Annotated in this window: 42 protein-coding genes, 3 tRNA genes and 1 pseudogene; 19 read left to right on the forward strand and 27 right to left on the reverse strand. The window is 67.3% G+C overall.

Annotation, left to right across the window (positions count from 1 at the left end; translation table 11 throughout):
* Positions 1-351: pseudogene (locus AVE30378_RS28145) on the forward strand (hypothetical protein); the annotation flags it as partial.
* Between the two features lie 65 nt (positions 352-416).
* Here the strand turns inward: AVE30378_RS28145 and AVE30378_RS28150 are convergent.
* A complete protein-coding gene (locus tag AVE30378_RS28150) occupies positions 417-1751 on the reverse strand; it encodes a DUF3100 domain-containing protein (protein WP_129245864.1) in 1335 nt (444 codons plus the stop codon).
* Positions 1752-2005: 254 nt separating this feature from the next.
* Between AVE30378_RS28150 and AVE30378_RS28155 the strand changes: the two genes are divergently transcribed.
* From AVE30378_RS28155 to AVE30378_RS28170, 4 genes are all read left to right on the forward strand, one after another.
* Positions 2006-2941, forward strand: a complete 936-nt coding sequence (locus AVE30378_RS28155) for a LysR family transcriptional regulator (protein WP_129245866.1) — start codon at positions 2006-2008, stop codon at positions 2939-2941.
* Between the two features lie 76 nt (positions 2942-3017).
* Positions 3018-3209 (forward strand): DUF2970 domain-containing protein, encoded by a 192-nt coding sequence (locus AVE30378_RS28160; RefSeq protein ID WP_129245868.1) that lies wholly within the window; start codon positions 3018-3020, stop codon positions 3207-3209.
* 360 nt (positions 3210-3569) lie between these two features.
* Positions 3570-5312, forward strand: coding sequence for a nitrite/sulfite reductase (locus AVE30378_RS28165; RefSeq protein WP_129245869.1), 1743 nt, complete (start codon positions 3570-3572; stop codon positions 5310-5312).
* Positions 5305-5853, forward strand: a complete 549-nt coding sequence (locus AVE30378_RS28170) for a DUF934 domain-containing protein (RefSeq protein WP_129245871.1) — start codon at positions 5305-5307, stop codon at positions 5851-5853. Before AVE30378_RS28165 ends, AVE30378_RS28170 begins: the two co-directional genes overlap by 8 nt.
* A 21-nt stretch (positions 5854-5874) precedes the next feature.
* Here AVE30378_RS28170 and AVE30378_RS28175 read toward each other — a convergent pair whose 3' ends face one another.
* Positions 5875-6636, reverse strand: a complete 762-nt coding sequence (locus tag AVE30378_RS28175; protein WP_129245873.1) for an IclR family transcriptional regulator — start codon at positions 6634-6636, stop codon at positions 5875-5877.
* Between the two features lie 103 nt (positions 6637-6739).
* Between AVE30378_RS28175 and AVE30378_RS28180 the strand changes: the two genes are divergently transcribed.
* Genes AVE30378_RS28180 through AVE30378_RS28195 form a run of 4 tightly spaced genes read left to right on the forward strand, consistent with a single transcriptional unit; the run spans position 6740 to position 10853 of the window.
* Positions 6740-7720, forward strand: a complete 981-nt coding sequence (locus AVE30378_RS28180) for a Bug family tripartite tricarboxylate transporter substrate binding protein (protein WP_129245875.1) — start codon at positions 6740-6742, stop codon at positions 7718-7720.
* A 27-nt stretch (positions 7721-7747) separates the two neighbouring features.
* Positions 7748-9265, forward strand: coding sequence for a class I adenylate-forming enzyme family protein (locus AVE30378_RS28185; protein ID WP_129245877.1), 1518 nt, complete (start codon positions 7748-7750; stop codon positions 9263-9265).
* Positions 9262-10047, forward strand: coding sequence for a citryl-CoA lyase (locus tag AVE30378_RS28190; RefSeq protein WP_129245879.1), 786 nt, complete (start codon positions 9262-9264; stop codon positions 10045-10047). Before AVE30378_RS28185 ends, AVE30378_RS28190 begins: the two co-directional genes overlap by 4 nt.
* Positions 10044-10853, forward strand: a complete 810-nt coding sequence (locus AVE30378_RS28195; RefSeq protein WP_129245881.1) for an SDR family NAD(P)-dependent oxidoreductase — start codon at positions 10044-10046, stop codon at positions 10851-10853. Before AVE30378_RS28190 ends, AVE30378_RS28195 begins: the two co-directional genes overlap by 4 nt.
* Before the next feature lie 3 nt (positions 10854-10856).
* Here the strand turns inward: AVE30378_RS28195 and AVE30378_RS28200 are convergent, their stop codons facing one another.
* On the reverse strand, positions 10857-11651 hold the full coding sequence (locus tag AVE30378_RS28200) for a MetQ/NlpA family ABC transporter substrate-binding protein (RefSeq protein ID WP_129245883.1): 795 nt from the start codon (positions 11649-11651) through the stop codon (positions 10857-10859).
* Between the two features lie 176 nt (positions 11652-11827).
* On the opposite strand from AVE30378_RS28200, the gene AVE30378_RS28205 reads away from it, so the two are divergent.
* Positions 11828-12901, forward strand: a complete 1074-nt coding sequence (locus AVE30378_RS28205; protein WP_129245886.1) for a DUF6817 domain-containing protein — start codon at positions 11828-11830, stop codon at positions 12899-12901.
* A gap of 80 nt (positions 12902-12981) precedes the next feature.
* On the opposite strand, the gene AVE30378_RS28210 is transcribed toward AVE30378_RS28205, so the two are convergent.
* From AVE30378_RS28210 to hemA, 5 genes are all read right to left on the reverse strand, one after another.
* On the reverse strand, positions 12982-13545 hold the full coding sequence (locus AVE30378_RS28210; protein ID WP_129245889.1) for a UbiX family flavin prenyltransferase: 564 nt from the start codon (positions 13543-13545) through the stop codon (positions 12982-12984).
* Positions 13546-13552: 7 nt separating this feature from the next.
* Entirely contained in the window at positions 13553-13879 is a 327-nt protein-coding gene (gene grxD / locus AVE30378_RS28215) for a Grx4 family monothiol glutaredoxin (protein WP_129245891.1), read from the reverse strand.
* A gap of 766 nt (positions 13880-14645) precedes the next feature.
* Positions 14646-15512: a peptide chain release factor N(5)-glutamine methyltransferase gene (gene prmC / locus AVE30378_RS28220; protein WP_165360335.1), complete on the reverse strand. Its 867-nt coding sequence runs from the start codon at positions 15510-15512 to the stop codon at positions 14646-14648.
* 16 nt (positions 15513-15528) lie between these two features.
* Positions 15529-16611, reverse strand: coding sequence for a peptide chain release factor 1 (gene prfA / locus AVE30378_RS28225; protein ID WP_129245895.1), 1083 nt, complete (start codon positions 16609-16611; stop codon positions 15529-15531).
* Positions 16612-16702: 91 nt separating this feature from the next.
* On the reverse strand, positions 16703-17977 hold the full coding sequence (gene hemA, locus AVE30378_RS28230; protein WP_129245897.1) for a glutamyl-tRNA reductase: 1275 nt from the start codon (positions 17975-17977) through the stop codon (positions 16703-16705).
* Between the two features lie 277 nt (positions 17978-18254).
* On the opposite strand from hemA, the gene AVE30378_RS28235 reads away from it, so the two are divergent.
* From AVE30378_RS28235 to AVE30378_RS28245, 3 genes are all read left to right on the forward strand, one after another.
* Positions 18255-18330 (forward strand) — tRNA-Phe (locus tag AVE30378_RS28235).
* A gap of 182 nt (positions 18331-18512) precedes the next feature.
* Positions 18513-18588 (forward strand) — tRNA-Phe (locus AVE30378_RS28240).
* Between the two features lie 182 nt (positions 18589-18770).
* Positions 18771-18846 (forward strand) — tRNA-Phe (locus AVE30378_RS28245).
* Between the two features lie 227 nt (positions 18847-19073).
* Here the strand turns inward: AVE30378_RS28245 and AVE30378_RS28250 are convergent.
* Entirely contained in the window at positions 19074-19670 is a 597-nt protein-coding gene (locus AVE30378_RS28250) for a DUF6088 family protein (protein WP_129245899.1), read from the reverse strand.
* 318 nt (positions 19671-19988) lie between these two features.
* Here AVE30378_RS28250 and AVE30378_RS28255 point away from each other — a divergent pair, with 318 nt between their 5' ends.
* Complete coding sequence (locus AVE30378_RS28255) at positions 19989-20735, forward strand: hypothetical protein (RefSeq protein WP_129245901.1); 747 nt, start codon at positions 19989-19991, stop codon at positions 20733-20735.
* Between the two features lie 9 nt (positions 20736-20744).
* On the opposite strand, the gene AVE30378_RS28260 is transcribed toward AVE30378_RS28255, so the two are convergent.
* From AVE30378_RS28260 to AVE30378_RS28275, 4 genes are all read right to left on the reverse strand, one after another.
* Positions 20745-21413, reverse strand: coding sequence for an RNA polymerase sigma factor (locus tag AVE30378_RS28260; protein ID WP_129245904.1), 669 nt, complete (start codon positions 21411-21413; stop codon positions 20745-20747).
* Between the two features lie 19 nt (positions 21414-21432).
* Complete coding sequence (locus AVE30378_RS32920; protein WP_341868052.1) at positions 21433-21807, reverse strand: cupredoxin domain-containing protein; 375 nt, start codon at positions 21805-21807, stop codon at positions 21433-21435.
* Positions 21800-22327, reverse strand: coding sequence for a DUF4142 domain-containing protein (locus tag AVE30378_RS28270; protein ID WP_129245906.1), 528 nt, complete (start codon positions 22325-22327; stop codon positions 21800-21802). Before AVE30378_RS28270 ends, AVE30378_RS32920 begins: the two co-directional genes overlap by 8 nt.
* Before the next feature lie 117 nt (positions 22328-22444).
* Positions 22445-23614, reverse strand: coding sequence for a M20 aminoacylase family protein (locus AVE30378_RS28275; RefSeq protein ID WP_129245908.1), 1170 nt, complete (start codon positions 23612-23614; stop codon positions 22445-22447).
* Between the two features lie 157 nt (positions 23615-23771).
* On the opposite strand from AVE30378_RS28275, the gene AVE30378_RS28280 reads away from it, so the two are divergent.
* Entirely contained in the window at positions 23772-24695 is a 924-nt protein-coding gene (locus tag AVE30378_RS28280) for a LysR family transcriptional regulator (protein WP_129245910.1), read from the forward strand.
* Between the two features lie 145 nt (positions 24696-24840).
* Positions 24841-25830, forward strand: coding sequence for a Bug family tripartite tricarboxylate transporter substrate binding protein (locus AVE30378_RS28285; protein ID WP_129245911.1), 990 nt, complete (start codon positions 24841-24843; stop codon positions 25828-25830).
* On the opposite strand, the gene AVE30378_RS28290 is transcribed toward AVE30378_RS28285, so the two are convergent.
* Entirely contained in the window at positions 25817-26287 is a 471-nt protein-coding gene (locus AVE30378_RS28290; RefSeq protein WP_129245913.1) for an Lrp/AsnC family transcriptional regulator, read from the reverse strand. The genes AVE30378_RS28285 and AVE30378_RS28290 overlap by 14 nt on opposite strands.
* Before the next feature lie 203 nt (positions 26288-26490).
* Here AVE30378_RS28290 and AVE30378_RS28295 point away from each other — a divergent pair, with 203 nt between their 5' ends.
* On the forward strand, positions 26491-27135 hold the full coding sequence (locus AVE30378_RS28295) for a LysE family translocator (protein ID WP_129245915.1): 645 nt from the start codon (positions 26491-26493) through the stop codon (positions 27133-27135).
* Between the two features lie 45 nt (positions 27136-27180).
* Positions 27181-28086: an EamA family transporter gene (locus tag AVE30378_RS28300; RefSeq protein ID WP_129245917.1), complete on the forward strand. Its 906-nt coding sequence runs from the start codon at positions 27181-27183 to the stop codon at positions 28084-28086.
* A 68-nt stretch (positions 28087-28154) separates the two neighbouring features.
* On the opposite strand, the gene AVE30378_RS28305 is transcribed toward AVE30378_RS28300, so the two are convergent.
* The 11 genes from AVE30378_RS28305 to AVE30378_RS28355 form a co-directional block, all read right to left on the reverse strand.
* Positions 28155-28730, reverse strand: a complete 576-nt coding sequence (locus AVE30378_RS28305; protein ID WP_129245919.1) for a hypothetical protein — start codon at positions 28728-28730, stop codon at positions 28155-28157.
* Positions 28731-28840: 110 nt separating this feature from the next.
* Positions 28841-29821, reverse strand: a complete 981-nt coding sequence (locus tag AVE30378_RS28310) for a Bug family tripartite tricarboxylate transporter substrate binding protein (RefSeq protein ID WP_129245921.1) — start codon at positions 29819-29821, stop codon at positions 28841-28843.
* A gap of 110 nt (positions 29822-29931) precedes the next feature.
* Positions 29932-30717, reverse strand: coding sequence for a 2-oxo-tetronate isomerase (otnI, locus tag AVE30378_RS28315; RefSeq protein WP_129245923.1), 786 nt, complete (start codon positions 30715-30717; stop codon positions 29932-29934).
* Positions 30718-30781: 64 nt separating this feature from the next.
* Positions 30782-31723, reverse strand: coding sequence for a hydroxymethylglutaryl-CoA lyase (locus tag AVE30378_RS28320; RefSeq protein ID WP_129245925.1), 942 nt, complete (start codon positions 31721-31723; stop codon positions 30782-30784).
* A gap of 11 nt (positions 31724-31734) precedes the next feature.
* Positions 31735-32925: a CaiB/BaiF CoA transferase family protein gene (locus AVE30378_RS28325; protein ID WP_129245927.1), complete on the reverse strand. Its 1191-nt coding sequence runs from the start codon at positions 32923-32925 to the stop codon at positions 31735-31737.
* Between the two features lie 10 nt (positions 32926-32935).
* Positions 32936-33658, reverse strand: a complete 723-nt coding sequence (locus AVE30378_RS28330) for an ABC transporter ATP-binding protein (protein ID WP_129245929.1) — start codon at positions 33656-33658, stop codon at positions 32936-32938.
* 9 nt (positions 33659-33667) lie between these two features.
* Positions 33668-35434 carry a branched-chain amino acid ABC transporter ATP-binding protein/permease gene (locus tag AVE30378_RS28335; RefSeq protein WP_129245931.1) on the reverse strand — a complete coding sequence of 589 codons (1767 nt, stop codon included), beginning with the start codon at positions 35432-35434 and terminating at the stop codon, positions 33668-33670.
* Positions 35431-36345 (reverse strand): branched-chain amino acid ABC transporter permease, encoded by a 915-nt coding sequence (locus AVE30378_RS28340; protein ID WP_129245933.1) that lies wholly within the window; start codon positions 36343-36345, stop codon positions 35431-35433. The genes AVE30378_RS28335 and AVE30378_RS28340 overlap by 4 nt, the downstream gene beginning before the upstream one ends.
* Before the next feature lie 90 nt (positions 36346-36435).
* Positions 36436-37638 (reverse strand): ABC transporter substrate-binding protein, encoded by a 1203-nt coding sequence (locus AVE30378_RS28345; RefSeq protein ID WP_129245935.1) that lies wholly within the window; start codon positions 37636-37638, stop codon positions 36436-36438.
* A gap of 43 nt (positions 37639-37681) precedes the next feature.
* Complete coding sequence (locus AVE30378_RS28350; protein ID WP_129245937.1) at positions 37682-39316, reverse strand: GMC family oxidoreductase; 1635 nt, start codon at positions 39314-39316, stop codon at positions 37682-37684.
* A gap of 17 nt (positions 39317-39333) precedes the next feature.
* Positions 39334-40803 (reverse strand): NAD-dependent succinate-semialdehyde dehydrogenase, encoded by a 1470-nt coding sequence (locus tag AVE30378_RS28355; protein WP_129245939.1) that lies wholly within the window; start codon positions 40801-40803, stop codon positions 39334-39336.
* Between the two features lie 190 nt (positions 40804-40993).
* Between AVE30378_RS28355 and AVE30378_RS28360 the strand changes: the two genes are divergently transcribed.
* On the forward strand, positions 40994-41884 hold the full coding sequence (locus AVE30378_RS28360; RefSeq protein ID WP_129245941.1) for a LysR family transcriptional regulator: 891 nt from the start codon (positions 40994-40996) through the stop codon (positions 41882-41884).
* A 27-nt stretch (positions 41885-41911) separates the two neighbouring features.
* Here the strand turns inward: AVE30378_RS28360 and AVE30378_RS28365 are convergent, their stop codons facing one another.
* Together AVE30378_RS28365 and AVE30378_RS28370 are read right to left on the reverse strand one after the other, a co-directional pair.
* On the reverse strand, positions 41912-43108 hold the full coding sequence (locus AVE30378_RS28365; RefSeq protein ID WP_129245943.1) for an ABC transporter substrate-binding protein: 1197 nt from the start codon (positions 43106-43108) through the stop codon (positions 41912-41914).
* 119 nt (positions 43109-43227) lie between these two features.
* Positions 43228-44156 (reverse strand): dihydrolipoamide acetyltransferase family protein (locus AVE30378_RS28370; protein ID WP_165360334.1); only part of this gene is annotated, 929 nt, incomplete at its 5' end.

A 44156-nucleotide genomic window follows, 5' to 3' on the forward strand; every position in this document is an offset into this window, starting at 1 on the left:
GCCCCCGCCGCGCGCGACCGCGACGAAGCCGCGCGCATCGCCGCGCCGCGGCCGGACCTGGACGCGCTGCGCGACCAATACGCCGACACGCGCATGCGCCGGGCCGTCGCCGACTACGCGGCGCGGCCGGACGCGCCGGCGCAAGCGACGCACAGCGCGAACGACTGGGGCACGATAGAAGGACTGGCGCCGCTGCAGCCCTATCGCGTCGCCATGGGCAATCCGCAAGTGCAGGAATGGCAGGCCGCGGCCATCAAGGCGGCGGGCCTCGGCATTCCCAAGGTCGCCAACATCGGCGCCACGGAAAACACTACCGACAACGCGCGCTACCGGCCGGGCTTCGCGCCCTGACCCGGTCCGCGGCCAAAACGAAAAAAGCCCCTGGAAGGGGCTTTTTGCATCATGCCTGCCGATACTCAGTGGAAGAATTCGGCAATCATCGTCGCGCCCAGGAACGTGCCCGCGTTGGCGGCCAGGGACACCACCACGATCTTCCAGCCCAGCTTGCGGAAGGCGGGAAGGTCCTTCAGGATCGACAGGCCCGCCATGGCCAGGATCACGGTCGTGAAAGGCAGGAAATTGACCTTGCCCACCATCGCGATGATCTGGTCCGAATACGGCAGCACGCCGGGGCAGCCGGCCGTCATGGCGATCAGCGACAGCACGAACACGGCCGGCAGCTTGGGCACCACGCGCAGCACCAGGTCGGTGATGACGACCAGCAGGACGATGATGGCCATGCCCGGCAAGGCGTCCGCGAACGGCACGCCATAGCCCAGGCGGTTGCCCACCAGCGCGAACAGGCCGCACACGGCATAGGCGGTCAGGCGGTCGCCGAAGCCCATCTTGGCGCCGTGGGCCGGCACGTCCCCGGCCACGCTCTCCTCGGCCGCCGCCTGCGCCTTGCCGCGCGAAAAGCGGCCCAGCACAGGTTCCAGCTTGCCGTACAGGAAGATGGTGGTCGGCAGCGAGATGAACAGGGTGAAATACACGCCCACCACCGTGGTCAGCAGGTTGGCGGCGGCGGCCAGCGCGGCCACCTGGTGCGCGACCTCGGGCGTCTGCTGCGACGCGATCGCGCCCACGCCCGCGGCCATCATGCTGCCCGAGCCCACGCCGGCGCCCATGGCGAGCGAACGCGGATCGAAAATGTTCAGGCTGGTGATGAAGCCGGCCATCAACGCGACGAACAGCGCGCCGATCACGGTGCCGGTGATGTACTCGGCCATCACGCCGCGGCCTTCCGGCGAATTCATGCCATAGCGCTCGCCGATGATGGCCAGGCTGGGCTCGCGGCCCACCGAGAAGGTGGCGCCGATGGCTTCGCGCTTGATGCCCAGCAGCAGCGCCAGCGGCAGGCCGATGGCCATGGTGCCGAAGAAATGCCCGAACTCCTGGAACACCAGGGCCCAGCCGGCTTCGCGCACTTGCGGCAGGGCGCCGCCCACCATCAGGCCCAGCTTGGCCAGGAATGGCAGCAGCGCGTATTGCAGGTAGCCGCTGATGCGGGTCTGCATGGCCGTGTCGATGCCGGCGCCGGCGGGCAGGCGCTGGCCGAAGGCCGCCACGACCGCGCCGATGAAGATGGCCCACAGCATCGGCTGCAGAATGATCTTGCCCGGGCCCACCGTGAAGGCGACGCTGCCGATCGCTTCGGAAACGATCACCACCAGCAAGATGGCGGCGAGCATGCGGATGCGGCCCGAGAGCGGCATGGAGGGCGCGGCCAGGCTGGCGCTGGCGTGAGACATCGGATTCCCCTGATGAACGTGAATAGTCGTTGTGGCGGCTTGCCGCGGACCCGAGGACCGGCGGCGCGCGGCAGGGCCGATTTTCGCCGGGGGGCCGGCGGGCAACCATGACAACGCGGGGGCATTAGCGTTGCGTAAAATGCAACGCATAAGCTTTTCCTGGGAAAATTTTGCACGATCTTACTTGAATCAAGGGTAAACCCTAGGTTCGATCTGTGGATCTCCCGCCGCACTCCCGTCACGGAGCCCCCGCCATGGACGAAAAACTGGACGCCCGACGCACCCATTACTTCATGCAGGTCATGAGCCGCGGCTCCGTGCGCGGCGCCGCCGAAGCGCTGGACATGGATCCCTCGGCGGTCAGCCGGGCCATCGCGGCCCTGGAGCGCGATTGCGGCATGGCCCTCTTCGAACGGCGGGGACGCGGCGTGGTCCCCACCGACGCGGGCCACATCCTGGCCCGCTACGTCAAGCGCCAGCAGAACATCCAGGAGAGCTTTTTTTCGGAGATCGACAGCCTGCGCAAGGCCGAGCGCGGCCACATCGACCTGGTGCTGGGCGAAGGCTTCGTCGAGATGATGTTCGACCTGGTGCTGCCCGGCTACTGGCGCAGCCACCCCGAGGTCACGCTGGACATCGACGTCGCCCGCACCTCCGAGATCGTGCAGCGCATCGTCGACGACCGCGCCTATATAGGATTGGTGTTCCAGCCGCCCAACGACGCCCGCCTGCGCACCCACTACGCGCGGCCCGAGCCCATCCGGGCCATCGTCCGCCAGGACCACCCCCTGACCCGCCTGCGCCGCCCCCTGCTGCTGACCGACCTGGCCGACTATCCCGGCGCCTCGATGCAGGAAGGGTTCGGCGTGCGCCAGCATATCCAGGCCGCCGAAATCAGCGAACAGGTGCGGCTGCGCAACGTGCTGACCACCTCGTCCTTCAAGGCGCTCTGGCAGTTCGCCGCCGCCGGCATCGGCTACGCGCTGACGCCGCCCATCGCGGTCACGGCCGACATGCGCGCGCAGCGCCTGGCCAGCCTGCCGCTGGCCAACCCCATCCTCAACCAGGGCAGCCTGCAGGTGCTGAGCCGCGCCGGCCGCCATATCTCGCCGGCCGCGCGCGAACTGCTGGACCATATCGTGCGCGGCATCGGCGCCCCCGCCGCGCCGCCCGCTGATACGGTCGAGTAAGGCGCATCTGCATCTGTTTCCCCGGCCCGCCGCGGCCTACAGTGCCGGCATCCGCCATCACGCCAGGAGAAAAAACATGCTCGGTTTCTTGCGCACGGTCAAATCCGTGCTGTGGGGATTCTTCGGCGTACGGCGCGGCAAGGGCTACGATGCGGACATCGCCAACAACAAACCGGCCCTGCTGATCCTGACCGGCCTGCTGATGGCGCTTTGCCTGGTCGTCATCCTGGTATTGGTCGCCCGCTGGGCGGTGAACGCCGCGTTGTAAATTCGATTGCAGCAGATATGTGGTTGAAAAATAGCCGCCCCGCCGCCGAGCCGCCCCAAGCCGGGCCTGCCCCGCGAGGACAGCAAGCACGCAGAACGCACGCCGCGCGGGAGCTTATTCGTTGGACGACAGCCTCCGCAAAAATAGCCGGCCCGCCGCCGAGCCGCCCCAAGGCGGGCCAGCCCCCTCGGGGGGCAGCAAGCGAACGAAGTGCGCGCAGCGTGGGGGCCTAATTACTTTATTACCAGAATGACTTAGACGGTCGCGGCGGCTGCCTGTTACGGTTATGAATCCCCTTCCTGGCGCATTGCGCCCAGCGACCGCAGGGGCTCAGACCGAGAAGACTTCAAGGGCAGTGACATGTACGTGTATGACCCCGTCGACCAGCAGCTCGTCGAGCAGCGTGTGGCGCAATTCGCCGACCAGACCCGCCGCTTCCTCGACGGCCAGCTCACCGAAGACGAATTCCGCGTTCTGCGGCTGCAGAACGGCCTTTACATCCAGCGCCACGCGCCCATGCTGCGCGTGGCCATCCCGTACGGCATCCTGGCGTCGCGCCAGTTGCGCACGCTGGCGCACATCGCGCGCAAATGGGACCGCGGCTACGGGCATTTCAGCACCCGCCAGAACATCCAGTTCAACTGGCCCAAGCTCGAAAACGTGCCGGACATCCTGGCCGAACTGGCCACGGTGCAGATGCACGCCATCCAGACCAGCGGCAACTGCATCCGCAACACCACCACCGACCACTTCGCCGGCGTCGCGCCGGACGAACTCGTGGACCCGCTGGTCTGGTGCGAGATCATCCGCCAGTGGTCCACGCTGCATCCCGAATTCGCCTTCCTGCCGCGCAAGTTCAAGATCGCCGTCAGCGGCGCCGTGCAGGACCGCGCGGCCGTCGGCGTGCACGACATCGGCCTGCAGGCCGTCGAGCGCGACGGCAAGCTGGGCTTCCGCGTCTGGGTGGGCGGCGGCCTGGGCCGCACGCCCATCGTCGGCAAGCTGATCAACCCCTTCGTCGAATGGCAGGACCTGCTGACCTATCTGCAGGCCGCGCTGCGGGTCTACAACCTGCACGGCCGCCGCGACAACAAGTACAAGGCGCGCATCAAGATCCTGGTGAAGGACCTGACGCCGGAAGTCTACGCGCAGCAGGTCGATGAACAATGGCAGCTCATCAAGGGCGGCCCCGACACCATCACCCAGGAATTCGTCGACACCATCAAGTCCCGCTTCATCTGGCCGCAGTACGACGCCGCGGCCGCGCAGGACGCCGACAACACCGCCGCGCTGGCGGCCGCCGACCGCCGCTTCGCCCGCTGGCTGCGCACCAACGTGCATCCGCACAAGGCGCCCGGCTACGCCGCCGTCACCGTGTCGCTCAAGGCCACCGGCGTGCCCCCGGGCGACGTCACCGCCGACCAGATGGACGCCGTGGCGGACCTGGCCGACGACTACGGCTTCGGCGAACTGCGCGTCTCGCACGAACAGAACCTGATCCTGGCCGACGTCCGCCGCGCGCGCCTGCACGAACTCTGGACCGCGCTGGAAGCGCTGAACCTGGCCACCCCCAACGTCGGCCTGCTGACCAACATCATCGCCTGTCCGGGCGGGGACTTCTGCGCGCTGGCCAATGCCGTCTCCATCCCCGTGGCCGAAGCCATCCAGCGCCAATTCGACAACCTCGACTACCTGTTCGAGATCGGCGAGCTGGACCTGAATATTTCCGGCTGCATCAATTCCTGCGGCCATCACCACGTGGGCCACATCGGCATCCTGGGCGTCGACAAGGCCGGCGAGGAGTGGTACCAGGTCACCATCGGCGGCCGCCAGAACGGCGCGGCCAAGCCGCTGCCCGACATCGAATCGACGCGCGGCGGCGGCGCCGCGATCGGCCGCATCATCGGCCCCTCGTTCGCGCGCGACCAGGTCGCCGGCGTGGTCGACCGCCTGATCCGCACCTACCTGGGCCTGCGCGACAGCGAGGAAGAACGCTTCATCGACGTGGTGGACCGCGTCGGTATCGACCCCTTCAAGCAGGACGTCTATTCGGACCCCGCCTTCGCCAAACCCACGCAGAACGCGGAGCCCGCCCATGCCTGACATCTACGCCCACGACGCCCCCGGGCCGCACCTGATCCGCGAGGGCCGGCTGGAAGCCGACGCGTCCCGTCTCTTCACGCCCGAACCCGAAGTGCCCGCCGAAGGCCAGGTGCCCGACGACGCGCCGGGCTGGATCGTGCCGCTGTCCCTCTGGAAGACGTCGCGCGCCGCCCTGCGCCGCCACCGCCACCCGGTCGCGATCCTGCTGGAATCCGACGCCGACCTGCGCGACCTGGCCGAGCCCGACGGCACGCTGGATCCCGCCGGCATCGCCTTCATCGCCGTGGACTTCCCGGTCTATACCGACGGCCGCGGGTACTCGCTGGCGCAGTTGCTGCGCACGCGCTACCAGTGGCAGGGCGAACTGCGCGCGGTGGGCGACGTGATGATCGACACCATCCACTACCAGGCCCGCGTCGGCTTCGACAGTTTCCTGGTCAAGCCCGGCCACGACCCGCACAAGGCCCTGGAAGCCTTCAAGACCTTCACGGTGCATTACCAGAAGACCTACCGCGCGCCGGCGCCCGCGGCCGCCGCCTAGCGGCTGAACGGCCCGCTCCCGCTAGAAGGCGGGAACGGGCGCCAGTTGCGCGCGGATCAGGTCGGCGATGCTGCGCTGGCGCGGCGCCTGCATGCGGCCGATCAGGCTGGACACGCTGACCGCCAGGCGCGGATAGCCGCTGGCGTCGCACAGCGCCACCCCCACGCCCAGCACGCCCGGCACCGCGGCGTTGCCCACCACGGACCATCCGCGGCCCCGCGTGTTCTCCACCAGGCGCCGCATCTGCGCGACCGTCATGCCCCCGTAGGCGCGCAGCGCCTGCTCGTTCTGCGCCATCACCTCCTCGGCCTCGTCCGGCGGCAGCGCCGCCAGCAGCGCCAGCCCGGCCGCCCCCACTCCCAGCGGCTGCCGATGCCCTACCGTCACCGCCAGCACCTGCACGGGGTAATTCCCCACCTCCCGGTGCAGGCAAAGCGAATCATTGCCCGCCCGGCAGATGAGAAAAGCGGAATCGCCGCTCACGTCGCTGATCTGCCGCAGCACCGGCCGCAGGCCGCGCACCGCCTGGGCGTGCGGATCGCCGGACATCATCACGCCCAGCTCGGCCACGCGCCAGCGCGGCGCCTCTGATTCGCGCAGCGCATATCCCTCCTGCACCAGCACGTCCAGATAGCGATAGACGGTGGAACGCTGCATGCCCGCCGCGCGCGCGATGTCGACGACGTGCATCCCCGCCGCCCCGGCCTGGCGCAGCACCCCCAGCACGCGCAAGCCGCGGCGCAACACGCGCGGCCCCGCCCCTTCCGATTCTGGCTTGTTCAATTTCTGGACACGTTGCGTTGATGAGGGCTCTATCAAAGCCCAATATGAAGCGGGACAGACAAAGAGCTGTCCAAATATTAGACAAAACAGGACGGAGACAACAATGCATACATTCAGCAAGCGGTTGGCCGCGGCGGCGGCCCTGGCCACGGTCCTTACGGCCCCTGCCCTGGCGGCCAAGCCCTATCCCGAGCGTCCCGTGACGCTGGTCGTCGGCTATGCCGCCGGCGGCGCCACCGACATCGTCGCGCGCCTGATGGCGAAGTCGCTCACGGAGGAACTGGGCCAGACGTTCGTCGTCGAGAACAAAACGGGCGCCAACAGCAACATCGGCGCGGAAATCGTGTCGCGCGCGGCGCCGGACGGCTACACGCTGTACGTCGGCTCCATCGCCAACACGATCAACCGCACGCTCTACAGCCAGTTGAACTACGACTTCGTGAAGGGGTTCGAGCCCGTCGGCCTGCTGGCCACCATTCCCAACATCCTGGTGGTCAATCCCAAGCTGCCGGTCAAGACGGTGCAGGAATACATCGCCTACGCGAAGAAGAATCCTGGCAAGCTGACCTGCGCCTCGTCCGGCAGCGGCTCCTCCATCCACTTGTCGTGCGAACTGTTCAAGATGCAGACCGGCACGGACATCCTGCACGTGCCCTACCGCGGCAGCGGCCCGGCCGTGGCCGACCTGCTGGGCGGCCAGGTGGACTCCATGTTCGACAACCTGCCCTCGTCCCTGCCGCACGTTCAGGCCGACAAGCTGCGCGCCATCGGCGTGACCTCGCCCCAGCGCCTGGATTCCGTCCCCGGCACGCCCACGCTGGCGGAGTCCGGCCTGCCCGGCTTCGACGTGGAGTCCTGGTTCGGCCTGGTGGCGCCCGCGGGCACGCCCAAGCCGGTCATCGACCGCCTCAACCAGGCCATGAACAAGGCGCTGGCCAATCCCGCCCTGCAGGCCTCGTACAAGCAGGCCGGCTTCTACGCGCCGCAACCGCCCAACTCGCCCGAATCGTTCGGCAGGAAGATCGCCAGCGAGATCGACAAATGGGGCGCGGTCGTCAAGAACGCCAACCTCAAAGCCAACTAAGGCCCGTCCACACAGCAAGGAGCACAGGTGTACCCGATCGATTTCTTCTTCCGCGCCGCCGAGCAGTATCCGGACCGGATCGCGCTGGACGGCCCCGAGGGCCAGGTGACGTACGCGCGGCTGGCCGCCGAGGTCCGCGCGCTGGCGGCCGCGCTGCAGGACCTGGACCCGGCGCCGCAGACGCGCGTGGCGATCTGCGCCGGCAACTCCGCGCGGCACATCCTGGCGCTGCTGGCCGTGCTGGCCAGCGGCAAGGTGTGGGTGCCCCTCAACTACCGCAGCACCGAGCGCGAGATCGGGCGCATCCTGGACGCCACCGAGCCGTCCATCGTGATCGTGGACGGCACGGGCGCGCCGCTGGTGCCCGAAGCCCAGGCGCCGCAAGGCCGGCGCCATATCCACCTGGACGACGCGGCGGCGCCGCTGGCGCTGGACGCCCTGCTGGCCCGCCATGCCGGGCGCGCGCCGCAGCGCCATGCGCTGCCGCGCCACGCCACCCAGGCCATCAAGTTCACCGGCGGCACCACCGGCCTGCCCAAAGGGGTGATGCAGCCCTATCACGCCTGGAACGCCGGCATCATCAACCAGATCGCCAACTGGGAACTCACGCACGAAGACCGCTACGTCGTCGCCGCGCCCATCACGCACGGCACGGGCACCTACCTGCTGCCCGTGCTGGCCCGGGGCGGCGCCCACCTGCTGCTGGACACCGTCAATCCGGCCAGCATCACGGCGGCTTTCCGCGAACGCGGCGGCACGCTGAGCTTCATGCCGCCCACGCTGATCTACATGATCATGGCGCAGCCGGGCGTCTCGCACGCCGACTTCCCACGCCTGCGCAACCTGATCTATGGCGGCGCGCCCATGCCGGTGGAGAAAATAGACAAGGCGCGCGCCTTTTTCGGCCCGGTGCTAGGCACCACTTACGGGCAGACCGAGGCGCCGCAGATCGTCACCGCGCTGCGGCCCGCCGACCTCGAGGCGCCCGAGAACCGCGCCTCGGTCGGACGCGCCACCTGGCTGTCGGACCTGGCCATCATGGGCCCGGATGGCGCGCTGCTGCCGCGCGGCGAAATCGGCGAAGTCGTGGTGCAGGGCGACCTGGTGATGTCCGGCTACTGGCGCCTGCCCGAGAAAACCGCCGAAACGGTGGTGGACGGCTGGCTGCACACCGGCGACACGGGCCTGATCGACGCGCGCGGCTTCCTGTTCCTGAAGGACCGGCTGCGCGACGTCATCATCACCGGCGGCTTCAATATCTATCCGGTGGACGTGGAGAACGCCCTGTCCGCGCATCCCGCCGTGTACGAATGCTCGGTCTTCGGGCTGCCCGACGAGAAATGGGGCGAGGCCGTCCACGCCGCCGTCCAGTTCCATTCAGGCGCGCAGGCCAGCGAGGACGAGCTCAAGGCGCACGTGCGCGGCCTGCTCGGCCCCGTGGCCACGCCCAAGCAATTCCACATCCACGACAGCCTGCCGCGCTCCAGCGTGGGCAAGGTGCTGAAAAACGCCGTGCGCGACGCGGCCCAGAAGGAGACGCCATGAAAACCCCCGAAACCCGCCTCTGCGCCCATCACCTCACCGGTATGTCCTACCGGGACGTCGACCTGGTCGAGGACCTGATCGGCAAGAAGACCTTCACCGAAGTCATGATCATGCAGATCCTGGGCCGCGAAGCGCGCCCCGTCGACCTGCGCATCGTCGACGCGGTGCTCGTCACCCTGATGGAACACGGCATGACGCCCAGCGCCATCGCCACGCGCCTGATCTACATGAGCGCGCCGGAAAACCTGCAAGGCGCGGTCGCCTCCGGCCTGATGGCGGTCGGCAGCCAGTTCGTCGGCACCATGGAAAACTGCTCCCGCCTGCTGGACCGCATCCGCCAGGCGGCGGACGGAGAAGCCGAGGCGCTGGCGATCGCCCGCGAATTCCGCGAATCGCGCCGCGCCCTGCCCGGCTTCGGCCATCACCTGCACAAGCCCGACGACCCGCGCTCGATCAAGCTGCTGGCGCTGGCGGAAGCCGAGCCCGACCTGAAGGGCGAGTCGCTCAAGGCGCTGCGCCTGCTGGCGTCCGCGATCGACGCGACCTACGGCAGGCACATCACCATCAACGCCACCGGCGCCGTGGCCGCGCTGCTGAGCGAGATCGGCGTGCCCACCGACCTGATGCGCGGCTTCGCCGTCATCTCGCGCGCCGCGGGACTCGTGTCCCACGTGGCGGAGGAACAGCAAAGCCCGTCCGGCCGCTACATCTGGGAAACCATAGACCACGCCATTCCCTACGTCGGCGCGGGCAAGACGCACCAGGGCGAAGGCCAGCCATGACGGCCGGCCATGAACTCCGGCTCGCGGGCAAGATCGCGCTGGTGGCCGGGGCCGGCTCCTCGGCCGCCGGCTGGAGCATCGGCAAGGCAAGCTGCGTGACGATGGCGCGCCAGGGCGCCGCCATCGTCGCGCTGGATGCCCAACTGGAAGCCGCCGAAGACGCCGCCCACGAAGTCGAAAAGGCCGGCGGCAGCGCCCTGCCCGTGCAGGCGGACGTGGCCGATCCCGCCGCCATGCGGGCCGCGGTGGACGCCGCCCTGCGCCGGTACGGACGCATCGACGTGCTGCAGGCGAACGCCGGCATCGGCAAGGTGGGCGGCCCGGAGGACATCTCGCTGGAAGACTGGGACCGCATCCAGCAGGTGAACGTGACCAGCCTGCTCATCGCCACGCGGCTGCTGGCGCCGCTCATGCGCGAACAAGGCGGAGGGGCCATCGTGACCGTGTCATCCGTGGCCGGCATCCGCTACACGGGTTATCCGCACCTGGCGTACAGCGTGAGCAAGGCAGCCGTGATCCACTTCTCGCGCATGGCCGCGCAGCAGTATGCCGCCGACCGCATCCGCGTGAACACGGTGATTCCCGGCCTGATCGATACGCCGCGCGTGGCGAAGAACGTCGCGCGCATGTTCGACGCCGACGCCCGCGCCGCCAGCGCGGCCCGCGACAGGCAGGTGCCCATGGGCCGCATGGGCACGCCCTGGGAAGTGGCGAACGCCGTGGCGTTCCTGGCCTCGGACGAAGCGTCCTACATCACCGGCACCGAACTGGTCGTGGATGGCGGCCTGACGGGCAAGTACGCCTAGGGCTTACCAGGACGTCGAGTAGGCGCCGGGGAACTGCTTCGCGACGAAAGCCTTCACCTCGTCCGACTGGTACGCCTTGATGAAGCGCGCGATGCGCGGATCGTTCTTGTTGTCCTCGCGCGCGGCGATCACCACGGCGGCGAACGGCGCGTCCTTGCTTTCCAGGGCCAGCGCGTCCTTGGCGGGCGACAGGCCGGCCGGGATCGCGTAGGCCGAGTTCACCGCCGCGGCATCCACGTCGGCCAGCGAATGCGGCAGTTGCGCGGCCTCGATCTCGATGAACTTCAGGTTCTTCGGATTCTGCGCCACGTCGAACAGCGACGCCGTCACGGTCACGCCGTCCTTCAGCGTGATCAGCTTGGCCGCCTGCAGCACGAGCAGCGCGCGCGCGCCGTTGGTCGGGTCGTTCGGAATGGCCACCTTGCCGCCTTGCGGCAGATCGTCCAACGACTTCAGCCGCTTGGAGTAGATGCCCATCTGCTGCACCACGGCGGTCGCCACCGGCGCCAGCTTGTAGCCGCGCGCCTTGTTCTGCGATTCCAGGAAGGGCCTGTGCTGGTAGATGTTCAGGTCCAGTTCCTTGGCGTCCAGCGCCGCGTTCGGCTGGATGAAGTCGCTGAACTCCACCAGCTTCACCTTCAGCCCGTCCTTGGCCGCCACGCGCTGCGCGACTTCGCCGATCTGCGCGTGCGGGCCGACGGTCACGCCCACCGTCAGTTCGGCGTCCTGCGCCATGGCCGGGGCGGCGGCAAAAGCGGCCAGGGCGGTGGAAACGGCCAGGAAATGGCGTAGGCGCATGCTTGTCTCGCTGAGTCTATAAACAGGACCTCGCATTCTAGTGAGCGTCCTTCAAAACCGGAAGCGATGAATATTCATATTGATATGTGCGTTCCGATATAAAGCGCCGCGCCATGACAAGCCCGCGGCATCCGGACACAATACGGGATTGCCTTCATTCATCGTTGATCCCTTCCATGTCCGCCACCACCGAACTCCACCCGCATGCGCGCGCGCTGCTTGCCGATCACTACGCCGCGGTGGATCCCGACCTGCCCGCCCTGCTGGACCTGCTGTTCGCCCGCAGCGCCGGAGAAGACTGGCACAAGGCCGGCACCTTCAAACATCACCTGCTGGGCGTCTACCGCACGCTGGCGCTCTGGAACCAGCCGCGCGAAGTCCGCCTGCTGGGGCTGTTCCACAGCGTCTACGGCAACGAATACGTGGACCTCACGCTGTTCGACCGCGAACGCGAGCGCGGCACGCTGCGCGAGGCGCTGGGCGCCGAAGCCGAGGAATGGGTAAGCCTGTTCTGCGCCATGCCGCGCACCAAATTCGTCCAGGCCGTGCTGCAAGGCCAGGGCGCGGGCCCGGACGGCCTGAAGCTGGAGGGCGCCAACGGCCAGGTCCATGTGCTCACGCCGCGCCAGGTCGCCGCTTTCATCGTCGTCTCGGCCGCCGACATCGGCGAACAATGGCATAGCTGGCAGGACGAGATCTTCGCCGGCTATCCGCAGCAGCAGCGCCGCGACCTGAAGACGAACTGGGCCGCGTCGCTGTGGCCCGGCCCGCTCAAACCGCCGTCGAACATCCTGTCGATGCTGTCGCACCTGCTGGCGCCGCTGTCGCGCATGCCGGGCGACACCGGCATTCCCGTCCCGCCCGCGTTCGACGGCTGCCGCGCCACGCTCAGCCCGCGCGACGAGGCCGCCGCCAGCGCCCTGTACTGGCAGGTCGTCACCCGTATGCATCCAATGACCGAAATGGACAGCGCGCGCCACCTGCTGGAAGCGGCGGTGGCGCACAATCCTTGGGTGGGCGAACCGCGCCTGCTGCTCGCGCAACTGGCCCTGACCGCGGGCGATTTCGACGCCGCCCAGGCGCACGCCGCCGCCGGACTCGCGGCCCTGCAAGCCTGGGGCACGGCGTGGGACAAGCGCATCGAATGGGCCGGCTGGATGGCCTGGGCCCGCATCGAACTCCAGAACGCCCGCGCCCGGCAATGGCCGGAGAACCTGGCGGCGCTGAACGGGCTGGGGTTGGTCCAGTAGCGGGAAGGCGCTTTTTTTGCCTTGGGACGGTCCGACAGCAAAAAAGCCCCTGGAAGGGGCTTTTTCACGCCTGGCGAGGGCTACTTCATGCCTTCCCAGTGCGGGCCGGGCACTTCGATATCGAAGAGTTCCAGCACGCGCGCCACGGTGTGGTCCACCATCTCTTCGATGGAGGCCGGCCGGTGGTAGAACGCCGGCAGCGGCGGGAACACGATGCCGCCCATTTCCGTCACGGCCGTCATGTTGCGCAGGTGCGCCAGGTTGAAGGGCGTCTCGCGCACCATCAGCACCAGGCGCCGGCGCTCTTTGAGGGTCACGTCGGCGGCGCGGGTGATCAGGTTGTCCGAAAGGCCGTGGGCCACGGCCGCCAGCGTGCGCATGGAGCATGGCACGATCACCATGCCGGCGGTCTGGAACGCCCCGCTGGCCAGGGTGGCGCCGACGTCGCGCACACTGTGCACGTGGTCCGCCAGGGCGTAGACGTCATGGCGGCCGACGTCCAGCTCGTGCTTGATGTTCAGCACGCCGGACGCCGACACCACCAGATGCGTCTCCACATCGTCCACGCCGCGCAATGCCTGCAGCATGCGCACCGCGTAGAGCGCCCCGGTGGCGCCGGTGATGCCGATGACCAGCCGCCGCATGGGGCGTTCAGGCCATCGCGCCGGATTGCTCCAGCAGGGTCTTCAGTTCGCCGGACTCGTTCATCTCGTTCATGATGTCCGAACCGCCGATGAACTCGCCGCCCACGTACAGTTGCGGGATGGTGGGCCAACTGGAGAATTCCTTGATGCCCTGGCGGACTTCGTCGTCCTCCAGCACATTGACGGTGACCAGCTTCTTCACGCCACAGCCCTTCAGGATCTGGATGGCCTTGCCGGAAAAGCCGCATTGCGGGAACTGGGCGGTGCCCTTCATGAACAGCACGACGGGGTGCTGGGTCACGGTTTCGCGGATGAATTCTTGAACGTCGCTCATGGTGGTCTCTCGGACAGGCGTAGGGAATACGCCAATTATAGGTACAGCGGGAAAAAGCGCCCGGATACCCCGGGCCGCGCTCCGGGAATCGGCCTGCGGGCGCCTCATCGTGGTGTCACCGTGGTGTCTGACACCCGCGGGAGACCGCCTTCAGCCTGCGCCGCCGTCTCGGGGGTGTCAGACACCTGGGACAGGCACCGGCGCTCGCGTCTCGCTGGCATCATCGTGGTGTCTGACACCCGCGGGAGACCGTCTTCAGCCTGCGCCGGCGTCTCGGGGGTGTCAGACACCTGGGACAGGCACCGGCGCTCGCGTCTCGCTGGCATCATCGTGGTGTCTGACACCCGCGGGAGACCGTCTTCAGCCTGCGCCGGCGTCTCGGGGGTGTCAGACACCTGGGACAGGCACCGGCGCTCGCGTCTCGCTGGCATCATCGTGGTGTCTGACACCCGCGGGAGACCACCTTCAGCCTGCGCCGGCGTCTCGGGGGTGTCAGACACCCGGGACAGGCACAGACGCTCGCGTCTCGCTGGCATCATCGTGGTGTCTGACACCCGCGGGAGACCGCCTTCAGCCTGCGCCGCCGTCTCAGGGGTGTCAGACACCCGGGACGGGCACGGACGCTCGCGTCTCGCTGGCATCATTATGGTGTCTGACACCCGCGGGAGACGGCCTTCAACCTGCGCCGGCGTCTCGGGGGTGTCAGACACCTGTGACGGGCACCCGCGGGAGACGGCCTTCAACCTGCGCCGGCGTCTCGGGGGTGTCAGACACCTGTGACGGGCACGGACCCCTCGCTGGCGCCCGGCGCTCCCCCGGAAAGCCGGCCGCCGGAGATCCGCTCGATGCCGGCCAGGTCCCGCCGGCTGTGCACGGCGTCGAACCCGGCTTGCGCCAGCAGGTCGCGCACCGCCTGCGCCTGGTCCCAGCCGTGTTCCATCCACAGGGCGCCGCCCCGCTTCAAATGGCGGCCCGCGCCCCGCACGATGCGGGCCAGGTCTTCCAGGCCGCCCGCGCCGTCGGTCAGCGCGCCGCGCGGCTCGAAGCGCACGTCGCCCTGGTCCAGGTGCGGATCGTCGCTGGCCACATAGGGCGGGTTGGACACGATCAGATCGAAGCCCTCGCCCGCGGGCACGGCCTCGTACCAACTGCCCTCGACCAGGCGGACGGACGCCGCTAGGTCCCAGGCGTTGGCGGCCGCCACGGCCAGCGCGGCCGCGCTGACATCGGACGCCATCACCCGCGCGTCGCGGCGCGCCAGGGCGATCGAAATCGCGATCGCCCCGCTGCCCGTGCCCAGGTCCAGCACGGCGGGCGCGGCCAGGCCGGCCAGGCATTCCAGCGCGGTCTCCACCAGCACCTCGGTATCCGGCCGCGGAATCAGCACGTCGGGGGTCACGCGGAAGCGGTGGCCCATGAACTCGCGATGGCCCACCAGATAGGCCATGGGCTCGCCGGACAGGCGCCGCTGGGCCAGCGACTCGTACGCCGCGGCCACCTCGGGCGCGAGCGGATCGGTGTCATGCGCCAGCAGCCAGGCGCGCGGCTTGCCCAGCACGTGTTCGAGCAGCATGCGCACCTCCAGCCTAGGCAGGCGCGCATCGAACAGCAGCGTCTTCAACTGAGGCGGCATCATGGCGAAAGCCCCGTCAAATGTCGTCGCCCAGCGCCGCCAATTGCTCGGCCTGGTGCTCGGCGATCAGCGCGCCGGTCAGTTCTTCCAGGTCGCCTTCCATGATCTGCTGCAGCTTGTACAGCGTCAGGTTGATGCGGTGGTCGGTCACGCGGCCCTGCGGGAAGTTGTAGGTGCGGATGCGTTCGGAACGATCGCCCGAACCGATCAGGCTCTTGCGTTCGGCCGCTTCCTTGCTCTGCCGTTCGCGGACTTCCTTGTCTTTCAGGCGCGCGGCCAGCACCTGCATGGCCTTGTCCTTGTTGCGGTGCTGGGAACGGTCGTCCTGGCATTCCACCACCAGCCCCGTCGGCAAGTGGGTGATGCGCACCGCCGAATCGGTCTTGTTGATGTGCTGGCCGCCCGCGCCGCTGGCGCGGAACGTATCGATGCGCAGGTCGTTCGGATTGATGACGATATCCGACATCTCGTCCGCTTCCGCCATGATGGCCACGGTGCAGGCCGAGGTATGGATGCGGCCCTGCGCCTCGGTGGCGGGCACGCGCTGCACGCGGTGCGCGCCGGACTCGAACTTCAGGCGGCCATAGGCGCCGTCGCCGTCGATCCGCGCGATCACTTCCTTGTAGCCGCCCAGTTCCGACGGGCTTTCCGACATCAGCTCCACCCGCCAGCCGCGCTGTTCCGCGTAGCGCGTGTACATGCGCAGCAGGTCGCCCGAGAACAGCGCGCTTTCATCGCCGCCCGTGCCCGCGCGGATTTCCAGGAACACGCTGCGCCCGTCGTTGGGATCGCGCGGCAGCAGCAGCAGTTGCAGCGCGGCTTCCAGCTCTTCCAGCTTGATCCGCCCGGACTTGATCTCGTCTTCGGCCATGGCCTTCAGGTCCGGATCCGACAGCATCTCCTGGGCGGCCGCCAGGTCCTCCTCGGTGCGGGCGAAGGCGGTGAACGCCTCGACCACCGGCTCCAATTCGGCGCGTTCGCGCGAGAGCTTGCGGAAACGCTCCATATCGGACGCGGTGTCCGGTTCGGCGAGCAGGGCGTCGACCTCGATGAGGCGGTGGCACAGATGCTCCAGCCGGCTGCGCATGGAAGATTTCATGGGGATGACCAAAAAGAAAAGCGGAATGGCGGATAGCGGGCGCCCAAAAGACGAACGCCCGCCAGGGAGGGCGGGGCGTGGGACAGCGTCGCTAACGGCGGGAGTCGCGGCCGGGGAACAGGCGCGGCATCCAGGCGAGCAACTGCTTGCGGTCGTCGCCTTCGCTGCGGTTCAGGGCCGCCAGCGGGCCGTGCAGGTATTTCTGCGTCAGGCCATGGGCCAGTTGTTCGAGCACGGCCTCGGGCGATTCGCCCCGCGCCAGCAGCTTGCGGGCGCGTTCCAGTTCGGCGGCGCGGACGTCTTCGGCGGCCTGGTGGAGGTCGCGGATGACGGGCACCACTTCGCGGGACTGCATCCAGTGCATGAAGCCCTGGACGCGGGTTTCGATGATGGCTTCGGCCTGCACCACGGCGGCGCGGCGCGCGTCCGTGCCGGTCTGCACCAGGCGGCCCAGATCGTCCACCGAGTACAGGTAGACGTCGTCCAGGCGGCCGACTTCGGGTTCGATGTCGCGCGGCACGGCCAGGTCGATCATGACCATCGGGCGGTGGCGGCGCAGCCGCGTGGCCCGCTCCACCATCCCCAGGCCGAGGATAGGCAGGGAACTTGCCGTACAGGACACGACCACGTCGAACTCGGACAGGCGCTCCGTCAGGTCGGACAGCTTCATCGTGCTGGCCGAGAACCGGTTGGCCAGGATCTCGGCGCGTTCGGCCGTGCGGTTGGCTACCACCATGCTGCGCGGACGCTGCGCGGCAAAGTGCGTGGCGCACAATTCGATCATCTCGCCCGCGCCGATGAACAGCGTGCGGGCCTGGTCCAGATTGCCGAACACGCGTTCGGCCAGGCGGACGGCGGCGGCGGCCATGGACACCGACTGCGCGCCGATGGCGGTCTGCGACCGCACTTCCTTGGCCACCGAGAAGGTGCGCTGGAACATCTGGTGCAGCAAGGTGCCCAGGGCCCCGGCTTCGCCGGCGGCGCGCACGGCGTCCTTCATCTGGCCCACGATCTGGGTTTCGCCCAGTACCATGGAATCCAGGCCGCTGGCCACGCGGAAAGCGTGGCGCACGGCGTCGTCCTGGTGATGGCGGTACAGGTGCGGGCGCAGCGCGCCGGCGTCCAGGCGGTTGTGTTCAGCCAGCCAGGCGGGCAGTTGGTCGGCGACGTGGCCGTCGGCCGCGCAATAGATCTCGGTACGGTTACAGGTGGACAGGATCGCCGCTTCGCGCACGGAGCCGCCGAACGCCGAGCGCAGGCCTTCCAGCGCGGGCTTCACCAGATCGACGGGCATGGACACGCGTTCGCGGACCGAAACCGGCGCGGACGTGTGATTCAGACCGAAGGCAAGGACAGCTACCGACATGTGGGAGGGACGGCCAGGCCATCCGCGCGTAAGCGTTAAGAACTGCCACCAGGAACAAGGCGCCACAAGATGATGTGGCGACAGACCGCTGGTGATTATACTCCTGCGGGTTATCCCCAGGCCATCCCGACGCCCAACCGCGACCGTGGGCCGCGCCTTTCGTACCCTCCAGCCAACAGTGTCCGGCATGGGCTGCGCAGGCGAAGGCGAAAAATCCGGGGTTTTCCTCCCCGGCTGGCACAAGCCTGAAAAATTGTGTATAGTTGCGGACTTCGTTGGCCTGGTAGCTCAGTCGGTAGAGCAGAGGATTGAAAATCCTTGTGTCGGTGGTTCGATTCCGCCCCAGGCCACCAAAAGAATTTTTGGCTACTGCTGATCCAGTAATAGCCCCGCAGAAAAGCCCGGCCCGTACCAAAACGGCTGGGCTTTTTGCATTTCGCCTTCCCCGCTTCAAGGCTTCCTGCCTGCGCCCTATCGCAGAAGAGCCGCCCGCCCCCGTCTCTTCCGAATATTGTGTATAGTTGCGGGCTTCGTTGGCCTGGTAGCTCAGTCGGTAGAGCAGAGGATTGAAAATCCTTGTGTCGGTGGTTCGATTCCGCCCCAGGCCACCAAAAGAATTTTTGGCTACTGCTGATCCAGTAATAGCCCCGCAGAAAAGCCCGGCCCGTACCAAAACGGCTGGGCTTTTTGCATTTCGCCTTCCCCGCTTCAAGGCTTCCTGCCTGCGCCCTATCGCAGAAGAGCCGCCCGCCCCCGTCTCTTCCGAATATTGTGTATAGTTGCGGGCTTCGTTGGCCTGGTAGCTCAGTCGGTAGAGCAGAGGATTGAAAATCCTTGTGTCGGTGGTTCGATTCCGCCCCAGGCCACCAAGCATTCGATGCCCAGCCCTGAAAGCTGGGCATTTTCATTTGTGCATCGGGGCTGGTAACCAAAGGCCCGCCTACACCTTGTTCAGTTGGACTTCGACTTCGGCGCATGCGTCCATCAGCGCGTCGAATGGCATGGCATCGCCCACCATCAGTTCATCGGCCAGCATGGCCGCATAGTCCTTGGCGAGCGCCTCTCGGGCTTCGCCTTGCTCAAGTCGAAGAAGTATTCAGCCACGCGCGGCTTCCCTGCCGATAGCCTGCGCCATCCAGCCCGGCAGCGTCGCCCGCGCCGAGGCCAGCGCCTGCCATTCGGCATGGGGCAGCGTGCGGCGCAGCGACACCAGCGATTCGCCGGCGTGCGTCGGCCCCATCCAGGCCAGCGCGCGCACGGCTGCGCCGGCTGGCCGCGCACCCAAAGCCAGCATCCAGCGCGGCGCATGCTTCACCAGCACTTCCGAACGCCCGAGTTTCAGCTTCCGCGTCCGGCCGGAAGTCAGGTAGACCTCGCGGATCGGCACTTGCTGCGTCAGGCCCAGCGCGTTGGCCGCGCTGGCGCCATGCGGCACGACGGTTTCCCCACGTTGCTCGGCCAGCGCCTGGACGACCTTCTCGGGCGAGGGTGCCCGCGCGCCGAACCGGCTGGCGACCGGCGCCGCGTAGGTGCCACGCGCCACACGCAGCAGCTTGCCGGCCTTGGCCAGGCGCGAAAACGCCTGATCCACTGCCGCCCGGCTCCCCAGGTGCAGGAACTCCTTAGGCGACAGCACGCCTCCCTCGGGGAGAGATTGGGCTTGTTGAAGGATGGTTTCGGGCAGTGTGTTCATGGCGGTCTTAATGTAAGAAGTAATATACCAGTTTCTGACATTCCAGGAACCCCACAGTCCCGCCGATCTGCGGGCCAGGCCACAGCACGACCCTATTTTTTAGGGTTCATCGAGCATTACCGGGGAAGGCGTCACCTTCCATGCGACGCACTTCAGACGGCGCAGGTCCGCTTGCCTCTCACACTTGAATTCGCACTAGTTTTGTAATATTTAGCAATATTCATTCATAATGTAGCCCCCGGGAAAAGGACGCTGGCCATTTCTCCCGTTTACTACAAAAAACCCGCTAAATCAGACGGCAGCACGAGTGATCAGCTAATGAATATGAATGCGATTTTTGGTTCAGCCATGTTCCTATTGGCAGCCCCGCTCGCAATGGCCGAAGCGTATCCCTATTCCGAGTTTGTTCAGAACGCCGGCCTGCACAAGGGATATGCACTGGCCTGCGGGTTGGAGCAGGCGCAGATTGCGGCTTACGAAAATTCGGTAAAGACGTATACAGCCAACAATTGGCCCGAAGACTACGCACGCGACTTTCAGTCCAAATATGAAAGCGCCGCCGCCAAGGCAAAAAACGACCGCAAGAGATCGTTGGATGAGGTCTTTTGCCGCGGCATACAGCTCACACTGTCATTTGGGGCGGACCACCCGGCCTCGTCTCTTACGCATGAATTTCTGGCCAGGCACGACCGATCCGTGGAGTTCGATGCCAAGTCGAAGAAGACAGCTCAAGAAGCGGCTGCGCTACGACGGCAACAACGAGTTGAAGCTGCAAAAGATGTACGAAAACTTGTGTCAACGAACGGTGCGCGCGTTTGTCGGCAAGACACAGGCAAACGTCGAGATGTAGTGGGCACTTCATTCGGCCAGCCGCTGTATGGGCGGTCCGTAGAAGAGACTTTTCAAATCACCGGCTTTACCGAAGGGGTCAATGGCGATCGGATCAAAGTCATGGTCAGCTCAATACGGATCGCATCGACCGGGCGATACATTGAGACCTTGCCTCCCGACTACACGAAGGGCATTCATGTCTGGCAGGATTTCTTTTCCTGGGCGCCTTGCTGAGTCGTAGGCTCACCCCCTCAACCGCGCCAGCGTCGCCGCCACCATCCGGTCGCAATCGTCTCCATCGAACTCGAACAGGCTCTTCTCCGTCACGTCGATTTCACGCGACAACGACTCGCGCAACAGCGCATTGGCGCGGAAATGCCTGCTGCGCACCGTCGCCTCGGGGATGCCCAGGCAATGCGCGGTTTCCTCCACGGACAATTCCTCGACCGAGCGCAGCACGAATACGGTCCGGAACGAGGCCGGCAAGGCGTCCAGCTTCGCCTCCAGCAGGGTGCGTAGCTGCGAGCGCGCCGCGGCGTGGTAGGGCGGATCGAAGTCGTTGATGGTCATCGCGTCTGCCTCGTCCTCTATGTCGCCGGCCATCGGGCACAGCGCCTCGCGGCGCCCGTGCTTGCGGAGCCGGCCGAAGCATTCGTTCAGCACCAGCCTCGACAGCCAGGTGAAGAGCGAGGAGTCGCCGCGGAACCGGGCGATGGAGCGATACGCCGCCAGGTATGCCTCCTGCAAGGCGTCTTCGGCGTCGGCGTCGTTGCGCAGGGTGGCGCGCGCCAGGCGGTAGAGCCGCCGGTTGTGGCGGCGCATCATCGACTCGAACGCGGCCTCCTCGCCCGCCGCAATGCGGCGCGCCAGCGCCACGTCATTCTCTTCGGCCAGCATTGCCGCTGTCGTCATGAGCCCAACCTCCGCCTCGTCACTGCGCAACCAGGGTTCCCTGCATGGCCGGATGGAACAGGCAGGTGTATGCGATGCTGCCCGCCTCGCCGACAGTGTAGGTCCACGACGCGCCGGCCGCGATGGCGCCGGAATCGAATGTCCGGGAAAGCGCGGTGGCCGTGTGCGGCACCAGGTCCCGGTTGATCCACGTCACCCGGTCTCCGCGCCTGGCGGTCAGCGTGGCCGGGACGAACCGCATGCCCTCGATGGCCACGATATGCTCGGCCGCCTTCGCGTCAGGCGTATCGTCCGCGGGGCGCGCCGAGGCGCCCGCCAGGGCCAGGCCCGCGCAAAGGGCGGCGGCGGCGGCGCCGGCGCGCCGCCACGCCGCGGACAAGGCCGGCCTAGTCACCGGCAAGCCTCTTCTGCAACTGCCTGGCATGCTCCAGATGCGCGATGAAGGCGGGCCGGACCTTGACCAGCAAAGCCTTCAGCTCGGCATTGTGCGCGCTCGGGATCAGGGTCTTGTCCAGCGCCTCGATCACCGCTTCGTGATAGGCCACTTCGTGGTCGACGTAGGCCTTGTCGAACGCCGCCCCGCTCAGGCCCTTGAGCGTGGCAAGGTTCTTGTCGCCTCCCTGTTGCAGGCTGTCGCTGGTCGCATTCGCCTCGGGCGTGACCTTGAGCTTCTGGACCAGTTCGCCGGCGGCGCGGTTCACGGCCGTATGGTCGGCCACCATCAGCGCGGCGAATTCCTTGACGTCTTTCGTGCCGGATTTTTCCTGCGCCAGCTTGCCGGCATCGACGTCCACCCGGTTGGCCACCACGACGATGGCCGCGATCTGCGGGTCCGTCGGTCCGTTGCCGTGCGCGAACGCGCCGGCGCCGGCCAGGACCAGGGCGCAGAGCCATGTTGTCCGAATCGCTTTCATCTCATCTCCCGAAGCAATGCGTGCAGGCGGGGCGGCGCGCCGGGATGGCGCGAAACGCCGCTTGCATATGGGATTGGATGTCGCGGCCCGGCCGCCCGTTCCGGCGGGCCGGGTGACTCATGCCGGCATGGCCTCTTTTACAAGCGCCACCCAGTAATGCGCCCCCAATGGCAGGATGTCGTCGTTGAAGTCGTAGTACGGGTTGTGCACAGGCGGATTGTCGCCGGCGCGGGCCGCCCCCACGAATACATAGGCGCCCGGCCGCTGTTCCAGCATGTAGGCGAAGTCTTCCGACCCCATGCGCGGCGTGCAGGCCGTGTCCACCCGCTCCGGCCCCACTACCCGCGCAGCCGCCCGGGCGGCCAGCCGGACCTCGGCCTCGGTATTGACGCAAGCCGGATAGCCGCGGAAATACTGCACGTCGACCGAGGCGCCCGAGGTCGTGGCCACCCCTGCGCACACTTCGCGCAGCCGGCGCTCCGCCAGGTCGCGCGTGGCGGCGGTCAGCGTGCGGCAGCTTCCGCGCAGCAGAACACTGTTGGGCACGACATTCCAGGTATCGCCCGCGTGGATCTGCGTGAGGCTCAGCACCAGCGCATCGGTCGCCTTCACGTTCCGGCTGACGATGGTCTGCATCGCGCTCACGACCTGCGCCGCCGCCACGATAGGGTCGACCCCATGCTCAGGCTGCGCCGCGTGGCAGCCCTTGCCGGTCACGGAGATCTCGTAGGTGTCGCAATTGGCCATGACGGTGCCCACGCGCGTGGACACCGCGCCGAACGGCAGATTGGGCGAATTGTGCAGCGCATACACGGCGTCGCACGGAAACTTGTCGAACAGGCCGTCGCGCACCATGGCCAGGCCCCCGCCCGCATGTTCTTCGGCGGGCTGGAAAATGAAGCGCAACGTGCCGCGCCACCCTGGGTCCCGAGCCAGGTGATGGGCCGCCCCCAGCAGCATGGCGGTATGGCCGTCATGGCCGCAACCATGCATCTTGCCGGCGATGGTCGAGCGGTGGGTCACCTCGCCCAGCTCCTGCATGTCCAGCGCGTCCATGTCGGCGCGCAGGCCGATCGTCGGCCCCGCTCCGCGCGTCAGCGTTCCCACCACGCCCGTGCCGCCCAGGCCGCGATGCACCGCCGCCCCCGCGCGCTCCAGCTCGCGGGCCACCAGATCGGCCGTGCGGAATTCGCAGAACGCCGTTTCCGGGTGCGCGTGCAGATCGCGGCGCCAGTCGCGCATCTGGCGCAGCAATTCAGGACTGAGGGGGGACTCGACGATAGCCATGGGGCGGTGTCTCCATAGGACGGGCCTGGGGGAAATACGGCTTACGACTATAGACACGCGCGGGTACAAACTCGATAGCAACGATCACCCTTTATTGATGCGGTTTTTGCAACGTTTGATTGCGCGCATCGGAAGCGAGGCCGGGAAACGAACAAGCATGGACAACGTTCTGGAATTCAAGCGGACGCAATGTCTGCTGCAGGTCATCGAGACCGGGTCATTGCGCGCCGCCGCCGACGTGCTGCAAACCGACCCGTCCGCGATAAGCCGCGCCGTCGCCAGGCTGGAAGCGGAGACGGGCCTGACCTTGCTGGAGCGCCGCGGCCGCGGCGTCGTGCCCACGGATGCCGGGCGGCTGATGGCGCTGTTCGCGCGCCGCCAGCAAGACCTGAACGAATCCTTCCAGGCCGAGGTCAACAACCTCAAGAGCGCCACGCGCGGCCACGTCGAGCTGGCGCTGGGCGAGGGTTTCGTCGACATGCTGCTGGAACCCATGCTGCTTTCCTTTGTGCGCGCACACCCCGACATTACCTACGACATCCACGTGGCCGGCACCAATGAGACCGTGCGTTGCATCGTGGAAGAGCGCGCGCAGATCGCGGTGGCCTTCCAGCCGCCGAACGATGTGCGACTGCGTTCGCACTATTCGCGCGCGGCGCCGATGCGCGTGCACGTGCACAAAGACCATCCGCTGGCGCGCGCGAACCGGGCCTTGCGGCTGTCGGACCTGGCGCCCCACGGCTGGGCGGCCATGGACGAATCGTTCGGCGTACGCCAGCACATCCAGGCGGCGGAGCTTGACGAGAACGTCAAGCTCAAGCCCGCGCTGCTGACCAATTCCTTCAAGATCCTGTGGGAGTTCGCCGGCCAAGGGCTGGGCTATGTCGTGAATCCGCTATCGATGCCGCTGAAGGGCCCGCAGTTCCGTCAATTGGTGTCGCTGCCGCTGGCCAACCCCATCCTGAACAACAGCCGCACCCACGTCATTACCTTGGCGGGCCGCCATCTGCCGCCCGCCACCGCCAGCATGCTGCGCCACATTCTGAAGACGTTTCCCGCCCTGGAAGCCGGCCGCACCTAAGCCGGTCGCGCATCGATGCAGATTTCGCAATGATCCAGCGCCCTCCCCGTCATTGATGCCGGCAAGCGCCGCTGCCTAGACTGCATGGCACAGTCCGGCCTGACGGCCGGCTGCCTTCGAACAGACGAAACAAGGGAGAAGCAGCATGCGTTGGAACCTACCGGCCCGGGCGGCCGCCATTTTCCTGGCGGCGTGCGCCGCCGTCCCGCTGGCGCACGCCACGGACTATCCGGCCAGGAAGCCGCTGAGCCTGATCGTGCCGTACCCCGCCGGCGGCGCCAGCGACGCCTCCGCGCGGCAGTTCGGCGTGCATATCGCCAATGCGCTGAAGCAGCAAGTCATCGTGGAAAACGTGGGCGGCGGAGCCGGCATGCTGGGCGCGCGCCGCGTCCTGACGAGCCCGCCCGACGGCTATACCTTCCTGCATGGGTCGGCCAATGAGGTCATTCTCAGCCCGTTCCTGAACGCGGCGGCCCATTACAAACCCGAGGATTTCCGCCTGGCCCAGCCCATCAGCGAAGCGACCATCGTGCTGTTGGCGCGCGCCGACCTGCCCGTGTCGAACGTCGACGAATTCATCGCCTACGCCAAGCGCCCCGGCGCCAGCCCCCTGACGTTCGGCAGCGTCGGCGTGGGCTCGCTGTATCACATCATGACCGAGTACCTGGGGCGGCGCGTGGGCGCGGAATTCCTGCACGTGCCCTATCGCGGCGGGGCGCCGGCGTTGCAGGACCTGATCGGACGGCAGGTCGATTTCGCCGTCCTGCCGTATCAGCAGGCGATGGAAGGGATGGCGGCACAGCAGCAGTTGAAGATCCTGACCAGCTTCTCGGACAAGCTGCCCGCGCCGCTATCCAGGCTGCCGCTGATTTCGCAAAGCAAGACGATTCCCGACTTCGTCTACACAATCGCCGGCGGCTACTACGTGCGCCAGGACACCCCGGCCGCGGAAGTCTCCACCTTGCGGCTTGCGGTGGGCCACGCGCTGGAGCAGCCCGACCTGCGCCAACGGATGGAGGCCGAAGGGCGCCTGCTGCTGCAGCCGATGAGCCAGCAGGACGCCGACGCCTATGCGGCCAACCAGGTCTCCAAGTACCGGCGGATGATCCGGGAACTGGGCCTCAAGCCGATGTAGACACCGGCACCGTCATTCCATACTTGGCCCGGTTCATCACGACCAGCGTGGAAAAACGCTTGACGTTGGGGTTGCCCCAGAAATGGCGCTGGGCGAACACCTCGTACTCGTCCATGTCCCGCATGGTGAGGGTCAGCACGAAATCGACCTCGCCGGTGACCGACAGGCACTGCATGATCTCCGGCGCGCCCAGCATCGCGCGCTTGAAATGGTCCAGCTTGTCGGCGCGCTCGCTTTCCAGGGTCACCAGCACGACCATCATGATTCCCCGCCCCACGGCGGCCGGGTCCACCACGGATACGTCGCCCAGCACCACCCCGGACTCGCGCAGCCGCTTCATGCGGCGCAGGCAGGACACCGGCGACAGGTTCACGCGCTGCGCCACTTCCTGGCTGGTGCGCTGGTTGTCTTCCTGCAGGCTTTGCAGGATCTGAAGGTCGAAATCGTCTAGTTCCATAAGGGTCTCGGAACGTGTTGGATGCGGGCCGCGCCGGCCCGGCCACCGATTCTAAGCCGGGCGGCGGCGGAATCCGACCCCATTTCGACGGGAAACTTCATTCCGCCGCCCCGGGATGCAGGAATAAATCAGCCGGCCTGCTTACACTAGGGCCTGCCCCAGAGCCCTCTGCCCGCGCCGCGGACAGGCCGCCTCCCCGTATCATGCCGTCACTCCAGCTTTTCCTGCTATTCCTCGCCGCCGACGCGGCGCTCAAGCTCACGCCCGGCCCCGACATGGCGCTTACCCTTTCGCGGGGCATGACCCAGGGTTTCCGGCCGGCCTTCCACAGCGTGCTCGGCAACGTCGCGGCCGGATTCATCCAGGTGCCGGCGGTGGTGCTGGGGCTGGCCTCGGTGCTGCGGGCATTTCCCTCGCTATTCATGGGGATCAAGGCTACCGGCGGCCTGTACCTGGGCTATCTGGGCGTCAAGGCGATCGTCCGCTGCGCCCGCTCGGCCGAAGTGTCGCTGGCCGCGCGCCCGGGCGACGCGCGCGACGCGTTCTGGCAGGGATTCACGACGAACCTGCTGAACCCCAAGGTGCTGCTCTTCATGATCGCCTTCCTGCCGCAGTTCACCGCGCCGGACAACGGGCCGGTCTGGATCCAGATGCTGGTGCTGGGCATCACGATGAAGATACTAAGCCTGCCCTACGGCAGTTGCTTCGCCTACGGCGCGTCGCGCATCCGCGGATGGGTCGGCCGCAATCCGTGGTTCCTGCGGATGCAGCAAGGCCTGCTGGGCGCCGTCATGGTCGGCCTGGCGCTGTATGTGCTGTACTCCACCGCCGAAACCCTGGCGGCCTGACGCCTCTGCCCGGACCGGCCGCCCCACGCTTTCCCACCCTGAATCATGACTGCCGCAACCCTGAATCCCGGACGCAACGCTTCGTCCTCCACCCTGCTCCCCACGCTGTCGCTGATCGGCGCGATGGCCTCGCTGTGCATCGGCACTTCGTTCGCCAAGTCGCTCTTCCCGTTCGTGGGCGCCCAGGGCACGACCGCCTACCGCATCGCCATCGGCGCGCTGATCCTGCTGGCGATCTGGCGTCCGTGGCGCTTCCCCCTGACGCGCCGGGACGCGGGCAAGATCGCGCTGTACGGGGTGACGCTGGCCTGCATGAACCTGCTGTTCTACATGGCCCTGCGCACGCTGCCGCTGGGGGTGGCCATCGCGATCGAGTTCACCGGGCCGCTGACGCTGGCCGTCGCGCTGTCGCGCCGCGCCATCGACTTCGTCTGGATCGCCTGCGCCGCGGCCGGGCTGGTGCTGCTGATTCCCACGGGCCAGTCGGTGCACGACCTGGACCCCGCCGGCATCGCCTACGCGCTGGGCGCGGCGGTGTGCTGGGCGCTCTACATCATCTTCGGCAAGATTGCCGGCAATGTGCATGGCGGGCAGGCGACCTCGCTGGGCCTGACGGCGGCCACCCTGGTGGCGCTGCCCATCGGCGCGGCGCATGCCGGCGCGGCCTTGCTGGATCCCAAGCTGATCCTGGCCGGCATCGCGGTCGGCATCCTGTCCAGCGCCCTGCCCTATTCGCTGGAGATGGTGGCCCTGAAGCGCTTGCCGCAAAAAACCTTCGGCGTGCTCCTCAGCATGGAACCCGCCATGGGCGCGCTGGCGGGCGTGCTCGTGCTGAACGAGCACCTGGACAAGACGCAATGGCTGGCCATCTGCGGCATCATCGTGGCATCCGCCGGCTGCGCCGCCACGGCCCGGCGCGACCGCAAGCTGCCCGCGCCAGCGCTGGACTGAGGTGCCTGACACCCCTGAGACGCCAGTACAAACTGAAGCGCGTCTCCCACGGGTGTCAGACACCGGCTTCAGCCGAAGCCCACTTCCCGCTGCGGCGGCGCCAGCGGATCGAAGTCTTCCCAGTGGTTGTTGCGCCAGCGGCCGTTGGCGTGCTCCACGTCGGCCCCGCCGGTGTCGCGCAGGATGCGGCACGCCAGCATTTCGCGTTGCGGGCGCGTGCGCACCGCCACCATGACGCCGGCCTGGCGGATCTCGGCATGCGAATCGGGATTGAAGTGGCCATGCAGGGTAGTGCCGTGGCCCGTCACCCAAAGCGCGCCGAACAGCGAGCCCAGGTAGGCGCCCACGCCCGCCGCCGCCAGGACCAGCGGCGTGGAATCGCTGAGTTCCGACATCACGAACCCGCCGAATACCGCGAACCCCGCCCCCATGCCGCCTGCGCCCAGGAAGGCGCCCATGTCGGCGCGGCCCGAGTCCGGGTCGGAACGGCGGTCGCCACCCCAGGGATAGCGGCCATGCTCGCCGGCCGGATTCACGTAGAAGATGTTGATGTCCCAGTCCGGAAAACCGCCGGAGGACAGGCGCCGGGCCGCGGCCTGGGCCGCTTCGAAGCCCTCGAATCGGGCTGCTACGATCAAAGACATGACATGCTCCTTCCTGGTCTGGCAGGCAGGATCGACATGGCTTTATCGTACGCCTGCGCCGCCGGGCGGAACGTGTCCGTTACACCTTGCGGCGGCTGTTACGCAGGCGGTCAATCCGCCGAAATGCGCTTGCTGCGGATGACGGCGCCCCAGCGCTCATACTCTTCACGCGCGTAGCCCGCGAACGCCCGCGGCGAGCTGCCGGTGGGCTCCATGCCCTGCAGGGTCAGTTGCTTCACCACTTCCGGCGAGCGCAGCGCCTGGACGATGGCCCGGCTCAGCGTCTCGACCACGTCGGCCGGAGTGCCGGCCGGCGCGACCACGCCTTGCCATGCCGCGGCCTCGAACGCCGGGCCGCCCGCCTCGGCGAAGGTCGGCACGTCCGGCAACTGCGACGAGCGCCTTGCGGCCGGCACGGCGATGGCGCGCAGCCTGCCCGCCTGGATCAGCGGGCGCGCGGCGGCCAGGTCGGCCATCATCATCGGCACCACGCCCGAGGCCACGTCCTGCAGGGCCGGCGGCGTGCCCTTGTACGGGATGGCCGTGGCCCGGCCCTGGATGGTTTCCAGGAACAGTTCCATGGCCAGATGATGGGGGCTGCCCACGCCCAGGGACGCATAACTGCCCGGCTGGTCGCGCTTCAGGTAGCCCTTCACGTCCGCCAGGGTATGCAGGGAGGAATCGGGCGCCACGACCAGCACGATGGGCAACGAGACCAGCGTGGAAACCGGGGTCAGGTCCTTCTGCGGATCGTAGGGCAGCTTGCCGTACAGCCACGGGTTCAGCGCCAGCGTGCTCATCCCCGCCGTCAGCACCGTATAGCCGTCCGGCGCGGCGCGGACGGTTTCCTGCGCCGCGACGATGGTGGCGGCGCCCGGGCGGTTCTCGACCACCACCGCCTGCCCCAGCGTGTCGCCCACGTGCCTGGCGACGATGCGGGTGGCGAGGTCGCTGCCGCCGCCCGCGCTGAAAGGAACCAGCCAGCGGATCGGCCGGTCCGGATATCCGGCGGCCGCGGCCGGCGCGGAAACAGCCGAAGCGCCGGCCAGCGCCGCCGCCAGCAGGACGCCCTGCACGATGCCTTTGAACATGTCGCGGTCTCCTCGCGTTCCTATTTAATTAACATATTAACTATTTCTGGCCGGGCCGGGAACACAGGGAAAGCACGGGGAAAACCGGGAATGCGGCTTCGGCGCCGCGCTCAGGCGCGGGCGGCCGCCAGCCAGCGCAAGCCGGCGGAGGTGCCGCCCGCCGGGCGGTATTCGCAGCCGATCCAGCCGGCGTACTGCAATTCGCGCAGCACCCCGAACACCCAGCCGTAATCCAGTTCGCCGCGGTCCGGCTCCTGGCGCAGCGGCACGCCGGCGATCTGCAGGTGGCCGACCCGCCCGGTGGGCAGGTACTGGCGCAGCCTGGTGGTGACGTCGCCCTCGACGATCTGGCAGTGGTACAGGTCCATCTGCACCTTCAGGTTGGGCGCATTGACCGCCTGCACGACGGCATGCGCCTCGTCCTGGCGGTTCAGGAAGTAGCCGGGGATGTCGCGCGTGTTGATGGGTTCGATCAGCAGGGTGACCCCGGCCGAGCGCGCCTCGCGCGCGGCCCAGTCCAGGTTTGCGCGATAGCAGTCCAGCATGGCCTGCCGCGACGCGCCGTCCGGCACCAGGCCCGCCATCACGTGGACGTTCGGGCAGGCCAGCGCGGTGGCGTAGGACAGCGCCTGTTCGATCCCGGCCTGGAATTCCGCCTGGCGGCCGGGCAAGGCCGCCAGCCCGCGCTCGCCGCGGCCGGCGACGCCCGGCGGCGCGTTGAAGAGCACCTGCGCCACGCCCGCCGCGTCCATGCGTTCGCGCACGAAGGCGGCCGGCGCCTCGTAGGGGAACATGCATTCCACGCCCGCGAACCCGTCCGCCGCGGCGGCCGCGTAGCGGTCCAGGAACGCGTGTTCCGGGTACATCATCGAAAGATTGGCGGCGAACTTCAACATGGCGGACTCCGGACCGGGCGGCATGCCAGGAAAATAGCACAACCGCCGGGGCCGCCGCCCGGGTTCAGGCGTTGAAGTCGGGCGCCGGATGCAGGGTCAGGCGCGGGCCGGCCTTCAGGATCTGGCTGGGGATGTCGTGGCCCACCAGCCCGGGCAGCGTGGCCGTCACGCCGAGGATGCCCGGCAGGTCCACGCCGGTGTCGTAGCCCATCAGTTCGAGCATGTGCACCAGGTCTTCGGTGCAGACGTTGCCGCTGGCGCCCGGCGCGTAGGGGCAACCGCCCAGGCCGCCCAGCGACGCGTCGAAACGGTCGATGCCCGCCGCGATCGCCGCCAGCGTGTTGGCCAGCGCCATGCCGCGCGTATTGTGGAAATGCATGGTGGTCGTCAGGCCGGGAAACAGCCTGCGGACTTCGCGGCCGATCTTCTCCACCTGCGTCGGATAGGCCATGCCCGTCGTGTCGCACAGGGTCACGCCGTCCACGCCCAGCGCGGCGAAGCGCCCCACCAGTTCGAACACCTCGAACGCGTTGATGTCGCCCTCCATGGGGCAGCCGAACACCGTGGACAGGGACACGTTCACTGCGACCCGGCTGCCGCGCACCGCGCTGACCACGTCGCTCAACTGCTCGAACGACTGCTCCCGCGTCATGCGCAGGTTGGCGCGGTTGTGGGTCTCGCTGACGGACATCACCAGGTTGACCTCGTCCACCTTGCATTCCAGCGCCCGCTGCGCGCCGCGCACGTTGGGCACCAGCACCGTGTAGACGACGTCCGGGTTGCGCTCGATCTCGTGCATCACGATCTCGGCGTCGCGCAGCGCGGGAATCGCCTTGGGCGAGGTGAACGACGTGGCCTCGATCTTGGCGTAGCCGCTGCCGGACAGCCGGTTGATGAAAGCGATCTTGTCCTGGGTCTCGATGAACTGCTTTTCGTTCTGGAAGCCGTCGCGCGGCGCGACCTCCTGGATGTACAGCCGCTTGCGGCTCGCGTTCGGTTCGCTCATGGTCGTTCCCTTCAGATGATGCCGCGCGCGCGCCAATCGCCGCGCTGCGCTTCGCCGATGCCCAGGCCGGCAAGCACCTCGTCGGTGTCCTGGCCCAGGGCGGGCGCGGCGCTGCGCACCTCGCCCGGCGTCTCGGACAGCTTGGGCACGATGCCCGGCAGCTTGACCGGCGTGCCGTCGGGCAGCGCGCCGTCCAGGATCATGCCGCGCGCCTGGTAGTGCGGGTCGGCCGCGATATCGGCCACGTCGTAGATCTTGCCGGCCGGAATCTGCCCCTCGTTCAGGCGATCCAGCACCAGGTCCAGCGGATGCTGGCCCGTCCATGCCGAGATGGCGTCGTCCAGCATGACCACGTGCTTCACGCGTCCGGCGTTGTTCGCCAGCTCCGGCGCCTCGGCCAGGTCGGGCCGGCCGATCACACCCATCAGGCGCTTGAAGATGCTGTCGCCGTTGCCGGCGATCAGCACGTATTTGTTGTCCTGGCAGCGGTAGGCGTTGCTGGGCGCGATGCCCGGCAGGCTGCTGCCGGCCGGCTGGCGGATCTCGCCGAACACGGCGTACTCCGGCAGCAGGCTCTCCATCATGTTGAAGACGGATTCGTACAGCGCCACGTCGATCATCTGGCCGGCGCCGTTCTGGTCGCGCGCGCGCAGCGCCAGCAGGATGCCGATGACGCCATGCAGCGCCGACAGCGAATCGCCGATGGAAATCCCCACCCGCACCGGCGTGCGGCCGGGTTCCCCGCTCAGGTGGCGCAGGCCGCCCATGGCCTCGCCGATGGCGCCGAAGCCGGGCAGGTCGCGGTACGGGCCGGTCTGGCCGTAGCCCGACACGCGCAGCATCACCAGCCGCGGATTGATGGCCCGCAGTTCTTCCCAGCCCAGGCCCCAGGCTTCCATGGTGCCGGGCTTGAAGTTCTCGACCACCACGTCGATGTCCTTGACCAGGGCGCGGATCAGGTCCTGCGCCTCCGGCTTGCGCAGGTCCAGGCTGACCGACTTCTTGTTGCGCGACTGCACCTGCCACCAGACGGAGGTGCCGTCGTGGATCAGGCGCCAGTTGCGCAGCGGGTCGCCCTTGCCGGGCGGTTCGATCTTGATCACCTCGGCGCCGAATTCGCCCAGCATCTTGGCGGCGAACGGCCCGGCGATCAACTGGCCCAGTTCCAGCACGCGGATCCCGCTCAATGGTTTGGATGACATGATTGCCTCGTCAGCTCTTGTGTTTTCCCAGATAGGCCTCGCGCACGCGCTCGCTGGCCAACAACTCCTGGCCCGTGCCCTCCATCACGATGGAGCCCACTTCCAGGACATACGCGCGGTCCGAGATCGCCAGCGCCTGGTTGGCCATCTGCTCGACCAGCAGGATCGTCATGCCGCGTTCTTTCAGCGACTTGATGATCTTGAAGATCTCGGCCACGATCAGCGGCGCCAGGCCCAGGGACGGTTCGTCCAGCATCAGAATGCGCGGCTTGCTCATCAGGGCGCGGCAGATGGCCAGCATCTGCTGCTCGCCGCCCGACAGCGTGCCCGCGTACTGGTCCCGGCGCTCTTTCAGGCGCGGGAACATCGCGAAGCAGCTCTCGATCTCTCCCGCCAGTTCCGCCGGCGTTTCCTTGCGCAGGAACGCGCCCAGCATCAGGTTGTCATGGACCGACTGGTCCGGGAACACCTGGCGCCCCTCGGGGACGTGCGCGATGCCCAGCCCCACTCGCTTGTGCGCGCTGATGCCGCCCAGGTCCTGCCCGGCGAACGCGATCTCGCCGGTGGATTTCTCGATGCCCGACAAAGCGCGCATCATCGTGCTCTTGCCCGCGCCGTTGCCGCCGATGATGGTCACGATCTCGTTCGTGTCCACGTGCAGCGACACCTGCTTCAGGGCATTGACGGCGCCGTAGCTGACCGCCAGGTTCTTGATGTCCAGTAATCGGCTCATTGCCGTCTCCTATGCGGGCGCGCCCAGGTAGGCCTCGATGACTTTCGGGTTCTCCTGGATGTGGTTCGGCAAGCCGGAGGCGATCTTCACCCCGTAGTCCAGCACGACGATGTGGTCGGAAATCGCCATGACCAGGTCCATGTGGTGCTCGATCAGCAGGATGGTCAGGCCCATGTCCTTGAGCTTCACGATCAGTTCGGTGAGCTGGTCCGTCTCGGCCGGGTTCAGGCCGGCGGCGGGCTCGTCCAGCAGCAGCAGGTCGGGCATGGCCGCCACCGCGCGGGCGATTTCCAGCCGGCGCTGCAGGCCGTAGGGCAGGCTGTTGGCGGCGTCGTCGGCATAGCGGTCCAGTTCGAAGAACTTCAGGATGCCGAAGGCCTGCCGGCGAATGCGCCGTTCTTCTTCGAGGCTGCCGGGCAGGCCCAGCAGGTTCGAGAAGAAGCTGGATTTCTGCACCCGGTAGAAGCCCACCATCACGTTTTCCAGCGCGCTCAGGCCGTCGAACAGCTTGAGGTTCTGGAACGTGCGGCCGATGCCGGAGGCGGCGATCTCGTTGGGCGACTGGCCCACCAGTTGCCGGCCCTTGAACCGGATGCTGCCGGAGTCCGGCACCACCAATCCCGACAACAGATTCAACGTGGTGGTCTTGCCGGCGCCGTTGGGGCCGATCAGCGACACGACGGCGCCCTGTTCCAGCGCGAACGACACTTTGTTGGTGGGAACGACCCCGCCGAAGGCCTTGTACAGGTCTTTCACCTCCAGGAAACCGGCCGCGGCGCCGCCGCGCACGGCGGGAGGCGCCGGCTTCCAGTCGTCGGGGCGGGCCTCGGCGGCCAGGGCCGCGCGCTGACCGCGCCTGGGCAGCACCTTCGCCAGCAGGCCCGCCAGCCCTTCGGGCATGGCGTACAGCGCGAACAGCAGGATCAGGCCATAGGCGAAATGCTGCACTTCCGGCCAGCGCGCCAGCATGGCGTCGATCACCGTCAGCACCACCGCGCCCAGGAACGACCCGCCCGGCGTGCGGCCGCCGAACAGCACCAGCACCAGGAAGAACACCGACAGGTTGAAGTTGACGAAGTCGGAGTTGATGTACTGGTTCTGCTGCGCCACGAGGCCGCCGGCGATGCCGCAGGTGATGGCGCTGATGGCAAACGCCAGGATCTTGAAGCGGTAGACGCTGATGCCCACGCTCTCGGCCGCGATTTCCGAAGTGCGCACGGCGGCGAAGCCGCGGCCGAAGCGGCCATTGAGCAGCAGGGACGTCATGGCATGCAGCGCCAGCCCGATCGCCACGACCACCACGACCCACTGGCGGCCGTCCAGCGTGGCGCCGTTGAAGGTCAGCCCGGTGATGCCGTAGAAGCCTTCCTGTCCCTTGAACACTTCGGTCCATTCGGACACGATCTTTTCGATCAGCAGGCCGAAGGCGATCGTCACCATGGCCAGGCTGGGGCCCTTTACCTTCAGCGCGGGAATCGCGATCGCGACGCCGAAGACGGCCGACACGACCGCCGCGCAGGCCAGCGCCAGCCACGGGTTTACCTGGTAGTTCACCGTCAGCAGCGCCACCGTGTAGGCGCCCACGCCGAACAGGCCCGCGTGGCCCAGCGACTTCTGGCCGGTCTGCCCGACCAGGATGTTGAAGCCGGTCGCGGCGATGTAATAGACCCCGATGTTGAACAGGATCAGCAGATAGAAATCGTTCAGGCCCGAATAGGCGAAGCCCACCACGAGCGCGGCGATGACCAGGGGAATGAGGATTTTGGGGAGCTTCATACTTTCTCCGCGTGCACGCGGCCGAGAATGCCGGCCGGGCGGAAGTACAGCACGACGATGATCAGCGCGAACACCGCGATCTCGCGGAGGTTCGAATACCAGAGGCCAATCAGCGATTCCAGCAGCCCGATCAGGAAGCCGCCGAAGATGCAGCCGCGCGGGTTCTCCAGGCCGCCCAGGATGGCGGCCGAGAACGCCTTGAGCGACAGCAGGGTGCCGACGAACACGGAAGCGGTCGCGATCGGCGCCACCATCACGCCGGCGATCGCGGCCAGCGCCGAACTGATCGCGAACACCGCCACCGCCACGGCGTTGGCGTTGATGCCCATCAGGCTGGCGGTGGTCTTGCTGAACGCCACCGCGCGCACCGCCTTGCCCATCTTGGTCTTGTGCAGCGCCCAGTCGAACACGATCATCAGCACCAGTGTGGTCCCGAACACCAGGATCTCCTGGGGCCGCACGCCCGTGCCGAAGACCGTGATGATGCCCTCGCCCAGCGGCGAGGCCAGCGCGATGGGCGCGGGGCCCCAGATCAGCAGCGCCAGGTTCTGGATGATGATGCCGAAGCCGATCGTGCTCATGACCCACGACAGCCCCGCCTCGCCGACGAAGTGGCGGATGGCGGTGATGTAGAGCACGTAGCCCAGCAGGCTCAATATCAGCATCGCGGCCAGCAGGGCGAACAGGAACGTGCCCCAGGTGACGTCCTCGGGATTGGGAAACCCGATCAGCTTGCCCTGGGTGACCAGCAGGATGGCGCTGATGCCGATCAGGCCGGCCAGCGCCAGGAATGCGCCCTGCCCGAAGTTGAACGTCTTGGTCGTGGTGTAAGTGATGCTGAACCCGAACGCGACCAGGGCGTAGACGCTGCCCATGGCCAGTCCGCTCAGGATGGCTTGTAGTATTTGCATGCTGGATGCCCCCCTTTTGACGACTCCCCGAAGGCGTCGCGACGCCTTCGGGGAGAGATCCTTCTCGATGCGCGGCGTCTGCCGGCTGACTTACAGCTTCAGATCGTCCGGCGTGATGGCGCGCGTGAATTCATCGTCCACCGACACCACCTTGCCGTCGATCCAGCGCACCAGGCGGAAGTCCTTCACCGACAGCGCTTCGTGGTTGTCCGCCGAGAACGGCTTCTCGTAGTTCTTGATCACGCCCTTGGCCTGCGCCAGGTTCTGCAGCGCGCCCTGCACCGCCTCGCCGTCGGTCGACTTGGCCTGCTCCATGGCGGCGGCGATCAGCTTGACCGAGTCATAGGCCTGCGCGGCCATCACATAGGTCGGCAGGCGGCCGTCGCGCTTCATCAGCGTGTCGTACAGCGCCTTGGATTCCGGCGTGGAATCCTCGGTGATGGACGCGGTGAAGATCATCTTCTTGGCGAGTTCCGGCCCGGCGATGCGCAGGAACGGCGAACTCAGGTTGGCCCAGGAAGCCAGCGTGGTCGGGAAGTAGTTGATCTTTTCCAGGCTGCGCATGACGTGCGCGTTGGAATCCGCCAGCGCGTAGACGATCAGCGTGTCGGCGCCCGAGCTCTTGATCTTGTTCAACTGCGAGGACATGTCCGTGTCCTTCGGGCCGAACTTCTCGTTGGCCACGGGCGTGATCTTGTGCAGGCCCAGGATCTCGACCGCGTCCTTGGCGCCCTGCTGCCCATAGCCGGTGGTATCGGCGATGACGGCGATCTTGCCGGTCTTGCTGGCGCGGGCGGCGTAGGCGGCCAGCAGCGCGATCTGGTCGCGGTCGCGCATGGACACGCGGAACACGTAGTTCGGCGGCGACTTGGCGTAGCGGCCGGTGATGTCGGTGGCGGTGGCCACGGGCGAGATCGTCGGGATCTTCTTCTGCTGCACGATGTGCAGCCAGGCCAGCATGTTGCCGGAGTTCACCCCGCCCAGCATGGCATTGACCTTGACGTTGTCCACCAGCTCGTTGGTGTTCTGGATGGCCTTGGGCGGCGCGCCCACGTCGTCGCGTTCGACGATGACGACTTTCTTGCCCAGCACACCGCCGGCGGCGTTCAGCTCCTCGGCCGCCTGGCGCGCGCCGGCCAGCGCCGAAATGCCGAAGTCCGCCGAGCCGGTGGCCGACATGTCGCTGTTGAAGCCGATCTTGATGTCGTCGGCCAGCGCGGCGCCGCTGGCGCCCGCAAGCGCCGCCGCCAGCAGCAGGGCCTTCATCGTCTTGGGAAAGTGCTTGATACTCACGTTGTCTCCTTCTGGATCACTGGAGTGACCGCTGACTGGTTTTTCAGGATTGCTTGATCAGGTCGGCGGCCTTGTTGCCGATCATCATGGTGGCCGCGCAGATATTGGCCGAAGGCATGGCTGGCATTACCGACGAATCGATGACGCGCAGGTTCTGGATGCCGTGCACGCGCAGTTGGGGGTCGACCACCGCGTACTTGTCCCCGGCCTGCCCCATGCGGGCCGTGCCGTTGACGTGATAGGACGACACGCCATAGCGGCGCGCGAAATCCAGCAGCTCGGAATCGGATTCGCACAGCGGGCCCGGCAGGACCTCGCTGTCGAAGTACGGCGACAGGGCCTGCGAACGCAGCAACTGGCGCGCCAGGCGGATGCCGCGCACCAGGGTCCGCTGGTCGCCCTCGTTTTCCAGGTAATTGGCCAGGATGACGGGATCCTGCAGCGGGTCGGCCGAGCCAATGCGCACCTGGCCGCGGCTTTCCGGCCGGTGCTGCCACACGCCCGCGGTCATGCCGGGAAAATCGTCCAGCATGCCCACGTAGCCTTCCTTGTAGCTGGCGGGCGTGAAGACGCCTTGCAGGTCGGGCGCCGTCAGTTCAGGGGTGGACTTCCAGAAATAGTGCAGCAGCGACGGACTCAGCGCCATGATGCTGGGCCGCTTCATCAGCCAGCGGCTGATCTGGCCGGCCAGGTTCAGGCCCTTGACCAGTTGGTTCATGGTCTGGCTGTTCTTCACCCGGGCGACGACGCGCACGGAATAGTGGTCGCTCAGGTTTTCGCCCACGCCCGGCAGGTCGCGCACTACTTCGATGTTGTGCTGGCGCAGGAGGTCGGCCGGCCCCAGGCCGGACAACTGCAGCAGCTTGGGCGTATTGATGGCGCCGCAGGACACGATCACTTCGCGGCGCGCGCGCACGGCGCGGACCTGCGAGGGATGCGCGGGGTGGCAGTACGCCACGCCCACCGCCTTGGCGCCCTCGAACAGAATACGCGTGGCCTGGGCATAGGTGCGCACTTCCAGGTTCTTGCGGGCCATGGCCGGCTTCAGAAAGCACTTGGCCGTGCTCATGCGCCAGCCGCGGTCGATGGTGCGCTGGAAGTAGCCCACGCCGGCCTGCTCGGCGCCGTTGTAGTCGGGATTGCGGGGGATGCCCTGCTCCACCGCGCCGGCGATGAAGGCCTCGCACAGCGGATGGATCCAGTCGATGTCCGTGACGGGCAGTTCGCCCTGGCGGCCGCGGTAGCGGTCGTCGCCGCCCGCGCGGCGCTCCATGGACTTGAAGTACGGCAGCACCTCTTCATAGGACCAGCCGGTGTTGCCCAGCGCCGCCCAGTGGTCGAAGTCCGCCGCCTGGCCACGGTTGTAGACCAGGCCGTTGATGGAGGTGGAGCCGCCCAGCGTGCGCCCCTGCGGGATGGGCACGCGCCGGCCGTTGGTCTGCGCCGTGCCTTCGCTCGAGAACTGCCAGGCGTACTTCTTGTTGAACACCGCCTTGATGAAGCCCGCCGGGATGTGCAGGAAGGGGCTGTTGTCCGGCGGCCCGGCCTCCAGCACGCAGACCGTGGCGCCGTCGGCGCTCAGGCGGTTGGCCAGGATGGCGCCGGCCGCGCCGGAACCCACGATCACGTAATCGAACGGGTCCGCGTCGCGGACGGAAGGCTGCTGTGCTTGGCTCATGTCGGGGTCCGCAGGCGTCAGGGGATCGCGTTGAACGACTTGCCGGCGAGGCAGACGTACTTGATTTCCAGGAACTCTTCGATGCCGTACTTGGATCCTTCGCGTCCCACGCCCGACTCCTTGATGCCGCCGAACGGCCCGACCTCGTTGGACACGGCGCCGGTATTCACGCCGACGATGCCGTATTCCAGGCCTTCCATCATGCGCCACACCCGCTCCAGGTTGGCGGTGTAGAAATAGGCGGCCAGGCCCGAGGCGCTGTCGTTGGCGCGCGCCAGCACGGCGGCTTCGGACTCGAACGTGCTGATGCCCACGACCGGACCGAAGATCTCTTCGTGCGCCAGATCCATGGCGTCCGTGATGCCGGCAAGCAGCGTGGGCTCGTACAGCAGCGTGCCCGGCGCGCGCAGCTTGCCGCCCGCCAGCAGCGCCGCGCCGTTCGCCGTGGCGTCGGCCACCAGGCGCGTCACCTTGTCCACGGCGCGCTGATCGATCAGCGGCCCTTGCGTGACGCCCTCTTCCAGACCGCCGCCCACCTTCATGCGGCGGATCTCCGCCAGCAGCTTCTCATTGAACGCGTCGGCCACGCTGGCGTGGACGTAGACGCGGTTGGCGCAGACGCAGGTCTGCCCGGCGTTGCGGAACTTGGACAGCACCAGCCCCTGCACCGCTTCGTCCAGGTCGGCGTCCTCGAACACGATGAAGGGCGCGTTGCCGCCCAGTTCCAGCGACAGCTTCTTGATGTTGGATGCGCTTTGCTCCATCAGCAGGCGGCCGGTCTGCGTGGAGCCGGTGAACGTCAGCTTGCGCACCGTGGGGTTCTGGGTCAGTTCCGTGCCGATGGGCGCCGGGTCGCCAATGACGACGTTGAGCACGCCGGGCGGAATGCCGGCCTGCTCGCCCAGCCAGGCCAGCGCCAGCGCGGTGAACGGGGTCAGTTCGGACGGCTTGAGCACCACCGTGCAGCCGGCCGCCAGCGCCGGGCTGACCTTGCGCGTGACCAGGGCCGACGGGAAGTTCCAGGCGATGATGGCCGCGCACACGCCCACGGGCTGGCGGATGGCCAGCATGCGCTGGTCGCCGCGGGTGTGCGGAAGCACGTCGCCATAGACGCGCTTGGCCTCTTCCGCGAACCATTCCACGAACGACAGCGCGTAGTTCAGTTCTCCGCGCGCCTCGGCCAGCGGCTTGCCCTGCTCCAGGGTCAGCAGCAGCGCCAGGTCGTCGGCATGGGCTTCGATCAGCGCATGCCATTTGCGCAGGATGGCGCCGCGCTCTTTGCCGGTTCTGGCCCGCCAGGCCGGCAGGGCGGCATCGGCAGCCGCGATGGCACGCGCCGTCTCGGCCCGGCCCAGGTTGGGCACCGTGCCCAGCACGCTCGCGTCGAAGGGATTGCGCACCGTGATGGTGGCCCCGCCGTCGGCATCGCACCAGGTGCCACCAATGTACGCCTGCTGCCGCAGCAACTGGCTATTCTGCAGATTCATTTGTCTCGCGCTCCATCCATCGTGTTTCGCGCCGTCCGCGCTGGGGCGGAGCGAATTTTTTGGGGAGGATAGCCCTGGCGGCAGCCTCCGCAACAGCAGTCATTAGCGATGCCGCCATCGCCGTTCGCGATGACGGGGCCGCGCTTGGCTACAATGGGCCGTCTCGTCCGTTTTTTCCGTCCGTCCCGCCATGCGCCTCGATCCCACCTCCCTCAAGCTTTTCATCAGCGTGGTCGAGCAGGGCACCATCGCGGCGGCGGCCGAACACGAGCACATCGCCGCGGCGGCCATCAGCAAGCGCATCAGCGAACTGGAAGAAAACCTCAAGATCCGGCTGCTGATCCGCACCAACAAGGGCATCCGCCCGACACCGGCCGGCATCGCGCTGTCCACCATGGCGCGGCGCGCCCTGCACGAGCTGGATGAAATTTCCGTGCACATGCGGGACTATTCGCGCGGCCTGCGCGGCTTCATCCGGGTGCACGCCAACATCTCCGCCATCACCCAGTTCCTGCCCCAGGACATCAAGCTCTTCCTGAACGACTACCCCAACGTCCAGGTAGACCTGGAAGAGAAGATCTCCTCGACCATCATCAAGTCGGTGGCCGAGAACGCCGCGGACGTGGGCATTTTCTCGGGCACCGCGCCCGACCACGACGTGGAGATCTATCCCTACCGCGAGGACACGCTGGCGCTCGTCGTGCCCGCCGGCCATCCCTTGCAGGACAGGCCCGGCTTCCGCTTCGCCGACGCGCTCGAACATGACTTCGTGGGGCTGCACCGCGGCAGCGCCATCAACCGCATCCTGTCCAACGCCGCCAGCGACGAAAAACGCAACATCCAGCTCAAGGTGCAGGTCACCGGTTTCGACGCACTGTGCTTCATGGTGAATTCCGGCCTGGGGATCGGCGTGCTGCCCGTGGACATCGCCCGCCGCTACTCGGTCATGTTCGACATCCGCATCATCCCGCTGTCGGAACCCTGGGCCAGGCGCCAGATCCAGATCTGCGTGCGGGCGTTCGACGCGCTGCCCACCGCGGCCAAGCTCTTCGTCAACCACCTGAGCAAGCGCCAGCCCTGACCGCGGGGCCGGCGCCCGCCGGTTTGCCTATTGCTTGAGTTCATCCGGCTTGATGCCGCGGCTGACCTCGTCGTCCACCGTGACCACCTTGCCGTCGATCCAGCGCACCAGGCGGAAGTCCCGGTACGACAATGCCTCGTGGTTTTCCTTGGAGAAGGCCGGCGCGTAGGACTTGATCACGCCGTCGACCTTGCCCAGTCCGTCCAGCGCCTGCTGCACTTTTTCGCCTTCCGTGGACTGGGCCTGCGTCATGGCCGCCGCCAGGATCTTGACCGAATCGTAGGCGTGCGCCGCGAACACGTAGGTGGGCAGCTTGCCTTCCTTCTTCATGATCGCGTCATAGAGCGCCCGCGACTGCGGCGTGGAGTCTTCCGTGATGGACGCCGTGAAGATCATCTTCTTGGCCAGTTCCGGCCCCGCGATGCGCAGGAACGGAGGGCTGAGGTTGGCCCAAGAGCCCAGCGTGACGGGGAAGTAATTGATCTTTTCCTGGCTGCGCATCAGGTGGCCATTGGCATCCGCCAGCGCATAGACGATGACGGTGTCCGCCCCGGCGGCCTTGATCTTGTTCAACTGCGACGACATGTCCGTGTCCTTCGGACCGAACTTCTCGTTGGCCACCGGCGTGATGCCGTACAGGCCGAGCACGTGCGCGGCGTCCTTGGCGCCCTGCTGCCCGTAGCCGGTGGTGTCGGCGATGATGGCGACCTTCTTGTTCTTCGTGGCGCGGGCCGCGTAGGCGGCCAGCAGCGTGATCTGGTCCAGGTCGCGCATGGACACGCGGAAGATGTAGTTGGCCGGTTCCTTGCTGTAGCGGTTGGTGATCTCGGTGGCGGTGGCGGACGGCGAAATCGTCGGCACCTTCTTCTGCTGCACGATGTGCAGCCAGGCCAGCATGTTGCCGGAGTTCACCCCGCCCAGCATGGCGACGACCTTCTCGTTGTCCACCAGCTCGTTGGCGTTCTGGATGGATTTGGGCGGCGAGCCCACGTCATCGCGCGGCACGATGACCAGTTTTCGCCCCAGGACGCCGCCGGCCGCGTTGATCTCCTCGGCGGCCTGCCTGGCCCCCGACAGCGCCGACACGCCGAAGTCGGCCGAGCCGCTGGCGGACATGTCGCTGTTGTAGCCGATCTTGATGTCGGCCTGCGCCCACGCGCCCTGGGCCATGGCCGCGAACGCGGCCGCGCAGGCAATGCGGGAAAGCTGCTTCTGCATTTTCATTCCGTTGTCTCCAGACTTTAAGTAATGGTGCTTCGTCTTGCCGCCGCCATCGGTCTGTGCGCCGTTCGCGGTCCACCTAGCCCTGATGCGTGGACGCTGCCTGGACTTCGTCCAGGCTGCTAGAGAATCAGTTCGATGGGATTCTCCAGTAGCTGTTTCACGGCTTTCAGGAACTGCGCGCCCGCCGCGCCGTCCACCACCCGGTGGTCGGCCGACAGGGTCAGGCTCATGACGTGGCCGATGCGGATCTCGTCTCCGTCGACCACCGGCTGCCGGGTCACCGCGCCCGCGGCCAGGATGGCGCTTTGCGGCGGGTTGACGATGGCGGCGAATTCACGCACGCCATACATGCCCAGGTTCGACAGCGTCAGGCTTCCGCCTTCGTATTGTTCGGGGTGCAGCCGGCCGCGCCGCGCCTGCTCGGCCAGTTGCGCGATCTCCGCGGAGATCTCGCGCAGGGACTTCCTGTCGGCATTGCGCACGATGGGCGTGATCAGGCCGGATTCCAGCGCCACGGCGATGCTCAGGTCCACCTGGCCGAGCTGCGCGATGCCCTCTTCCGTCCATTGCGCATTGATGGCCGGAGTCTGCCTGACCGCGCGCGCCACCGCCATCGCCAGCAGGTCGTTCAGCGAATGGCGCACGGGCTCGGGCGCGGCCTGGCCGCGCGCATTCAGCGCGGCGCGGGCGGCCATCGCCGCGTCCATGCGGCAGTCCACCGTAAGGTAGAAATGCGGAACCTGCTGCTTGGACTGGACGAGACGGCGCGCGATGGTGGCGCGCATGGGTGTGTGCGGCCGCAGCGCGCCCCCGGCGGGAACCGGCGCGATGGCGGCGGGTTCCGCCGCCGGCATGGGCGCCGGCGATCCGGCCGCGTTTTCGATATCCACCCTTACGATGCGGCCATTGGGCCCGCTGCCCGCAAGCGCGTGCAGGTCCACCCCCAGCGTGCGCGCCAGGCGCCGCGCGGACGGGCTGGCGAAAAGGCGCTGCGCGGCCAGGCCGGGCTCCGCCCGCGCGCGATCGCTGGCGGCGTGCGCCGCCGGAG

It is taken from the genome of Achromobacter veterisilvae (genome assembly GCF_900496975.1).
GTDB classification, from domain to species: Bacteria; Pseudomonadota; Gammaproteobacteria; order Burkholderiales; family Burkholderiaceae_B; genus Achromobacter; species Achromobacter veterisilvae.

Coding starts and splice junctions, on each gene's coding strand:
- AVE30378_RS28280 (WP_129245910.1), top strand. CDS start 23,772: ATGGACAACGTTCTGGAATTCAAGCGGACGCAATGTCTGCTGCAGGTC.
- AVE30378_RS28170 (WP_129245871.1), top strand. CDS start 5,305: ATGCCTGACATCTACGCCCACGACGCCCCCGGGCCGCACCTGATCCGC.
- AVE30378_RS28250 (WP_129245899.1), bottom strand. CDS start 19,670: ATGAACACACTGCCCGAAACCATCCTTCAACAAGCCCAATCTCTCCCC.
- AVE30378_RS28160 (WP_129245868.1), top strand. CDS start 3,018: ATGCTCGGTTTCTTGCGCACGGTCAAATCCGTGCTGTGGGGATTCTTC.
- AVE30378_RS28165 (WP_129245869.1), top strand. CDS start 3,570: ATGTACGTGTATGACCCCGTCGACCAGCAGCTCGTCGAGCAGCGTGTG.
- AVE30378_RS28275 (WP_129245908.1), bottom strand. CDS start 23,614: ATGGCTATCGTCGAGTCCCCCCTCAGTCCTGAATTGCTGCGCCAGATG.
- AVE30378_RS28290 (WP_129245913.1), bottom strand. CDS start 26,287: ATGGAACTAGACGATTTCGACCTTCAGATCCTGCAAAGCCTGCAGGAA.
- AVE30378_RS28255 (WP_129245901.1), top strand. CDS start 19,989: ATGAATATGAATGCGATTTTTGGTTCAGCCATGTTCCTATTGGCAGCC.
- AVE30378_RS28190 (WP_129245879.1), top strand. CDS start 9,262: ATGAAAACCCCCGAAACCCGCCTCTGCGCCCATCACCTCACCGGTATG.
- AVE30378_RS28335 (WP_129245931.1), bottom strand. CDS start 35,434: ATGAAGCTCCCCAAAATCCTCATTCCCCTGGTCATCGCCGCGCTCGTG.
- AVE30378_RS28325 (WP_129245927.1), bottom strand. CDS start 32,925: ATGTCATCCAAACCATTGAGCGGGATCCGCGTGCTGGAACTGGGCCAG.
- AVE30378_RS28295 (WP_129245915.1), top strand. CDS start 26,491: ATGCCGTCACTCCAGCTTTTCCTGCTATTCCTCGCCGCCGACGCGGCG.
- AVE30378_RS28330 (WP_129245929.1), bottom strand. CDS start 33,658: ATGAGCCGATTACTGGACATCAAGAACCTGGCGGTCAGCTACGGCGCC.
- AVE30378_RS28300 (WP_129245917.1), top strand. CDS start 27,181: ATGACTGCCGCAACCCTGAATCCCGGACGCAACGCTTCGTCCTCCACC.
- AVE30378_RS28270 (WP_129245906.1), bottom strand. CDS start 22,327: ATGAAAGCGATTCGGACAACATGGCTCTGCGCCCTGGTCCTGGCCGGC.
- grxD (WP_129245891.1), bottom strand. CDS start 13,879: ATGAGCGACGTTCAAGAATTCATCCGCGAAACCGTGACCCAGCACCCC.
- AVE30378_RS28155 (WP_129245866.1), top strand. CDS start 2,006: ATGGACGAAAAACTGGACGCCCGACGCACCCATTACTTCATGCAGGTC.
- prmC (WP_165360335.1), bottom strand. CDS start 15,512: ATGCCGCCTCAGTTGAAGACGCTGCTGTTCGATGCGCGCCTGCCTAGG.
- AVE30378_RS28180 (WP_129245875.1), top strand. CDS start 6,740: ATGCATACATTCAGCAAGCGGTTGGCCGCGGCGGCGGCCCTGGCCACG.
- hemA (WP_129245897.1), bottom strand. CDS start 17,977: ATGTCGGTAGCTGTCCTTGCCTTCGGTCTGAATCACACGTCCGCGCCG.
- AVE30378_RS28285 (WP_129245911.1), top strand. CDS start 24,841: ATGCGTTGGAACCTACCGGCCCGGGCGGCCGCCATTTTCCTGGCGGCG.
- AVE30378_RS28210 (WP_129245889.1), bottom strand. CDS start 13,545: ATGCGGCGGCTGGTCATCGGCATCACCGGCGCCACCGGGGCGCTCTAC.
- AVE30378_RS28340 (WP_129245933.1), bottom strand. CDS start 36,345: ATGCAAATACTACAAGCCATCCTGAGCGGACTGGCCATGGGCAGCGTC.
- AVE30378_RS28305 (WP_129245919.1), bottom strand. CDS start 28,730: ATGTCTTTGATCGTAGCAGCCCGATTCGAGGGCTTCGAAGCGGCCCAG.
- otnI (WP_129245923.1), bottom strand. CDS start 30,717: ATGTTGAAGTTCGCCGCCAATCTTTCGATGATGTACCCGGAACACGCG.
- AVE30378_RS28320 (WP_129245925.1), bottom strand. CDS start 31,723: ATGAGCGAACCGAACGCGAGCCGCAAGCGGCTGTACATCCAGGAGGTC.
- AVE30378_RS28260 (WP_129245904.1), bottom strand. CDS start 21,413: ATGACGACAGCGGCAATGCTGGCCGAAGAGAATGACGTGGCGCTGGCG.
- AVE30378_RS28195 (WP_129245881.1), top strand. CDS start 10,044: ATGACGGCCGGCCATGAACTCCGGCTCGCGGGCAAGATCGCGCTGGTG.
- prfA (WP_129245895.1), bottom strand. CDS start 16,611: ATGAAATCTTCCATGCGCAGCCGGCTGGAGCATCTGTGCCACCGCCTC.
- AVE30378_RS28360 (WP_129245941.1), top strand. CDS start 40,994: ATGCGCCTCGATCCCACCTCCCTCAAGCTTTTCATCAGCGTGGTCGAG.
- AVE30378_RS28350 (WP_129245937.1), bottom strand. CDS start 39,316: ATGAGCCAAGCACAGCAGCCTTCCGTCCGCGACGCGGACCCGTTCGAT.
- AVE30378_RS28355 (WP_129245939.1), bottom strand. CDS start 40,803: ATGAATCTGCAGAATAGCCAGTTGCTGCGGCAGCAGGCGTACATTGGT.
- AVE30378_RS28200 (WP_129245883.1), bottom strand. CDS start 11,651: ATGCGCCTACGCCATTTCCTGGCCGTTTCCACCGCCCTGGCCGCTTTT.
- AVE30378_RS28310 (WP_129245921.1), bottom strand. CDS start 29,821: ATGTTCAAAGGCATCGTGCAGGGCGTCCTGCTGGCGGCGGCGCTGGCC.
- AVE30378_RS28150 (WP_129245864.1), bottom strand. CDS start 1,751: ATGTCTCACGCCAGCGCCAGCCTGGCCGCGCCCTCCATGCCGCTCTCG.
- AVE30378_RS28205 (WP_129245886.1), top strand. CDS start 11,828: ATGTCCGCCACCACCGAACTCCACCCGCATGCGCGCGCGCTGCTTGCC.
- AVE30378_RS28365 (WP_129245943.1), bottom strand. CDS start 43,108: ATGAAAATGCAGAAGCAGCTTTCCCGCATTGCCTGCGCGGCCGCGTTC.